General features: G+C 49.4%; 49 protein-coding genes (1 of these 49 cut by a window edge). 29 read left to right on the forward strand and 20 right to left on the reverse strand.

The window, feature by feature from the left end; translation table 11 throughout:
- Together ydiJ and EOE67_RS10110 are read left to right on the forward strand one after the other, a co-directional pair.
- Positions 1-56 carry the end of a D-2-hydroxyglutarate dehydrogenase YdiJ gene (ydiJ, locus tag EOE67_RS10105; RefSeq protein WP_127698966.1) on the forward strand. It extends 2998 nt beyond the left edge of the window, so 56 of the gene's 3054 nt are visible here — the last part of the coding sequence; its start codon lies off the left edge, out of view; it ends in the stop codon at positions 54-56.
- A gap of 112 nt (positions 57-168) precedes the next feature.
- Positions 169-549, forward strand: coding sequence for a VOC family protein (locus EOE67_RS10110; RefSeq protein ID WP_127698967.1), 381 nt, complete (start codon positions 169-171; stop codon positions 547-549).
- An 87-nt stretch (positions 550-636) separates the two neighbouring features.
- Here EOE67_RS10110 and EOE67_RS10115 read toward each other — a convergent pair whose 3' ends face one another.
- The gene (locus EOE67_RS10115) at positions 637-3015 is read right to left on the reverse strand and encodes a TonB-dependent receptor (RefSeq protein ID WP_127698968.1); all 2379 of its coding nucleotides are present in this window, start codon (positions 3013-3015) and stop codon (positions 637-639) included.
- Between the two features lie 232 nt (positions 3016-3247).
- On the opposite strand from EOE67_RS10115, the gene EOE67_RS10120 reads away from it, so the two are divergent.
- The 6 genes from EOE67_RS10120 (at position 3248) to EOE67_RS10145 (ending at position 8390) form a co-directional block, all read left to right on the forward strand.
- Complete coding sequence (locus EOE67_RS10120) at positions 3248-3901, forward strand: LysE family translocator (RefSeq protein WP_127698969.1); 654 nt, start codon at positions 3248-3250, stop codon at positions 3899-3901.
- A 150-nt stretch (positions 3902-4051) separates the two neighbouring features.
- Complete coding sequence (locus EOE67_RS10125) at positions 4052-4630, forward strand: YaeQ family protein (protein WP_127698970.1); 579 nt, start codon at positions 4052-4054, stop codon at positions 4628-4630.
- 69 nt (positions 4631-4699) lie between these two features.
- A complete protein-coding gene (trhO, locus tag EOE67_RS10130) occupies positions 4700-5617 on the forward strand; it encodes an oxygen-dependent tRNA uridine(34) hydroxylase TrhO (RefSeq protein ID WP_127698971.1) in 918 nt (305 codons plus the stop codon).
- A gap of 214 nt (positions 5618-5831) precedes the next feature.
- Complete coding sequence (locus tag EOE67_RS10135; RefSeq protein WP_068065271.1) at positions 5832-6200, forward strand: response regulator; 369 nt, start codon at positions 5832-5834, stop codon at positions 6198-6200.
- A gap of 47 nt (positions 6201-6247) precedes the next feature.
- Complete coding sequence (locus EOE67_RS10140) at positions 6248-7798, forward strand: methyl-accepting chemotaxis protein (protein ID WP_127698972.1); 1551 nt, start codon at positions 6248-6250, stop codon at positions 7796-7798.
- Between the two features lie 100 nt (positions 7799-7898).
- A complete protein-coding gene (locus EOE67_RS10145; RefSeq protein ID WP_164852282.1) occupies positions 7899-8390 on the forward strand; it encodes a chemotaxis protein CheD in 492 nt (163 codons plus the stop codon).
- Here the strand turns inward: EOE67_RS10145 and EOE67_RS10150 are convergent.
- The 9 genes from EOE67_RS10150 to EOE67_RS10190 all read right to left on the reverse strand — a co-directional run bounded on the left by EOE67_RS10150 (position 8387) and on the right by EOE67_RS10190 (position 18041).
- A complete protein-coding gene (locus EOE67_RS10150; RefSeq protein WP_127698974.1) occupies positions 8387-9601 on the reverse strand; it encodes an EAL domain-containing response regulator in 1215 nt (404 codons plus the stop codon). The genes EOE67_RS10145 and EOE67_RS10150 overlap by 4 nt on opposite strands.
- An 11-nt stretch (positions 9602-9612) precedes the next feature.
- Entirely contained in the window at positions 9613-10677 is a 1065-nt protein-coding gene (locus EOE67_RS10155; protein ID WP_127698975.1) for a protein-glutamate methylesterase/protein-glutamine glutaminase, read from the reverse strand.
- A gap of 10 nt (positions 10678-10687) precedes the next feature.
- Positions 10688-11563 (reverse strand): CheR family methyltransferase, encoded by an 876-nt coding sequence (locus EOE67_RS10160; RefSeq protein ID WP_164852283.1) that lies wholly within the window; start codon positions 11561-11563, stop codon positions 10688-10690.
- 1 nt (position 11564) lies between these two features.
- Positions 11565-13367, reverse strand: a complete 1803-nt coding sequence (locus EOE67_RS10165; protein WP_127698977.1) for a methyl-accepting chemotaxis protein — start codon at positions 13365-13367, stop codon at positions 11565-11567.
- Between the two features lie 61 nt (positions 13368-13428).
- Positions 13429-13926 carry a chemotaxis protein CheW gene (locus EOE67_RS10170; protein WP_240652778.1) on the reverse strand — a complete coding sequence of 166 codons (498 nt, stop codon included), beginning with the start codon at positions 13924-13926 and terminating at the stop codon, positions 13429-13431.
- Positions 13927-14106: 180 nt separating this feature from the next.
- Positions 14107-16206 (reverse strand): chemotaxis protein CheA, encoded by a 2100-nt coding sequence (locus EOE67_RS10175; protein ID WP_127698979.1) that lies wholly within the window; start codon positions 16204-16206, stop codon positions 14107-14109.
- Between the two features lies 1 nt (position 16207).
- Positions 16208-16522, reverse strand: coding sequence for an STAS domain-containing protein (locus tag EOE67_RS10180; RefSeq protein ID WP_127698980.1), 315 nt, complete (start codon positions 16520-16522; stop codon positions 16208-16210).
- A gap of 10 nt (positions 16523-16532) precedes the next feature.
- Positions 16533-16898 carry a response regulator gene (locus EOE67_RS10185; RefSeq protein ID WP_068065301.1) on the reverse strand — a complete coding sequence of 122 codons (366 nt, stop codon included), beginning with the start codon at positions 16896-16898 and terminating at the stop codon, positions 16533-16535.
- Positions 16899-16910: 12 nt separating this feature from the next.
- Complete coding sequence (locus EOE67_RS10190) at positions 16911-18041, reverse strand: methyl-accepting chemotaxis protein (RefSeq protein WP_127698981.1); 1131 nt, start codon at positions 18039-18041, stop codon at positions 16911-16913.
- Between the two features lie 333 nt (positions 18042-18374).
- Between EOE67_RS10190 and EOE67_RS10195 the strand changes: the two genes are divergently transcribed.
- Positions 18375-19007 (forward strand): cytochrome b, encoded by a 633-nt coding sequence (locus EOE67_RS10195; RefSeq protein ID WP_240652779.1) that lies wholly within the window; start codon positions 18375-18377, stop codon positions 19005-19007.
- Entirely contained in the window at positions 19004-19576 is a 573-nt protein-coding gene (locus EOE67_RS10200) for a YceI family protein (protein WP_127698982.1), read from the forward strand. Before EOE67_RS10195 ends, EOE67_RS10200 begins: the two co-directional genes overlap by 4 nt.
- Positions 19577-19697: 121 nt before the next feature.
- Here EOE67_RS10200 and yfaE read toward each other — a convergent pair whose 3' ends face one another.
- The 5 genes from yfaE to ubiG all read right to left on the reverse strand — a co-directional run bounded on the left by yfaE (position 19698) and on the right by ubiG (position 25449).
- The gene (gene yfaE, locus EOE67_RS10205) at positions 19698-19952 is read right to left on the reverse strand and encodes a class I ribonucleotide reductase maintenance protein YfaE (RefSeq protein ID WP_068065313.1); all 255 of its coding nucleotides are present in this window, start codon (positions 19950-19952) and stop codon (positions 19698-19700) included.
- A gap of 3 nt (positions 19953-19955) precedes the next feature.
- Positions 19956-21086: a class Ia ribonucleoside-diphosphate reductase subunit beta gene (nrdB, locus tag EOE67_RS10210; RefSeq protein WP_127698983.1), complete on the reverse strand. Its 1131-nt coding sequence runs from the start codon at positions 21084-21086 to the stop codon at positions 19956-19958.
- 82 nt (positions 21087-21168) lie between these two features.
- Positions 21169-23454 carry a class 1a ribonucleoside-diphosphate reductase subunit alpha gene (nrdA, locus tag EOE67_RS10215; protein WP_127698984.1) on the reverse strand — a complete coding sequence of 762 codons (2286 nt, stop codon included), beginning with the start codon at positions 23452-23454 and terminating at the stop codon, positions 21169-21171.
- A gap of 538 nt (positions 23455-23992) precedes the next feature.
- Complete coding sequence (locus EOE67_RS10225; RefSeq protein ID WP_127698986.1) at positions 23993-24697, reverse strand: HAD family hydrolase; 705 nt, start codon at positions 24695-24697, stop codon at positions 23993-23995.
- Positions 24694-25449 (reverse strand): bifunctional 2-polyprenyl-6-hydroxyphenol methylase/3-demethylubiquinol 3-O-methyltransferase UbiG, encoded by a 756-nt coding sequence (ubiG, locus tag EOE67_RS10230; RefSeq protein ID WP_127698987.1) that lies wholly within the window; start codon positions 25447-25449, stop codon positions 24694-24696. The genes EOE67_RS10225 and ubiG overlap by 4 nt, the downstream gene beginning before the upstream one ends.
- A gap of 209 nt (positions 25450-25658) precedes the next feature.
- Between ubiG and gyrA the strand changes: the two genes are divergently transcribed.
- The 9 genes from gyrA (at position 25659) to pyrF (ending at position 36153) form a co-directional block, all read left to right on the forward strand.
- On the forward strand, positions 25659-28286 hold the full coding sequence (gene gyrA, locus EOE67_RS10235) for a DNA topoisomerase (ATP-hydrolyzing) subunit A (protein ID WP_127698988.1): 2628 nt from the start codon (positions 25659-25661) through the stop codon (positions 28284-28286).
- Positions 28287-28561: 275 nt separating this feature from the next.
- The gene (gene serC, locus EOE67_RS10240; protein WP_276317440.1) at positions 28562-29644 is read left to right on the forward strand and encodes a 3-phosphoserine/phosphohydroxythreonine transaminase; all 1083 of its coding nucleotides are present in this window, start codon (positions 28562-28564) and stop codon (positions 29642-29644) included.
- A complete protein-coding gene (aroA, locus tag EOE67_RS10245; RefSeq protein ID WP_127698990.1) occupies positions 29644-30933 on the forward strand; it encodes a 3-phosphoshikimate 1-carboxyvinyltransferase in 1290 nt (429 codons plus the stop codon). The genes serC and aroA overlap by 1 nt, the downstream gene beginning before the upstream one ends.
- 111 nt (positions 30934-31044) lie before the next feature.
- The gene (gene cmk, locus EOE67_RS10250) at positions 31045-31728 is read left to right on the forward strand and encodes a (d)CMP kinase (protein WP_206099550.1); all 684 of its coding nucleotides are present in this window, start codon (positions 31045-31047) and stop codon (positions 31726-31728) included.
- A 101-nt stretch (positions 31729-31829) separates the two neighbouring features.
- Positions 31830-33506, forward strand: a complete 1677-nt coding sequence (rpsA, locus tag EOE67_RS10255) for a 30S ribosomal protein S1 (protein ID WP_068065336.1) — start codon at positions 31830-31832, stop codon at positions 33504-33506.
- A 203-nt stretch (positions 33507-33709) separates the two neighbouring features.
- Positions 33710-33994 (forward strand): integration host factor subunit beta, encoded by a 285-nt coding sequence (gene ihfB, locus EOE67_RS10260; RefSeq protein WP_127698992.1) that lies wholly within the window; start codon positions 33710-33712, stop codon positions 33992-33994.
- A gap of 49 nt (positions 33995-34043) precedes the next feature.
- Complete coding sequence (locus EOE67_RS10265; protein ID WP_127698993.1) at positions 34044-34286, forward strand: lipopolysaccharide assembly protein LapA domain-containing protein; 243 nt, start codon at positions 34044-34046, stop codon at positions 34284-34286.
- Between the two features lie 5 nt (positions 34287-34291).
- Entirely contained in the window at positions 34292-35422 is a 1131-nt protein-coding gene (locus EOE67_RS10270; RefSeq protein WP_127698994.1) for a tetratricopeptide repeat protein, read from the forward strand.
- 17 nt (positions 35423-35439) lie between these two features.
- Positions 35440-36153, forward strand: coding sequence for an orotidine-5'-phosphate decarboxylase (gene pyrF, locus EOE67_RS10275; protein WP_127698995.1), 714 nt, complete (start codon positions 35440-35442; stop codon positions 36151-36153).
- Positions 36154-36216: 63 nt separating this feature from the next.
- Here pyrF and EOE67_RS10280 read toward each other — a convergent pair whose 3' ends face one another.
- Positions 36217-37206, reverse strand: a complete 990-nt coding sequence (locus tag EOE67_RS10280) for an N-acetylmuramoyl-L-alanine amidase (protein ID WP_127698996.1) — start codon at positions 37204-37206, stop codon at positions 36217-36219.
- A 193-nt stretch (positions 37207-37399) separates the two neighbouring features.
- On the opposite strand from EOE67_RS10280, the gene pxpB reads away from it, so the two are divergent.
- Both pxpB and EOE67_RS10290 read left to right on the forward strand, forming a co-directional pair.
- Positions 37400-38137, forward strand: coding sequence for a 5-oxoprolinase subunit PxpB (pxpB, locus tag EOE67_RS10285; protein WP_127698997.1), 738 nt, complete (start codon positions 37400-37402; stop codon positions 38135-38137).
- Positions 38134-39132: a 5-oxoprolinase subunit C family protein gene (locus EOE67_RS10290; RefSeq protein ID WP_164852284.1), complete on the forward strand. Its 999-nt coding sequence runs from the start codon at positions 38134-38136 to the stop codon at positions 39130-39132. Before pxpB ends, EOE67_RS10290 begins: the two co-directional genes overlap by 4 nt.
- A 34-nt stretch (positions 39133-39166) precedes the next feature.
- On the opposite strand, the gene dacB is transcribed toward EOE67_RS10290, so the two are convergent.
- Together dacB and EOE67_RS10300 are read right to left on the reverse strand one after the other, a co-directional pair.
- Positions 39167-40681 carry a D-alanyl-D-alanine carboxypeptidase/D-alanyl-D-alanine endopeptidase gene (gene dacB / locus EOE67_RS10295; protein WP_164852285.1) on the reverse strand — a complete coding sequence of 505 codons (1515 nt, stop codon included), beginning with the start codon at positions 40679-40681 and terminating at the stop codon, positions 39167-39169.
- Positions 40678-41454 carry a L,D-transpeptidase family protein gene (locus tag EOE67_RS10300; RefSeq protein ID WP_206099552.1) on the reverse strand — a complete coding sequence of 259 codons (777 nt, stop codon included), beginning with the start codon at positions 41452-41454 and terminating at the stop codon, positions 40678-40680. Before EOE67_RS10300 ends, dacB begins: the two co-directional genes overlap by 4 nt.
- A 100-nt stretch (positions 41455-41554) precedes the next feature.
- On the opposite strand from EOE67_RS10300, the gene EOE67_RS10305 reads away from it, so the two are divergent.
- The 3 genes from EOE67_RS10305 to EOE67_RS10315 all read left to right on the forward strand — a co-directional run bounded on the left by EOE67_RS10305 (position 41555) and on the right by EOE67_RS10315 (position 45308).
- Positions 41555-43021, forward strand: a complete 1467-nt coding sequence (locus EOE67_RS10305) for an SH3 domain-containing protein (RefSeq protein ID WP_127699001.1) — start codon at positions 41555-41557, stop codon at positions 43019-43021.
- Positions 43011-44111: a dipeptide epimerase gene (locus EOE67_RS10310; RefSeq protein WP_127699002.1), complete on the forward strand. Its 1101-nt coding sequence runs from the start codon at positions 43011-43013 to the stop codon at positions 44109-44111. Before EOE67_RS10305 ends, EOE67_RS10310 begins: the two co-directional genes overlap by 11 nt.
- Before the next feature lie 252 nt (positions 44112-44363).
- Entirely contained in the window at positions 44364-45308 is a 945-nt protein-coding gene (locus EOE67_RS10315) for a trypsin-like serine protease (protein WP_164852286.1), read from the forward strand.
- Between the two features lie 78 nt (positions 45309-45386).
- On the opposite strand, the gene feoB is transcribed toward EOE67_RS10315, so the two are convergent.
- Positions 45387-47228, reverse strand: coding sequence for a ferrous iron transporter B (gene feoB, locus EOE67_RS10320; RefSeq protein ID WP_127699004.1), 1842 nt, complete (start codon positions 47226-47228; stop codon positions 45387-45389).
- Positions 47229-47345: 117 nt separating this feature from the next.
- Positions 47346-47582, reverse strand: a complete 237-nt coding sequence (locus tag EOE67_RS10325; RefSeq protein WP_127699005.1) for a FeoA family protein — start codon at positions 47580-47582, stop codon at positions 47346-47348.
- 164 nt (positions 47583-47746) lie between these two features.
- Here EOE67_RS10325 and EOE67_RS10330 point away from each other — a divergent pair, with 164 nt between their 5' ends.
- The 5 genes from EOE67_RS10330 (at position 47747) to EOE67_RS10350 (ending at position 52086) form a co-directional block, all read left to right on the forward strand.
- Positions 47747-48187 carry a hypothetical protein gene (locus EOE67_RS10330; RefSeq protein WP_127699006.1) on the forward strand — a complete coding sequence of 147 codons (441 nt, stop codon included), beginning with the start codon at positions 47747-47749 and terminating at the stop codon, positions 48185-48187.
- A gap of 137 nt (positions 48188-48324) precedes the next feature.
- On the forward strand, positions 48325-48753 hold the full coding sequence (locus EOE67_RS10335; protein ID WP_127699007.1) for a hypothetical protein: 429 nt from the start codon (positions 48325-48327) through the stop codon (positions 48751-48753).
- Positions 48750-50165 (forward strand): TolC family protein, encoded by a 1416-nt coding sequence (locus tag EOE67_RS10340; RefSeq protein WP_127699008.1) that lies wholly within the window; start codon positions 48750-48752, stop codon positions 50163-50165. The genes EOE67_RS10335 and EOE67_RS10340 overlap by 4 nt, the downstream gene beginning before the upstream one ends.
- A 39-nt stretch (positions 50166-50204) precedes the next feature.
- Positions 50205-51620, forward strand: coding sequence for a multicopper oxidase family protein (locus EOE67_RS10345; protein WP_127699009.1), 1416 nt, complete (start codon positions 50205-50207; stop codon positions 51618-51620).
- Between the two features lie 70 nt (positions 51621-51690).
- Entirely contained in the window at positions 51691-52086 is a 396-nt protein-coding gene (locus EOE67_RS10350) for a copper-binding protein (protein WP_127699010.1), read from the forward strand.
- Positions 52087-52340 lie beyond the last annotated feature (254 nt).

Below are 52340 nucleotides of genomic sequence, written 5' to 3' on the forward strand. Positions count from 1 at the left end.
ATGAAGGCAGTAAACCTTTGCATCCATTGCAGCAGTTGTTGCGGTTGTTGTCCTAGCTAAAACGGCAATAGCCGAACAAATGTAAATTTTAGTTACAAAGTAGCCAAAGTTATCTGCTTAACCTTGGCTACACTCAATGTTTTGGCCATCAAAACAGGGAGAACCTTAATGTCTGCATCTAATCCAAATCCGGTCGGCTGGTTTGAAATTCCAGCCACTGATCTCGCCGCTAGTCAAAAATTTTATCAAGCCATCTTACAGATTGAATTTACTATTCTCGAAATGCCGCCTTACACCATGGCGATGTTTGCCGCGGATCACTGTCAGCCTGGCTGCGGTGGTGCTTTGGTGGTCGGCCCGGAAACCGTGCCATCGGCCAGCGGTACTACGGTTTATTTTCAATCTGAAGATTGCGCAGCGGTAATTGGCAGAGTCGCAGCAGCGGGCGGCACTGTGCTGATGGAAAAAACCAGTATTGGTGAGCATGGTTTTATCGGTATGTTTTTAGACCCAGCCGGGAATAAGCTGGGTGTTCATAGCATGCAATAAGGCTATAAATGTCTCTTAAAATAGCGCCATAAAAAAACGCCAGGCTTTTATCAAGACTGGCGTTTTTGTCGGTGCAGAAAAAAATGCTTAGAAGCGGGCAGTGACACCCAACGTCAAAGCGCGACCAGGCAGCGGCGCATCTTCTTTGATAAACGAACTATGTGCATAGCCAAGTTTGTCAGTAAGATTAGTCCCTTTGATAAAGGCCGTCATATCGATTGACGCTAGGTCAAAGTAATAGCTCAGGCTGGCATCAATACTGGTGTAAGACGCTGTTGCCGACTCAAATTCCGATACTTTATCCTGGCGGGCGTAATGGGTGGCGCCAAGGTTGGCACTCCATTGCTCAGCCTGATACTGATACTCAACACCGGCTTTGATTGGCGGAATACGCGGTAAATCACCGCCATCTTTTAAACTGGCCCGCACCGAATCGGCAAACAATGACACTTGCTGCGCGGTATTTAACTGATAAGCCAGCGCAAATTCCAGGCCGTACATCCGCACATCACGTTGTTGATACTGATAAATATCATAATCACCATGTGCGTGGTCGTGTGCATCTTCATCTGCATGCTCGCCGTGATCATGCGCTGCCAAGTCTTCCATCGTCAGACCGGTATTGGCCTGATAAAGGTAGTTGTCGATTTGGTTATAGAAGAAGTTATAACTAAAGGTCAGATCACCATCGATTTTGCGAAAACCGATATCGATATTGTTGGCCGTTTCAGTTGGCATCTTGTTGGTATTTAACAAAATTTCGCCATCGTCATCCAGTTGATAAGCCAGACCCAGTTCATAGCTGCTGGTCGCAATATGAGCGCCGTTGGCGTAGATTTCGGCCGCTGAAGGTGCACGTTCTGAACGACTGACGCTAACGGCCCATTGATAACCTGGCACAAAATTCCAAACTAAACCGGCCGAAACGCTGGCGGCGGTGAATTTTGCATAATCGCTGCCGTGATCTTCTTCATGACCTTCATCATGGTGTTCTTCGTGATCATGCGCCAATTCAATGGCATCAGCGCGATGTTTGGTCCGCTCAACACGAGCACCCAACTGCGCTGTCACTTCACCAAAAGTTTTTTCTTCCAGTAAAAACAAGGCGTAGCTATCAGAAACTGATGGCGGCGTAAAAGCTTCTTCACCAAAGGCCGCATAATCGTTACGTTGTTGGTGGACACCCAGCAAACCGTGCCAGCCCGCCAATTCAATATGCTCAGCGCTTAACCGGTTTTCAAACGACTTGTTTTTAAAAGTGGTGCCGGCGATAGCTCCTTCCATTTCGATATGTTGATAATCGGTGTAAGCGCCGGTAAAACTCAGTGTTTCGATGCCGGAAATGGGTGAATAAATTTCACCAGCCAAACTCACCCGATCTTGTTTTACCGCCGCGTAAACACCTTCGTCGGCGGCTTCTGCATGGTCTTCGTGGCCTTCTTCTTCATGTTCATCACCATGCGCATGATGGCCGGGAATACCATACTGACTGTCGATATGACCAACTGAAACACCAAATAAACCCTGACTACCAACCCAACTTAAACCGCCATTCAGCGCCTGATTACCGAGCCAGGAATTAGCCAGTTTGTCGGCGGTTTCGCCTTCGTCATTGATGAAGGTTGGCACATCATGATCATTGCTTTGACGGTCAAAACCATCAAAGTGCCAAGCCAGCTGATCAGCAGAACCATCGTGGGTGAATGCCAGCGATTTTTCATCAGAAACGCTGTTAAAACGGCTGTCGAGAATCGTCTGTGGGGCGCGCAACTGGCGAGGAATGCGGTTGTCGACCACGTTGACCACACCGCCAATAGCGCCGCTGCCGTACAGTAAAGTTGCAGGGCCACGTAATACTTCAATTTGTTCGGTGGTGATAGCGTCCGCAGTAATGGCGTGATCCGGGCCCACCCGTGACACGTCGCCGGTATCCAGACCGTTGCTGAGTAGTTTTACTCTTGGACCGTCCAGACCCCGAATGACCGGGCTCGCGGCGACCGGGCCGTAATAATTACTATGCACGCCCGGTAGAGATTTTAAAGTTTCGCCAATGGTCGGTTCGGTTTTTACGGCTAAATCTTCGCCGCTTAATACGGAAACCGGATGCGCCATATCTAAATCGTAATGATGTAAACCGGAAGCTGATACTGCAATGCGTTCAATGCCGCCAGCGGTTAAGGCAATTTTCAGCTGTGCCTGGTCAGCTTTTACAAATTGGTCGCCATAGCCTTTGGCGGCGATATGGAGTTCAGCATCCAACGGGCTTTGAATGGTAAATTCACCGGCGGCATTGGTATAGACATATTGCTGTCGACCGTGCACATGCACTTTCGCATTGGCAACTGGCTGGCCTTGACTATCGACCACCATACCCGTCACAGCTTGAGATTGCGCCTGCACCTGCAGCGAAAGACTGACCAGCAACGCCAATGCGGCTGGTTTAAATACCGAAGAGAGAACAGTCATCAGGACTACCTTTAAAAGAATATCGTTTGTGATGTTATAACATTTTACGGTGGCAACGCCGCTTTTGACAAGCACAGATTTTCCTGAGTACGACCAAACTCATTGATTTTGCGATAACAGGGCACTGATATTCAGAGCAAGATTCTGCTTAAAGTGCAAAGAAAAACATGTCATCGCGACCAACGGCTGGCATACAATAGGCCGCGCTAAGCCACACAATTGCGGAGTATAAATGTCGTTTTGGCCTGAATTTCTATTAGTTGCATCAGTGCATTTTGTTGCGGTCGCAAGCCCAGGACCCGATTTTGCGATTATCTTACGTTACGCGGTGCGCCACGGCGTGAAGGTCGCGCTGGCGGCCAGCATCGGCATCGGCTTGGGTATTCTGGTGCATGTGGCGTATTCATTACTTGGCATTGGTTTATTGCTACAAACCACGCCCTGGTTGTTTCAGCTATTTTCGGCGGTAGCAGCAGCTTATCTGGCTTATATCGGCGTGCAAGCGCTACGAAGTGCGCCGCCATCGCAGCAACAGGATATCGCAGCAGAGGGCATGGAACAGGTCAGTTTATGGCAATCGTTTCGGGCTGGATTACTGACCAATGGCTTAAATCCAAAAGCTACCTTGTTTTTTTTGGCGCTATTTGCAGTGATTATTTCGCCACAAACGCCAAATAGTTACAAAATTCTTTACGGTATTTATATGGCGTTTGCCACCGCAGCCTGGTTCAGTTTGCTATCCTTTTTACTAACACGCCAAAAAGTAAGACTTTTTTTGCTGCAACGTGGTTATTGGTTTGACCGGATCATGGGCTTGGTGTTGTTGGCACTGGCTATGCATTTACTGTTTAGCGCCTTTATTGGGAACCATACCCAAAATCATTGACGATTCGGGTAGGCGGCAACTGAACGAATCCCCAGGAGCATAGCTGTTCTATGTGACTGGGGCGAGAACACGCGGCCAACACCCCCGCAACTTCAAGGATGACGGGTATGAACTTCAGCGCCGTTTTGCCGACTAACGCAAAGAGGTGGAATGATGCAAGTACTGAGCAAAGTGATCAGGCTGGATTTGCAATACAGCAGCCAGCAATCACATCTTTATCAACGACAAACCTGTTATCTGGCGCCTTTTGCTCACGAGGAGGCATCCCATTTTGCCAAGCGTATTTTAGCCTACCTCAGTCTGTTCGAATTACAGCCACAACTGGCAAAACAAGATCCTTTTGGCAAGCAGCCTGACTTATTTTTACGCGATCACAACCAGCATTTTCAGCTGTGGTGTCAGGTTGATTTACCAAACGAAAAACAATTGCTCAGAGCCTCGCATCAAGCTGATCAAGTGGTATTGCTGCCAGATAGTGAGGAAGTCCGTCGGGCGCAATTGATGATTAAGGGCTTGCCAAACGTACATCTGTTTTGTTTATCCGACGATCAGCTTAACGAATTTTGCAGCATGCTCAAAGGCCATATGCAGCTATCGGTGTGGCGGGAAGATGAGCAACTTGTGGTCACTGATGGCGAGCATCAGTTAGATATTCAGGTAGCTGCGGTGACAGGTAGTCTGTTCGATGATTTAACCGAAAGCACGTCTACATTTACGGTCAGGCACTGATCCAGTATAATCCGCGCCTTCTTCCATGCGCCGGATTTGCGATCCGGGCTCTGCAAACAAAGGTGAATGATGTACGTTGTAGCTGCGCTTTATAAATTTGTATCCCTACCAGATTATGTAACCCTGCGTGACAAACTTTATCAGCATATGGTACTGAACAAAGTCAAAGGCACCTTGTTATTGGCCGAAGAAGGTATCAACGGGACTGTTTGTGGCACCCGCGAAGGTGTCGATGCGTTAACCGCCTGGTTAACCGCCGATGGCCGTTTTAGCGGTTTATCCTACAAAGAATCATTTGCTGACGAACCAGCCTTTTACCGCACGAAAGTGAAACTCAAAAAAGAAATTGTCACCATGGGCGTTGAAGGCATTAATCCGGCGCATATTGTTGGCACTTACGTTAAGGGCGACGAATGGAATACACTCATCAGCGATCCGGACACCATCGTCATCGATACCCGTAACGACTATGAAGTTGCCATCGGTACTTTCAAAAACGCGGTCAATCCAAACACCACCAGTTTTCGTGAATTCCCGCAATGGGCCGCCGAAAACCTCGACAACAGCAAACACAAAAAAGTGGCGATGTTCTGCACCGGTGGTATTCGCTGTGAAAAATCAACGGCTTATTTAAAAGAGCAGGGCTTTGATGAAGTCTTTCACCTCGACGGCGGCATTTTAAAATATCTGGAAGAAGTGCCGGAAGCCGACAGTTTATGGCAGGGCGAGTGTTTTGTGTTTGATCAGCGTGTTGCTGTAAAGCATGGTCTGGAGCAGGGCAGTTACGACCAATGTTACGCCTGCCGGATGCCGTTATCGCCTGCTGAAATGCAGTCGCCGTTGTATGTCAAAGGCTTAAGTTGCCCACATTGCCATGACAAAATCACCGACGAGCAAAAAGCCTCGTTCAGCGAACGGCAAAAGCAGGTCGAGCTGGCAAAGGCCCGCGGTGAGCGACATATCCGCGATGGCAATGTCGATTTCTAAAACCAATTGAACCATTGTTCAGGGATCCGTCCCATCGGATCCCTGATTATATTTACGCTATTGACTCCAAACACCCTCGGTAAAAATATAATTCAGTAAATCTGCATACTTACCTTTTATTTCTCCAAATCGCCTGCTAAACCTTTCAACGTCATAAGCAGATTTAACTTACTGAAATCATTCAGATGAAATGTGCGAGAGCGGGGTCTGAACCTTGACGGGCAAAACCGTGTTAATTGTCGATGATTCGGCGGCGCTGCGTGCAGTGGTGGTTCAAACATTGTCCGTTGCGGGTTACCAGATGCTTGAAGCTGAACACGGTGCTGCAGCACTGACTCTGCTGGATGGGCGCAAAATTCATTTGATCATCAGTGATATTTATATGCCGGTATTAGGCGGACTAGAGTTTGTTGCGGCCGCCCGGCAGTTACCCGCCTACAAGTTCGTCCCGATCATGATGCTCACAAAAGAAGCCGGGGATGAAAAAATGTTGGCGGCCCAGCAACTGGGTGCCAAGGCCTGGCTGGTGAAACCTTTTATTGCACCACAACTTTTAAAAACAGTCGCAAGGCTGTTGTATTAATCATGGTTTAAAGACCGACCAAATTTACTTTCTCACGGAGCAACGTTATGGAAGCTTTTAACAACATGAAAATCGGAACGAAGCTCGGCCTGGGTTTTGCGATAGTGTTGATATTAATGGGGATCATGGGCGTATCAGCACTGACACAAATGAGTAAAGTGAATGATCAGTCAACCGAAATTACCACCAACTGGTTGCCAGCCACCCGCTTTATTATGGATTTAAACACCAATACCTCTGATTTTAGGATTGCAGAACTGGCGCATATCATCGCGACCAACGAAGCGGAAATGCAACAACTCGAGTCGACGCTGCAAAAACTGATGGGATCGATAGAAGCCAATAAAAAAGCCTATCAGGCGCTTATCGCCACTCCGGAAGAGCAAGGTTTATTTGACCAGTTTGTGAAGCAGTACGATTCCTATGTACAAATTCATGACAAGGTCCTGCAATTGTCACGACAATTAAAAACTGAAGAGGCGATGGCGCTGATTAATGGCGAATCGCAAAAGCTGTTTGATGCAAGTTCAGCAACAGCTATCCAACTGGTTGAGCTCAACGTTGCTGGTGCGGATGCTGCCAGTAAGCTCGGTGATGCTATATACGCTTCGGCGCAGCAGCTGGTGAGCATTATTATGACGATTAGCTTGGTTCTCGGTGTGCTGATTGCGTTTTTTATCGTCAGAAATCTGCTGCGGCAACTTGGTGGTGAACCTTCTTACGCGGCGAATGTGGTGGCGGCAGTGTCAGCCGGTGATTTGACGGTGCAGGTGCAACTGAAAAAAGGTGATGACCACAGTATGCTGGCAGGCATCGCGCAGATGGTGGTGAAACTGTCAGCTATCGTTGGCGAGGTACGAAGTGCCGCTGACAATTTATCTTCGGCATCGGAAGAAGTGAGTTCAACGGCGCAGACGATGTCGCAAGCTACCAGCGAACAAGCTGCCAGTGTCGAAGAAACCAGTGCGTCTGTGGAAGAAATGAGCGCTTCAGTGGGCCAAAATGCAGAAAATGCTAAAGTTACCGAAAGCATTGCTTCTAAAGCGGCGCAATTAGCCGGTGAAGGCGGGCAGGCAGTTGGACAGACCGTCACCGCGATGAAAAGTATCGCCAATAAAATCAGTATCATTGATGATATTGCCTATCAAACCAATCTATTGGCGCTCAATGCAGCGATTGAAGCGGCCAGAGCGGGCACCCATGGCCGTGGTTTTGCGGTGGTTGCAGCTGAAGTACGCAAATTAGCGGAGCGCAGCCAGGTGGCGGCGCAGGAAATCAGCGAAGTAGCGCGGAACAGCGTAGGGCTCGCAGAGAAAGCTGGTTCGTTATTAACAGAAATTGTACCTGGCATTTTACGCACCTCGGAATTGGTGCAGGAAATCAGTGCGGCCAGTGACGAGCAAAGTAGTGGCGCCACGCAAATTAACATCGCGATGACGCAGCTGAATCAAATAACCCAACAAAATGCCGCCAGCAGCGAAGAGCTGGCGGCGACCGCTGAAGAAATGAGCGGCCAGGCTGAGCAACTGCAGGAGTTGATCGGGTTCTTTAAAGTGGGGTCAACAGCCGCTGGTACTGCGAAAGCATATCACTACTAAATAGTTGAAGTACCACTGCAGTGTGGATGATCCGTTCTAAACAATCATGCGGGGAAGTTGGCCATTGTTTTTTGGGCTGACTTTCCTGTGCAGGAACCCCATGGTCAGGCCTGTTGCTCCGCCTCATGTCATCGATATGTTTTTGCAACCCGGCGAATGGTTGATTGCAGATCGGGATTGCCGGATCCGCACCTTGTTGGGATCCTGTGTTTCTTTTACCTGTTGGCATGCCGGAGAAAAAATCGGTGGTATGACGCATTTTTTGTTGCCGGCAGCCTCAGCGGCGGCAACGGAGCTAGCGCCAGGCCGTTATGCAGACAGCGGATTGTCCGCCATGCTCAATGATCTGGAGAAACTTGGTTTAAAAAAGAATCAGCTGCAAGTGAAAATTTTTGGCGGTGCCTGTATGTTCAGCGGAAAAATTGCGCAAACGCGGCAGATTGGCCAGCAGAATATCGCTGCAGCAAGACAACTTATTGTGCATCATGGCCTAAATTGCGTTGCAGAGCATGTCGGTGGTTTTCAGCACCGTAACCTGATTTTTGAAGTCTGGAGCGGTCAGGTCTGGTTAAAACAAGTGAAAAACGGTTAACTCGCCCGTTGCACCAATCCAATCGGTTGACATCCTTCCAGCACCCAGCAGATCAAATCAGCGCTGTTCATCGGCTTGGCCACATAATAACCCTGTACCATCAATCCGTTAAACCGTGCCAGGTATTGCCAGTCGGCGGCATTTTCGACGCCTTCAGCCACCACATGAATACCCAGTTTGTTGCACATCAACACGGTGCTTTCGAAAATGACCTGCAGATGGGGGCGGTTGGCAATGCCATCCACCAGGCTGCGGTCAATTTTTAATTCAGTAAACGGAATTTGTGACAGTTGTTTCACTGATGAATAACCGGTGCCGTAATCATCAATCGACAAGCCAAAGCCAGATAACCTTAGTCGACTCAGGAAAGCCAATGCCTGCCCCATATTGTGAATAACCGCAGTTTCAGTCACTTCGAAAATTAAATCAGTTGGCAGAATGGGCGACTGCGCCAGTAGCTTATTCACCTGCAACATAAAGGAATTATTTTCAAAGGATGTGGCTGACAAATTCACTGAAATGGTGCTGGAAAAACCTTGTTTTTTCCATTGCTCAAGTTGCGCAATCGCCTGTAATAACACTTCGTAACTTAGCGCATCAATCAGCTGATAACGCTCGCAAACCGCAATAAAATCACCGGGATAAACCAAACCCCGGGTTGGATGCTGCAATCGCACTAAGGCTTCAACACCTGCCAGAGTACCGGTGCTGCGATCGACTTTTGGCTGATAGTGCAGAATAAACCGGTGCTGTAGCAGCGCTTCGTGCAGCTCGCTAAATTCCAGCGGTGGTGATTCGATCCTGGTTTTGGCAACCGATTTTTGCACGGCCTGCTGACTGAGCTGCGCCACCAAATCGCGAAATAACGAAGCCTCCACCGGTTTTTGCATACTGCCGACCACATTTAAACCGTCTGATTTTGCCATCAGTTCTACGGAACTAATCAGATTGAGTTCGCGGCCGCTGACGATAATGACTTTCACCGCTGAATGCATTTGAGCGATCCGGTGCAGTAGTTCGATGCCATCCAAATCCGGCATTTCGAGATCACAAATCAGTAAATCAATAGGGTGCTGCGCCAGAATTGGCAACGCGATTTCGCCATTTTCAGCCACATAAAATTGACGCATCCCCGCATCGCGACAAAGCTGCAGCAGGTACTCCCGTTGTACGGCGCTGTCATCCACAATCAATACGTTTAGACTATCCATGTAGTTCCCTTTTACTGACTGTACTTCATCATGATACCGGGGATCCGGTCGAGTCCGACGATGTAGTCGACGGCATTGCGCTTAATCGCCTCTTTGGGCATGCCAAACACTACACAGCTGTCTTCGTCCTGGGCAAAAGTTCTGGCGCCAGCTTCGCGCATTTCCAATAACCCGCGGGCGCCATCATCGCCCATACCGGTCATAATAATGCCAATGGCATTGACGCCAGCGACTTTGGCGACACTGCGAAATAACACGTCGACTGACGGGCAATGCCGGTTCACGGCTGGGCCGGGTTTGACCAGTGCCTGATAATAGGCACCGTTGCGGCCAATTGACAGATGTTGGCCGCCAGGAGCTATCAACGCCAGCCCTGGGCGGACCCGGTCGCCGTGGCGCGCCTCCCGAACTTCGATACTACAAATAGAGTTTAGACGGGCGGCGAAGGCGGCGGTAAATTTCTCCGGCATATGTTGCACTATCACGATGCCCTCACAGACCGTGGTTAATTGCGACAGTAGATATTCCAGTGCAATAGTGCCGCCGGTTGAGGTGCCAATCGCAATCACCCGTTCAGTGGTCTTGGCCATCGCAGCCGGCTCTGCTTCTTGTGGGATCATGACGGGGGCTGGCGGCAATAAGGCGCGTGGGATCAGGTTTTTGGTATTGGTTTTGGCCGCTTCACGAATAGCGTCGGCGAACTGTTGTTTATTGCTGGTCAGAAATTCTTTTACGCCAAGCTGCGGTTTAGTGAAGATGCCGGCAGCGCCCGCCTGCATCGCCTGCATGGTGGTTGCTGCGCCTTTTTCGGTCAGCGATGAGCAAATCAGCACCGGGGTCGGGCGGGTCGACATGATCTGTTTTAAAAAGGTAATGCCATCCATCCGCGGCATTTCTACATCAAGCGTGATCACATCCGGCCATTCTTTATTCATTTTGGCCATGGCAAAAATCGGATCCGGCGCCGTCGCCATCACTTCAATATCAGAAAATCCATCCAGCAGTTGTGCCAGCACTTGCCGGACCAACGCCGAATCATCGACGATCAACACCTTTATCCGTCGTGGTACTGACATTCAGCCTCCTTCAGATCGTGACATAACCGCTACTTTCCGGACTATAGCGATAACAGCTTGGTTGCAGTTGTACTAAAGCCGGATGATAACCATGGATACTTTCAGAATGCCCGACCAGTAAACAGCCACCGGGTTTTAGCTGTCGTAACACATTATTGACGATAAGCTTTTTATCTTCAGCTTCGAAATAAATCAGCACGTTGCGCAGAAAAATCAGATCAAACACCGGCAATTGTTTATCGGGTTTAAATAAATTGGTAATGCTGAAACTGACATGCTGGCGAATATGCTGGCCGATGCGAAACCAACCGGCATCCTTGCCGACGCCTTTTTCACAATAGGCTTTGAGCATTGTTTCCGGAATTTTTACCGCTTCGTCCATCGAATAAATTGCCCGTTGTGCTTTTTCCAGCACCGTGGTGTTGATATCGGTGGCGCTGACTTGCCAGCGACTATTCAAACCAAGCTGCTGTGCCAGCGTCATGGCGATAGAGTAGGCTTCCTGTCCGGATGAAGCAGCAGCGCTCCAGATTTGCCAGTTTTGCTGCTGTGGTTGTGCCGCCAGCAATTTTTGCAAAAACTGAAAATGTTTATCTTCGCGAAAAAAATAGGTCTCGTTGGTGGTCAGTAAATTCAGTGCGGTCTGCCGTTCCTGCTGATGCGCCGGGACTTTTAAATAATCAAGATAAGCGGCAAAGCCGGGTAACTGTAACGCATGCAAGCGTTTTTGCAGCCGGCCACTGACCATGCTGCATTTAACATCGGCCAGATGGATCCCGGCCTGTTGGTACAACCAATCGCGGAACTGGCCGAATTCGGCTTTGGATAAACTGTGCAACTGACTGTTGCTGACGGTTTCTGAACTCCGCGTTTCTAAACTTCTCATTTCAGAACTTCTCATATTCAAAATCATCGTCATGACTGCCCGCTTTGGTTTTAGGCAGGGTTTTGGCTGGCGGCAGTGCTTTTGAGTTACCGACCGACGGCGGTAGCGATGGTTTTGCCGCTTTGCGAGTGGTGTTTGTGGTGCTGCTGGATTTTGCAGGCGTGCTGCTGCCCGTCGGCTTGAATGCGCCCGATGTACCAGCCCGCGCGGTCACTGAAGTCTGCGGTGCCGCTTTAGGCTTCATCGCTGCAAAAGCGGGTCGTAGTTGGGTTTTGGCAACTGTGTGGTCATTGACCAGCAACGGCAATTGGAAAAACGACATTAATTCAATCAGCTGCTGCGCCTGACCGGTCAGCTCTTCCGAGGTTGCTGACAATTCTTCCGACGCTGCGGCATTTTGCTGAGTGGTCTGGGTGATTTGGGCAATAGCGCCATTAATTTGCTGCGCGCCTTGATTTTGCTCGTCGCTGGCAGCGGCGATCTGCTGCACTAATTCGGCAGTTTTTTCAATCGAAGGCAACATTTGGTGCAGCAGGTGGCCGGCTTGTTCGGCGAGTGCCACCGAGCCGGTCGCCACTTCGCCAATTTCTTTCGCCGCCGTCTGACTGCGTGCCGCCAGTTTACGGACTTCAGCAGCCACCACCGCGAAGCCTAAGCCATGCTCACCGGCGCGTCCTGCTTCAATGGCGGCATTGAGCGCCAGTAAGTTGGTCTGATAGGCAATATCATCAATAATCGACACTTTTTGCGCAATTTGGTGCATCGCCGCCACGGTATCGCGCACTGCGGCCCCGCCGGTAGTCGCATGGGCGGCACTTTCCCTGGCAATCCGTTCGGTGGTGGTGGAGTTCTCATTATTTTGTTGCACTGAGGCCGACATCTGCTCCATCGCGGCACTGGTTTGTTCCACGCTGCTGGCCTGCTCGGTGGATGATTGACTCAGCCCCTGCGCGGTGCCACTCATTTGCAAAGAAGCTGCGGATAAAGTGCCGGCCGAGGTACGCACTTCCTGAATGATCCGCGCCAGGTTTTCAACCATCCGTTTGATTTGGCTCAGCATACTGTGCTCATCATCCGGTTGGATCGGCACTCTGACCGTTAAATCACCGGCAGCAACCTGTTGAATAATATCGGATGCCAGTTGCAATTCACCACCGAGCTGCCGGGTAAGGCTGCGGCTAATCAGCACACTCAGCAGTAACGCCAGCAACAGACTCACGCCCGTCACCAGCAACGTCAGTAGCAGGTTTTGCTGGTAGCGCTCGCCAGAAGCCAAATACATCTGCTCTGCTTCCCGTGCCTGTAATTCCCGCAGATCATTGAGCGCATTGGCCAGTGGTTGGAATACCGGGTACATATTTTTTTGCATATAACCGAGCATCGGCTCCGGCTGATAAGCGCTGTACAAGCTTTTCAGTTGCTCAAGTTGGGTCATCGCAGCGGCGAGGGGCGGTTTAACTTGTTGGATCAGCTGACTTTCTTCGGCGGTGAGCAAGGTTTTCAGGTACTGCTGCCATAGTTGGTCGTTCTGTTGCAGGAGCTGATCCACCTGTTGTAGTGCGTTGTCCGTCGTCAGTTCCTGGCGATAAACCTTCTGCGGTGATTCCACCAGCAACACGGCGAAGCTATCGGTTATGCGCGATAAATCACGCAGCGGCACAATCCGGTCATCATACAAGCTGGTGATAGTCCGATGTTCCAGCCAAATTCCGCGTAAGCCCAAGCCTGCAGTTAACAGCAACAACAGAATAAGTGAACCCGCCATCAGCGCCTGTCGGGTCGAAACTTTCATCTTTTCCAGCATTGAACTCTCCGCGTGGTGAACAATTCGCTTGGCGAACAACAGTGCTTCGTCAGCTACTTTTTTAATCAGCTACTTTTTCGATAATTGCGGCCATTTCATCCAGCGAAAGTACCCGTTCGCCGCGAAGCAGAATGACAAATTGCTCACCCACGTTCGCCACACCTAAAATAAACTGTGCCCGGATCCTGGCGCCAAAAGTCGGGGCCGGCTCAATATTATCCATATTAATTTCAATCACTTCGCTGACACTGTCGACCACGGCACCAATAGTGACAATCTGCTCTTCAAACAAAATTTCCAAAATGACAATACAGGTTCTTTTACTGATTTCAGTCGCTGATTTGTTAAAACGGATCGACAAATCAATTACCGGTACCACGTCACCACGCAGATTCAGCACGCCTTTGACAAAATCGGGCATCAGCGGAATAGGGGTGACATTGTCATATTCAATGATTTCTTTGACTGAGCTGATACTGATGCCAAAACATTCGTCTCTGAGTAAAAAAGTCAGAAAATGCTGATGGCTCAACGGGTCTTTGTTAAATTGCTCGTCCACGATAGGCTCCTTCTATACCCTTCATCATTGCAGATTCGGGGTTGTTGACTTCACTCATTCGCCCCAGTCACATAGGACAACTATGCTCCGGGCCGGGCTGGCGCTCCAGTCTCACTCACTCGTCGCCTACCCGAATCTTCAATGATTTTGGGTATATGCTGGCAAATTGTGATTTAGCGATTAATGGACAAAACTCTGGTTTTCAAGGGTGGTGGCAAACTGTACCAGCTGCGGAATATCCAGGATCAACCCGACATTGCCCGAGCCCAGAATGGTATAGCCACCAATACCGCGTAACGATCGGAACAACGTATTCAGGGGTTTAATCACCGCCTGCAGTTCGCCGTGCAGATGGTCAACCACCAGTCCAGCGCGATGTTTGCCGTATTGCACCACCACAATATTTTCCCGGTTTTGTGGTGGCCCCGCCAATTCGAACAGTTGACGCAGCCGGATAAACGGCAGCACTTCGCCCCGTAAATCAAGGTAGTTGCGTTCGTTGTCCTGTTGCGACATTTGAAACTCAATACATTCCTGTACCATATTCAGCGGCAGCACCAGATGGGTACCGGCAACGCTGACCAAAAAGCCGTCGATGATGGCCAGCGTCAGCGGTAAGCGGATGCGAAACACCGTGCCCTGATCCGGCACCGAGCTGATTTGGATTTGGCCGCGCAGCTCTTCAATATTCCGTTTCACCACATCCATGCCGACACCGCGGCCGGATAGATTGGTCACCGCTGCTGCGGTAGAAAATCCGGGGGCAAAAATCAGTTTATAAATATCTTCTTCGGCCAGTTCCTGATCGGCGCTGATGATGTTTTTCTCGATCGCCTTGGCGCGAATACGTTCGATATTCAGCCCGGCACCGTCATCAGCAATTTCAATCACCACCGAGCCAGCTTCGTGACAAGCGCTCAATTTCAGCTGGCCTTGTGCCGGTTTGCCTTTGTAAAGCCGCAGCTCTTTACTCTCGATGCCATGGTCTAAGGCGTTGCGAACGATATGCATCAACGGATCGGATAATTTCTCGACCATGCTTTTATCAAGCTCGGTATCGGCGCCTTCTACCGTCAACTCGATATCTTTGCCCAGCTCCTTTGAAACATCACGGACAATACGGCGCAATCTGCTGAACGATTCGCCCACCTGTACCATGCGTAAACCCAGCGCGCCATCGCGAATTTGCTCCAGCAAACCGGTCAACACACTAAACGATTCTTTGAGTTTTTCGTTGGCAATTTCCTGTACCAGCACGTCAATGCCAGCACCGGCAGTGACCAGCTCGCCGACCAGATTAATCAGTTCGTCGAGTTTGCGCGCTTCAACTTTGAGAAACTGAAAGTCAGCCGGTCTTTTATGCTCAGTGGCTTTTTGCTTATCCAGAGCGACGGCCACCATCTCCGAACTGACAGCACCTTGATCAACCAGCACCTGACCTAAAGCCTGGTTATTGTCATGCTCTTTTTGTGAGCTAAGAGCACTTTGCAGCTCGCGCTCCGTCACAGCCCCGGCATTCACCAGTAAAGTGCCAAGTTTTTCATCAACCGTTGGCAATGCTGCAAGGCTGGCCTTGACCTGTTGCGGCGGTGATATCTGAACCTTGCTGCTGTCCTGCACAAACTCAAACACATCGGCAATTTGTTGTTTGCTGGCGGTACTGGCAAGTTCAAATTTTAGCTGCAAATAGCAGGATTCTGGATCAAAAGCCGCAGGCGCTGGCCAGTGTGGCAGCAACCGAACCTGCTGTAATTCACCAAGACTTTGCAAATAATGCAATTGCGACAAGGGGTCCATGCCATCGCGAAACACATCTTCGCCATAATGCACGTCCAGTTGCCAGTGTTCGGTATCGGTTAACACCGCCGTTGGTGCGGCGGCAACCACTGGGGCGGGGTCGAGATAAAGATGTAACTGCTTGATTAAGGCGGTGCCGGTGACTAAATCAATACCGCTACTTTCATCTTCCAACTGACGGATTAAACTGGCGGTGTGATCCTGGCATTGCAGCATCAGGTTGATCAAGTCACCATCCAGCGCGAGCTGACCGGAGCGCACTTTGTCCAGCACACTTTCGACGTTATGGGTAAAAGCGACAATATGGTCAAAGCCAAACAGACCGGCAGAGCCTTTAATGGTATGTGCTGCGCGGAAAATAGCATCAATATGCTGGGCTGATGTGGCATCACCGGCTTCAATTTCCAGCAGAAAACGCTCCATATCGGCCAGAAGGCTATTCGCTTCGTCGATAAACAAACTGCGGGCCTGCGTCATGTCCATGTCAGTCATCCTGCGAAGTAAAATGGGTCGGCCACTGCACGGCGTACAGGTCGCTTACCCGGCTAAACTGCGGATTATCGCCAGCCGAAATAACCGCCTGCGCTGGTGCGCGGACTTGCGCCAGCGTCCATAACAACAGTTGTAAACCGGCTGAATCCAGGTCCTGCAAAGCAGTGACATCCAGGATCAACCGGTCTGGTGCTTTAGCCAAACCAGCCTGCAGGATGCTATGCGCTTCCCGCACATTAAAAATGGTCAGTTCGGTGTCAAACTCGGCGATGACGAAGTCGGCTTTTTGCGTCATAGTCAACGGCATTTCAACCTCCTCAGGGCAGGATCAATTTATTGACCGCGGCCAGCATTTGCTCTGGTTTAAATGGCTTGACCACCCAGGCTTTAGCACCGGCGGCTTTGCCTTCTTCTTTCATTTGATCTGAGCCTTCAGTGGTCAGCATAATCACTGGTGTAAACCGATAAGCGGGCATGGCTTTAACTGCCTTGAGCATGGTAATGCCATCCATATTCGGCATATTGACATCGGAAATAATCAGATTTACTTTTTGGCCGGTCAGTTTTGTTAGCGCATCCTTGCCATCACAGGCTTCAATCACCGTAAAACCATTGGCCTTTAATGTCATGCCCACGACCTGGCGAATACTAATGGAGTCGTCGACAATCAGAATTGTTTTCATTGGCTACTTCCTTCAGAAAAAAGTCACGTCATCATCGGAACTGCTGGTTTCACGGCCAGAATGCACTCTGACCTGCTCCAGTGTGGTGTAAGTACTCTCCAGTTGTTTCAGCCACTGTGGCACTGAGATCGGTTGTGGAATTTGGTCAGCGGCGAGTTGTTGCTGAACATCGGCAGTGGTGTGAACCAGTTTTTGCATATCGGCGATGATATGGCTGGTGATCTGACTGGCGCGATCCTGAAACTGCAGATTGACGATCACCTCCGACAGTTGTTGCTGCACGTAACCAAAATGCTCGGTCAATTGGCTGTTGGTATGGGTGATCACCTGCACTGCGCTTTCATAATCGGCCATCACGCCGTGGATCGTTTGTTCAGTCTGGGCGATGATTTGTTGTTCATGTTCAACCTGGCCTTCACTATCCTGCACCACTTTGGTCAGCGCCTGCGTGACATCGGCCACCCGTTCTTTGATCCGACGTCCAGCTTCGCTGCTGCGATTGGACAGCGCCCGGACTTCCGTGGCAACCACCGCAAAGCCACGACCACTTTCACCGGCTCTGGCGGCTTCGATAGCCGCATTTAACGCCAGCAAATTGGTCTGGGCGGCAATATCCCCAACTTCAGAGGTCATGCCCTGCAAAGCTTCGGTGACTTTGGTCAGTTGCTGGATTTCGGTCAGCATCCGCATCCGGTTTTGCTGGGCGTGAACCAGCCGTTCAGTCATCGCCAGTAATTTACCTTCCGATTGTTTGATCATGCTAATCAGTTCTTGATCACCTGGTTTGTTTTGGCGGGTATCAGCGGATAATAACTGCAACAACTGCTGAAAACGTTGCGACAAATTCACCACCGCCGTTTCGGTTTGTTGTTTTACCATGTCCGATTGTTTCAACCACAACGGGGTGATTTGACTGATCAGCTGTAAAAAGTTGCCGGCAAAAGGTCGAAGATCGGGGGCAGGGCGTTCATGGACAATCTCAGCCGCCGCAGCTGCGGGTTTTGGCCATAATAGTAACAACATGCCAAGCCCGGCGATGCTCATCGTCAAAGCGCTCAACCAGCCGTTGCTGCTGATCCAGGCCATCACAACTATCAGCACGAATAACAGCAGGGCCAATGGCAGACGGAGATTTTGTGGCATAGCTATTCCTCAAAAAAAAAGCGCCTGAATTGTCGCCGGACGCCACAACCTGATGAGTGATGGCCAGCAACTGTATTTGTTCCCACATAAGCAATAACCGCTCCCCGGCTGAAGTCAAGGTAAAGTACAGAAAATAATCAGGATTTTCCGATTACAGCGCGCTGTTGTTATCAGGCTGGGCGTGCTGATTTTGTTAAATTTTTACAATTTGACTGTGGCTTTTGCCGTTGAAACTGGCAAAATCGTTCTATATTTTCGAATGTATAATCGGCTTTTTTGCCATATTCTTTTAATCATTTCGACGGTATGCTGTGTCTCAATAAAGGAGAAATCATGCAATCAACTGAAAATTCGTATTCTGCAGTGTCTAAATTATTGCATTGGCTAATGGCTTTAATGATTTTTGGGTTGTTTGGCGTTGGCTTCTGGATGGTCGATTTAACCTATTACAGTGCCTGGTACAAAACGGCGCCGCATTATCATAAAAGTGTTGGTATTTTGTTGGCAGTATTACTGCTGGTGCGACTGGCGGTACTGTTTAAAAAACGCAAACCAGCACCATTGGCATCGCACAGCAAAACTGTGCAACGGGCTTCGAAACTTACCCATCGGCTGTTGTATTTATTATTGTTTTTAATAGTGGTGACCGGATATCTGATTTCGACTGCAGATAATCGTGGCATCGAAGTGTTTAACTGGTTGGTGGTGCCGGGTTTTGGCGAATTCTTCGACCAGCAAGCGGACAGAGCCGGGCTACTGCATCAGTGGCTGGCTTATGGATTGATAGCTTTAGTGGTGCTGCATGCAATGGGCGCACTGAAGCATCATTTTATTGATAAGGATGCCACGCTCAAGCGGATGTGGTGGTCCAAAACTAACAATGCGCCTGTTTCAAACGATATGACAGGTTCTAACAATGTAACTCGCTCTACTGACTCCACTAATTCAACTGAGGAAAATTCATGAAAAAGCTCGTATTAGCAAGTTTATTCACCACGCTGTTGGCAGCTCCGGCTCTGCATGCTGCTGATTATGTGATCGACACCCAGGGCGCACACGCCTTTGTCCAGTTTAAAGTCAGCCACTTAGGGTATAGCTGGTTGCATGGCCGTTTTAATACTTTTAGCGGCACTTTCAGCTATGACGACAAAAACCTGGCTGCTTCAAAAATTCAGCTGGATATTGACACCAAAAGTGTTGATTCTAACCACGCGGAGCGTGACAAGCACTTACGCAGCCCGGATTTTTTAAACGTTGATAAAAACGGCAAAGCCAGTTTTGTTAGCTCGAAAGTCGTGCCAAAAGACGGTGCCAATTTTGATCTGGTTGGTAATTTCACCTTAAACGGCGTTACCAAAGAAATTACCATCGCCGCTGCTAAAACCGGTGAAGGCAAAGATCCATGGGGCGGTTACCGCGCAGGTTTTGAAGGTAAAACCAGTATTAAGCTGTCTGATTACGGCATCAAAAACATTCTTGGCCCAGCATCAGAAACCGTGCATTTAGACTTAGTGGTTGAAGGTGTACGTAATTAATTATTGTTGAATATGGCGCACTACCGCTAACGCGGTGAGTGACGCCCTACGTTTTTTTAACGTATAAAAATGACTGAATAAAAAATGCCGCTTTTCTGCGGCATTTTTTATGGTCGATAATTCAAACGAGTTCAATTTCGATATCGCCTACCGGCACACTACAGCAAGGTAAAAACTCGCCTTTACGCACAAAGGCTAACGGCTCTTGTAGATATCGGATGTCGCCGGAAATTAACTTGCAGCGGCAAGCGCCACAAAAACCAGCGCGGCAGTGGTAACTGACTTCCAGTTTTTGTTGCTCCAGTGCGTCGAGCAGTGTGGGGCAGCTGCCATCAAACTGCAGGCTGCTGCCATCCGGCAACCCGACCTTCACCATCAGTTACAGGTCGAAATCGCCAAAGTCGCCACCGTCGACTTCGTTATCAATTTGGCCAACCAGATAAGAGCTGATTTCCGATTCCTGCGGTGCGACCTGGACGTTGTCCGACACCAGCCAGGCATTGATCCATGGGATCGGATTTTGCGTGGTGCTGAAAATAGGTTTCATCCCCAGCGTTTGCATCCGGATATTGGTAATGTATTCAACGTATTGGCACAAAATATCTTTATTCAGACCGATCATTGAACCGTCTTTAAATAAAAATTCGGCCCAGTCTTTTTCCTGCTCAGCGGCTTTACGGAATATAGCGTAAGCTTCTTGCTCACATTCTTTGGCAATTTCGCCCATCACCGGATCGTCTTCGCCGTTGGCCAGAATATTCAGCATATGCTGGGTGCCGGTTAAATGCAGTGCTTCATCGCGGGCAATTAGCTTGATGATTTTGGCATTACCTTCCATCAGTTCGCGTTCGGCAAAGGCAAAACTACAGGCGAAACTGACGTAAAACCGGATGGCTTCCAGCACGTTGACCGACATCAGACAGAGGTACAATTTACGCTTTAAGTCGCGCAGCGTGATGGTGTGGCTGACGCCATTCACCAGATGGGTACCTTCACCGCACAGGCTATACAGATTGACGGAATTGATTAAATCGTCGTAATAACGGGTAACGTCATCAGCGCGCTCAACAATTTTTTCGTTCAGCAGAATATCGTCGAACACCTTATGTGGTTCATTGCTGATATTACGCACGATATGGGTGTAGCTGCGGCTGTGAATGGTTTCGCTGAACGCCCAGGTTTCAATCCAGGTTTCCAGTTCCGGCAAAGAGACTATCGGCAACAGCGCAACGTTCGGTGAACGGCCTTGGACTGAATCGAGCAACGTTTGGTATTTTAAGTTGCTGATAAAGATATGCTTTTCGTGCTCTGGTAAACCCTGAAAATCAATCCGATCTTTACTGACATCCACTTCCTCTGGTCGCCAGAAAAAGCTCAGTTGTTTTTCGATGAGTTTTTCAAAAATGACATATTTTTGCTGATCATAACGGGAAACATTGACCGAATTCCCGAAAAACATCGGCTCTTTCATTTGATCGTTATTGGTACGATTAAAAGTGGTATACGCCATTGAATGCAATCTCTTTCTAATTATTCAGTTCGAACGGATAACAAAGGTACGGTGCTCTGATAAAAACAGAGCACCGTCATCATCAGATTTTACAAGCGCCGCCTTCACAGCCTTCGTCAGCCACTTCTGGTTTCATATCTTCCTGGATATCAGAAGCACCATCGCGGGTGTTATGGTAATACAGGGTTTTGACGCCGAGTTTGTAAGCGGTCAGAATGTCTTTTAACAACATTTTCATCGGCACCCGACCACCTTCGAATTTGGCTGGATCGTAGTTGGTATTGGCCGAAATGGTCTGATCAACAAACTTCTGCATAATCGCAACCAGCGCAATATAACCGTCGTTATTTGGCATATCCCACAGCAGCTCGTACTGGTTTTTCAAGCGGTCATATTCCGGCACCACTTGCTTGAGAATACCGTCTTTACTGGCTTTGACGCTGACATGGCCGCGTGGTGGCTCAATACCATTGGTGGCGTTGGAGATTTGCGATGACGTCTCTGACGGCATTAACGCCGACAAGGTAGAGTTACGCATACCATGGGTCATCACATCTTTACGCAGGGTTTCCCAGTCGTAATGCAGCGGCTCGTTACAGACTTTATCTAAATCTTTTTTGTAGCTGTCGATTGGCATGATGCCTTTTGAATAGGTGGTCTCGTTAAACAACGGACAAGCACCAAATTCCTGCGCCAGCTTGTTCGATGCTTTCATCAGATAATACTGAATGGCTTCAAAAGTACGGTGGGTCAGGGCATTGGCTGAACCATCAGAATAACGTACGCCATTTTTCGCCAGATAATAAGCGTAGTTAATCACGCCCACACCTAAAGTCCGACGGCCCATCGAGGCTGAAAACGCTGCTGCGATTGGGTAGTCCTGGTAACCAAGCAGACTGTCCAGTGCCCGTACGGCGAGTTCCGCTAATTCTTCCAGCTCATCCAGATTGTCAATCGCGCCTAAGTTAAAGGCCGATAAGGTACAAAGGGCAATTTCGCCGTTTGGATCGTTGACGTCGTTTAACGGTTTGGTCGGCAGGGCGATTTCCAGGCAGAGGTTGCTCTGACGGACTGGCGCGACTGCTGGATCAAACGGGCTGTGGGTGTTGCAGTGATCGACGTTTTGCAGGTAGATACGACCAGTGCTGGCGCGTTCCTGCATAAACAAGGTGAACAGTTCCAGCGCTTTAATCCGTTTTTTACGGATCGCAGGGTCGGCTTCATACTGTACGTAGAGCTGTTCAAATAAATCCTGATCCTGGAAAAATGCATCATACAAACCAGGCACATCAGAAGGGCTGAATAAAGTGATGAAATCATCTTTAATCAAGCGGGTATACATCAAACGGTTAAATTGCACACCGTAATCTAAATGGCGGACGCGGTTTTCTTCCACACCACGGTTGTTCTTCAGTACCAGTAACGATTCAACTTCCAAATGCCACAGTGGGTAGAATAAGGTTGCAGCCCCACCACGGACGCCGCCTTGTGAGCAGCTTTTCACTGCGGTCTGGAAATGCTTATAAAACGGAATACAACCGGTATGGAAAGCTTCGCCATTGCGGATTGGGCTACCCAGTGCACGAATACGGCCGGCGTTAATACCAATACCAGCGCGTTGTGACACGTATTTCACGATGGCGCTGGAGGTCGCGTTGATCGAATCTAAGCTGTCACCACATTCAATGAGTACACAAGAGCTGAACTGACGGGTTGGGGTACGTACGCCTGACATAATAGGCGTAGGCAGTGAAATCTTAAATAACGATACCGCATCGTAGAACCGGCGTAAATAGGTTAAGCGGGTGGTTTTTGGATAATTCGCAAACAAACAAGCGGCGACCAGAATATACAGGAACTGGGCGCTTTCGTAGATCTCGCCGCTCACCCGGTTCTGCACCAGGTACTTGCCTTCAAGCTGTTTCACCGCGGCATAACTGAAGTCCATATCGCGGTTGTGGTCGATAAAACTGTCGATTTCATTCAGTTCATCAACACTGTAGTCGGCCAGAATATGCGCGTCATAGCGGTGGTCTTCAACCATTTTTACCACGTGGGCATACAGTTTTGGCGGCTCGAACTGGCCATAGGCTTTTTTGCGTAAATGGAATACGGCAAGACGGGCTGCCATATATTGATAATCAGGGGTTTCTTTGGAAATTAAGTCAGCAGCAGCTTTGATAATGGTTTCATGAATATCTTCGGTTTTTATACCGTCATAAAACTGGATATGTGAGCGCAGTTCAACCTGAGAAACTGAGACGTTTTGTAAACCTTCAGCGGCCCAGGTAATGACGCGGTGGATTTTATCCAGATCAAGAGGTTCACGTTCGCCGTCACGTTTGGTCACAAAGAGTGGTTGATTCATTGCTGAAGGATTCCGTTTCAATTGTTGTTATTTATGGTTTTTGCTGCGTGGCAACACCAAATTTTTTGTTGTGTAACTGGCTATAGAACCGGTTGTTTAAATGCTCGTTGTATTGCTCGTTTTACCACCCTTCATCACCAGCCTTGACGGTGCTTCAAACCAGGCTGCGGCGCCCGTTATTATTGACATCGTTCACATTGTGAACAATATGTGCGGGCTGCACTAGATATGGGGTTTTTCGTTAAACGAATCACAAGATAGAGTGGATCAGTGGCAATTGCAACCCCCGAAAAAGTGCAAAAAAAAGCCATTATTGCGCTATGTTAGTAATCGCTCACTTGAGAGCCGCGTAACTGAAAACAACCCGTCAGAAGCAAGCGTTTTTATCCAAAAAATGGAAATAAATCTAAGCGGTTATTTTTTAAGAAGGACGGTTAAAAAGCGACCAGCTGCTATGGCGACTGGTCTTTTTGATAGCTTGTTTTCACTGCATTTTTGTCACAACTACAGCTTAAATAAATAACCTTTCAGCTCAGCTTTAAAAGGCAGGGATCAAATCTGCCAGTGATTGAATTGCGATTTCGGCTTGCCATAATTCTGGTTGATCCGACGCGCCGATATAACCAAATTCAGCCAATACCGTCGTCATCCCGGCTCTATTCCCGGCAGCAATATCACGCTCAGCGTCCCCCACATACCAACACTGTGCAGCCGGAACTTTCAGCTGATGACAGGCTACTAACAACGGCGTTGGATCGGGTTTACGCTGCGCCAGGCTATCGCCACCTAATAAAATGGCGCATTGGCGCAGTGCCGGTAATTGTTTCAGCATACTGGCGGCTAACCGATAAGGCTTATTGGTAACAATGCCCCAGGGAATTTTGCGCTGATTTAAGTGGGCAATCAGTTCAGTACCGCCTGGAAAGATCTGGCTGTGGACACAGACGTGTAAAGCGTAATAATCCAGTAACTGTTGGCGCAAAGGGCCAAAATCGTAGTTAGCGAGTAAGGGGCCAAAACCGAGTTCCAGCAAACCTTTGGCGCCGTGTGATGCCATTGGCCGATATTGCTCTGCACTACAAAGTGGCAAACCATGACTTTGCAGCACATGATTGAGCGCTGCGCCTAAATCGTCTGCGGTATCGACCAAGGTGCCGTCGAGATCAAAGAGTACTGCTTTTGGCTGACCACAGTTTTGCAGCAGATGACTGATGGTGTTTTCGGCTGAATTAAGTTTGTTCAAACGACAGGCTTCCTTGCAACCACCAGATAATTCACATCCAGGCCGGGCCCGGTGCGAAAACTCTGTTGGATAGGGTTGTAATGGAGGCCAGTGGCGTCTACTAGCTCCAGGCCAGCATCGTCAATCCAGCGCATTAATAAAGAAGGGCGGATAAACTTATTAAAATCGTGGGTGCCTTTTGGGACTAACCGTAAAACCTGCTCGGCGCCGATAATCGCCATCAAATACGACTTCCAGTTTTTATTCAGCGTCGAAAAGACTAAGGTTGCACCAGGTTTGGCTAAATCAGCACAAGCCTTAACGACTGAAGATGGTTCTGGCACATGCTCGAGCATTTCCATGCAGGTTACCAAATCAAACTGGTTTGGATGATTGGCTGCAAAAAGCTCGGCAGTGGATTGCTGATAATCAAGTTTCACGCCGCTTTCCAGTGCATGCAGCCGCGCGACTATTAACGCTTCATCGGCCATATCAATGCCGGTAACAATGGCACCAGCCCGTGCCATTGATTCGGCCAGAATACCGCCACCACAACCGACATCCACCGCGGTTTTGCCAAACAGACCTTGCAACTGATCGCTGATGTAACTCAAGCGGGTTGGGTTTAATTGATGCAGCGGTTTAAATTCACCGGCCGGATCCCACCAACGCGAGGCGATTTCATTAAATTTGGCGATTTCGGTTTGATCAACATTTCGTGGATCGACTTTCTGCTGATCAGCATTAGTTTGATCTAATTGGTGCTCTGGCATGCTTTAAATCATCTGTAGTTGCATTTTTCGCGTCATTATAAGGGGTTAGTGCCAACACGCAATCTGCGAACTGCAGCATCAGCACAACTGAATCTTGCCTTAGGCATGGCAAGGCGGCACTATTGTGTTAGAATCCCCGGTTCTCGCCGCGCGGATATTAGAACTAAACGCGAGTCATCTGTCTGATTTTAAGGGAAAAAAGCTTTATTATGACAAATCTGGCCAAAGAAATCGTTCCCATTAATATTGAAGAAGAATTAAAAAATTCTTATCTCGATTACGCCATGAGCGTAATTGTCGGCCGGGCCTTACCCGATGTTCGGGACGGTTTAAAGCCAGTACACCGCCGTGTCCTGTTCGCCATGAAAGAACTTGGCAACGAATGGAACCGCGCTTATAAGAAGTCGGCCCGTGTAGTCGGTGACGTGATCGGTAAATATCACCCACATGGTGACACTGCGGTTTACGACACCATCGTCCGGATGGCACAACCATTTTCACTGCGTTATATGCTCGTCGATGGCCAGGGTAACTTCGGTTCAGTGGACGGCGACTCCGCAGCAGCCATGCGTTACACCGAAGTGCGGATGGCGAAAATCACCACTGAGTTGCTGGCTGATTTAGACAAAGAAACTGTCGATTTTGTACCGAACTATGACGGTACTGAAATGATCCCGGCCGTGCTGCCGACCAAAATTCCTAACTTGTTGATCAACGGCTCCAGCGGTATCGCTGTAGGTATGGCGACCAACATTCCACCACACAACATTAGTGAAGTGATTAATGCGTGTTTGGCGATTATCGCCAATCCGGACATTACTATTCCTGAACTGATGGAATACATTCCGGGCCCAGATTTCCCGACTGCAGCTATTATCAATGGTCGCCGTGGGATTGAAGAAGCGTACCGCACCGGTCGTGGCAAAGTGTATATCCGCGCCAAAACCCATATCGAAACTGATGACAAAACTGGTCGCGAGACCATTGTTGTTGATGAAATTCCATATCAGGTGAACAAAGCCCGTCTGATTGAGAAAATTGCCGATCTGGTCAAAGAAAAACGTATCGAAGGTATTTCTGCGCTGCGGGATGAGTCTGACAAAGACGGGATGCGGATTGTTATCGAACTAAAACGCGGTGAATCTTCAGACGTCATGCTGAATCACTTGTACACCCAGACGCAGATGCAGACGGTGTTCGGGATCAACATGGTGGCGCTGGACCAAGGTCAACCAAAACTGCTGGGTTTAAAAGAAATCCTCGAATGTTTTGTGTTGCACCGCCGTGAAGTGGTGACCCGTCGTACCGTGTACGACCTGAAAAAAGCCCGTGATCGCGCGCACATTTTAGAAGGTCTGGCGATTGCGCTGACCAATATCGATGAAATTATCGAGCTGATTAAAACCTCACAAAGCCCGGCCGATGCCAAAGCAGGTTTAGTCGCCCGCGGCTGGTTGCTGGGTAACGTCAAAGAAATGCTGGAACGTGCCGGCGAAAGTGCAGCCCGTCCGGAATGGCTGGAAGAGCATTTTGGTATTCGTGATGGCTATTATTACCTGACCGAACAGCAGGCACAGGCGATCCTGGATTTACGTCTGCACAAGCTGACCGGTCTGGAACACGAAAAAATTCTCGGTGAATACAAAGAGCTGCTGGATTTAATCGCCGAATTGCTGCACATCCTGGAAAGCCCGGAACGTCTGATGGAAGTGATCTGTGAAGAGCTGGAAGCGGCAAAAGCCACTTACGGTGACGCCCGTCGCACTGAAATTCAAGACAACGCGCTTGATATCAACATGGAAGACTTAATCGCGGAAGAAGACGTAGTCGTCACTTTGTCGCATTTAGGTTATGCCAAGTACCAGGCGCTGTCAGATTATGAAGCGCAGCGTCGTGGTGGTCGTGGTAAAGCCGCCACTACGGTGAAAGACGAAGACTTTGTTGACCAGTTATTGGTTGCCAGCACCCACGATACGATTTTGTGTTTCTCAGATCGCGGTCGTCTGTACTGGATGAAAGTCTATCAATTGCCGCTGGCCTCCCGTCAGGCGCGGGGTAAGCCAATCGTCAACTTGTTACCGCTGGAAGATGGTGAACGTATTACCGCCATTCTGCCGGTCCGCGAGTACGAAGAAGGCAAATACGTGTTTATGGCAACAGCCTTTGGTACTGTGAAGAAAACCGCCTTGACTGAATACTCTCGTCCACGTAGCAACGGTATTATTGCGGTGAACCTGAACGAAGGCGATCAGCTGATTGGTGTTGATATCACTGACGGTAATAGCCAGATCATGTTGTTCTCGGATGACGGCAAGGTAGTCCGTTTCCACGAAGAACAGGTGCGTGGTATGGGCCGGACTGCAACGGGCGTCCGTGGTATCAAACTGCGTGAAAATGGCTCAGTTGTGTCTCTGATCGTACCTAAGTCTGATGGCGCTATCTTAACTGTGACCGAAAACGGTTACGGCAAACGTACTTCACTGGCGGAATACCCAGAGAAGAGCCGCGCCACGCAAGGTGTGGTCTCGATCAAGGTTTCTGAGCGTAACGGCCTCGTGGTCGGTGCGGTACAGGTGAACGCGCTGGATGAAATCATGTTGATTTCAAACAAAGGCACGCTGGTCCGGACCCGGGTGAAAGAAGTATCGCAGGTTGGTCGTAACACCGCTGGCGTGATCCTCATCCGTACCCAGGAAGGCGAAAAAGTCGTTGGCGTACAGCGGATTGATGAAATTCAGGATCAGGAAGAGCTGGCTGCAGCAGAAGCTGAAGTGGCGCAACTGGATCAACAAAACGTCGTAGATGTTGAAGTTGAACCGGATGATTCAGAAGAATAATCGTGTTGAAGAATTGGGCGCTGCGGCGCCCATTTTTTTGCCTGTAATTTATGGCCGGAACGGCTATCAGTGACGTAATTCAACGTTTTAGCCAGTATCGCAGCCATTTTTCACTTTCTGCGATGGTCGATTTACGGTAGAGTGTTTATTCAAACTTACTAAAGCCATCCAGATGGCAATAGTCTGTCGCAATAAAAACTAAAACTCATCCGCGACAGTGCCAGGTCCACGCCAGGCCTTTTCGATTTTTTCGATTTCAACAAAAAAATGAGGACATCATGACAACTTATAATTTTTGCGCTGGCCCGGCAATGTTGCCGACCGAAGTAATGTTGCAGGCGCAGGAAGAACTGATTAACTGGCATGGTCGTGGTTGCTCCATTATGGAGATGAGCCATCGTGGCAAAGAATTTATGGCGGTTGCGGCCAAAGCTGAACAAGACTTACGCGATTTAATGCAGGTGCCAAGTAATTATAAAGTGCTGTTTATGCATGGCGGCGGACGCGGGCAGTTTTCCGCAGTACCACTTAATTTAATGCAGCCTGGCAAAAAAGCGGATTACATTGTTTCAGGCGCCTGGTCGAAGGCTGCAGCTGAAGAAGCGGTAAAGTTTGGCGGTATCAATACCCAGCAAATCCAGTTAAAAACAGACGGTGTCCGTAGTTTGACGGCCGAAAAGGACTGGCAGCTTGACCCGCAAGCGAGCTTTGTGCATTTTTGTCCGAATGAAACCGTTGATGGCCTGGAATTTACCGGTGTGCCTGATACGCAAGTGCCGCTGGTCGCCGATTTATCTTCAACCATTTTATCAAGGCCACTGGATGTCAGCCGTTACGGTGTGATTTACGCCGGTGCGCAGAAAAATATCGGGCCTTCAGGCTTAACGCTGGTGATTGTACGCGAAGATTTGTTACCCAAAGCGGACGCGAATATTCCTGCCATTCTGGATTACCGCTTAGCCGCTGAAAATGACTCAATGTTCAATACACCACCAACTTATGCATGGTATCTGGCGGGTCTGGTGTTTGAATGGTTAAAACGCCAGGGCGGTGTCGCAGCCATGGGGCAGATCAACCAGCGTAAAGCCGACACTTTATACAACTACCTTGATCAATCGGATTTTTATCGTAACGACGTGGCAGCAGCGAATCGCTCATGGATGAATGTGCCATTTTTCCTGGCTGATGACAGATTAAATGATCTGTTTATTGCTGAATCTGAAGCCGCTGGTTTGTTGGCACTCAAAGGCCACCGGATGGTCGGTGGCATGCGTGCTAGCCTCTACAATGCGATGCCATTAGAAGGTGTTCAAACGCTGGTGACCTTTATGCAAGAATTTGAGCGGGTGCACGGCTGATGAAAACCCTGACCTTATCGCATGTAAAAAAAGTCGAAGGCACTGTGCATTTGCCGGGTTCTAAAAGTATTTCCAACCGGGTGTTGTTATTAGCGGCGCTGGCCAAAGGTGAAACCCGCATCACCAATTTGCTGCACAGTGAAGATGTCGAGCATATGCTAAACGCCTTGAATAAACTCGGCGTTAGTTACCAGCTGTCGAATGCAAAAACTGAATGTGTGGTGCAGGGGCTCGGTGGACTTTTTGCTGTTACTGAACCGCTGGAGCTGTATTTAGGCAATGCCGGAACCGCCATGCGGCCACTCACTGCTGCGCTGGCTGCTTCAAACGTCGATGTTACGCTGACGGGCGAACCGCGGATGTACGAGCGTCCGATCGGCCATTTGGTCGATGCGTTAGCGCAGTGGCACTGTGATATCGACTACTTAGGTAACAAAGATTATCCACCTCTGCGTATTTGCGGCAAAGCGCTGACGGCTGGCGCGGTGAAAATTGATGGTAGTGTGTCCAGTCAGTTCTTAACCGCCGTATTGATGGTTGCGCCGTTGCTTAACGGCGATTCGGTGATTGAAATTGAAGGTGATTTGGTTTCTAAACCCTACATTGATATTACGTTGGCATTGATGGCGCGTTTTGGTGTCACAGTACAAAATGAAAACTATCAGCGGTTTGTGGTGAAAGGTTCACAGCAGTACCAAGCGCCTGGCGATTTTCTGGTGGAAGGTGATGCCTCATCAGCCAGCTATTTCCTGGCTGCTGCGGCGATTGCCGGTGGCACCATTAAAGTCACCGGCATTGGCAAAAACGCAGTGCAGGGTGATATTCATTTTGCCGATGCGTTAGAAGCGATGGGCGCGCAAGTGGACTGGGGTTTTGACTATATTTCGGTTACGCGAGACCAGCTGCATGGCATTTCGCGGGATTACAACGCCATTCCCGATGCTGCGATGACCATTGCGACGGCTGCATTGTTTGCCAAAGGGCCAACGCTCATCAGCAACGTCTACAACTGGCGGGTGAAAGAAACTGACCGCTTAGCCGCGATGGCAACTGAATTGCGTAAAGTCGGTGCTGTGGTGGAAGAAGGTCATGATTACATCCGGATTGAACCACCGGTGCAACTTCAACACGCCAGTATTGCGACTTACAATGACCATCGGATGGCGATGTGCTTTTCGATGCTGGCATTTGCGAAGTGCGGTGTGACGATTGAAGATCCGGATTGTACCCGCAAAACATTTCCTCAATATTTTGATGTATTTGCATCACTGGCGGTAAAAAACGCGTAACCCTTTGGGTTGCGCTTTTCGTTGTTGATTTTCAAGCAGAAACCGCGCTTTTTGTCACAATTGTCTGTATAATGCCGCCACTTTAATGGTTGTAGCATTCTTGGAGGCATAATGACGCAAGCGCCGGTGATTACCATCGATGGCCCTGGTGGTTCAGGCAAAGGCACCATTTGCCGTTTAGTTGCACAAAAACTTGGTTGGCACCTGCTCGATAGCGGCGCAATCTACCGGGTTCTGGCATTAGCTGCTATCCACCACAACATTGCACCGGAAGATGAAGAAGCGTTACAACCACTGGCTGCTCATCTGGACGTTCAATTTACCTGCGACGAGTTATGTAACGTAAAAATTACGCTCGAAGGTGAGAACGTCACCCATACTATCCGCACTGAGCAAGTTGGTTCAGTCGCGTCTAAAATTGCTTCACTGCCACGCGTACGGGAAGCCCTGTTACGTCGGCAACGCGCCTTTCGCGAAACTCCTGGTTTAGTAGCCGACGGCCGCGATATGGGCACCGTGGTTTTCCCTGGCGCCGAAGTCAAAATTTTCTTAACGGCTGACGCTCAAGAGCGCGCCAACCGTCGTTATTTAGAGTTGAAACAAAAGGGACATGATGTTAACATCGGCGACCTTTTGAGCGAAATTCAGACAAGAGACGAGCGCGATATGAACCGCGCTGTAGCACCTTTAGTTCCGGCTGCTGACGCTTACTTGTTAGATTCGACCAATAAATCCATTGATCAAGTGTTGCAAGAGGTACTGAGCTTCGTTAAGAAGCAACTGAACCAGGCCTGAGCTGCACTTTGGACAGCCCCAGACAAGGAATGTTTGAGGTAAATTAAGCAACCCCACTTTATTTGGATTGAGAGTGGTGCAACTAACTGAAACAGTGAAAAATGACTGAAAATTTTGCACAATTATTTGAGGAAAGCCTCAAGACTATCGAAACTCGTCCAGGTTCAATCGTTAAAGGTAGAATCGTAGCTATTCATAAAGATGTCGTTCTGGTTGATGCCGGTCTGAAATCTGAAGCTGCTATTCCGGTTGAACAATTCAAAAACCTGGCTGGCGAGATTGAAGTGAGCGTTGGTGACATCATCGACGTAGCTCTGGATGCAGTTGAAGATGGTTTCGGTGAGACTTTACTGTCTCGTGAGAAAGCCAAACGTCACGAATCCTGGGTACGCCTGGAAAAAGCTTGTGAAGACAAAGTTACCGTTATCGGTGTTATCACAGGTAAAGTTAAAGGCGGTTTCACTGTCGAAGTTGACGGTATCCGTGCATTCCTGCCTGGTTCATTAGTCGACGTACGTCCGGTACGTGACACTCTGCACTTAGAACACAAAGAACTTGAGTTCAAAGTTATCAAATTAGACCAGAAGCGCAACAACGTTGTTGTTTCACGTCGTGCTGTGATCGAATCTGAAAGCAGTGCTGAACGCGATACTCTGTTGCAAAACCTGGAAGAAGGCATGGAAGTCAAAGGTATCGTTAAGAACCTGACTGACTACGGTGCATTCGTAGATTTAGGTGGCGTAGACGGCTTACTGCACATCACTGACATGGCTTGGAAACGCGTTAAGCACCCAAGCGAAATCGTCAATGTTGGCGACGAGATCCCAGTAAAAGTTCTGAAGTTCGACCGTGAGAAACAACGTGTTTCTTTAGGCTTGAAACAGATGGGCGAAGATCCGTGGGCAGCTATCGCTTCACGTTACCCAGAAGGTGCTCGCATCACTGGTCGCGTAACTAACCTGACAGATTACGGCTGCTTCGTTGAAATCGAAGAAGGCGTTGAAGGTCTGGTACACGTTTCAGAAATGGACTGGACCAACAAAAACATCCACCCATCTAAAGTTGTTAACTTAGGTGACTCTGTGGAAGTTATGGTTCTGGAAATCGACGAAGAACGTCGTCGTATTTCTTTAGGTCTGAAACAGTGTAAAGCTAACCCATGGGAAGAGTTCGCGAAGGGCTTCAACAAGGGTGACCGCGTTTCAGGTAAAATCAAGTCAATCACTGACTTCGGTATCTTCATCGGTCTGGACGGTGGTATCGACGGTCTGGTTCACTTATCAGACATCAGCTGGAACTCTACCGGTGAAGACGCGGTTCGCGAATTCAAGAAAGGTGACGAAGTTTCTGCCGTTGTACTGCAAGTTGACCCAGAGCGCGAGCGTATCTCTTTAGGCATCAAGCAATTAGACGAAGACCCGTTCAATGGCTACCTTGCTGATAACAAAAAAGGTGCTATCGTTAAAGGCAACGTAACTGCTGTTGACGCTAAAGGCGCTACAGTAATGCTGGAAGGCGGCGTTGAAGGTTATGTACGTGTATCAGACATCGCTCGTGAGCGTATCGAAGATGCATCTACAGTACTGAAAGTTGGCGAAGAAGTTGAAGCTCGTCTGATGGGTGTTGATCGCAAAAACCGCGTAATCAGCCTGTCAATCAAAGCTAAGTTCGAAGCTGAAGAAAAAGAAGCTATGGACACTATCAAGAAGCAGGATGATACTGATTTTGGTGGTAACGCTATGGCTGAAGCATTCAAGGCAGCTCAAAAAGCTGACTAAGCTTACCCAAGAGCTTTGAGATTATAGCGCGGCGCCGAGTGCGCAAATCCCCAGGAGCATAGCTGTTCTATGTGACTGGGGTGAGAGCACAAAGGCAACAAAGCTATAGCCTCAAAGATAAAGGGTAAAATGCTGAAGTAAATCGGTTGGGGCGCTAGGTGCCCCAACCGAATTCTCCAGACCAAAATCTAAGCGGAGGGTCTATGACCAAATCTGAATTGATCGAAAAACTTGCTAGTGATTTTCCTCACGTCCAGGTCAAGGATGTAGAGTCGTCAGTAAAAGAGATCCTTGAGCAGATGGCCGGTTCTTTAGCTGTCAATGAGCGCATTGAAATCCGTGGTTTTGGTAGTTTTTCTCTGCATTACCGTGCACCACGGGTCGGTCGTAATCCGAAAACCGGTGACAAAGTTGAACTCGACGGTAAATACGTCCCTCATTTTAAACCAGGTAAAGAATTACGCGACCGTGTAAAAACGAATACCTGATCATGGAAGTCTTCAGCACTGCTGTTAATCAGTGCCGGCGGAGTTGGGTTTGAGAAAACTTGTTTATATATTTTGTTTTATCGCGTTGCTGGTGATTGGCCTGTTTTTTGGCTCTATCAACCAACAAGCTGCCGAACTCAACTATTTTATCGCCAAAGCCGAACTAAGGGTGGTGGATATCGCCCTGCTGTTTTTGTTACTCGGTTTTGCAGTTGGCCTTAGTTTGTCCCTGTCTATTTTATTCAAACTCAAAACCAAACGTTGGTTTGCCAGAACCATTGGTAAGTCCTGACCCTTATGCTTGAGCTGCTTTTTCTGTTATTGCCGATTGCTGCCGCCTACGGTTGGTTTTATGGTCGTAACAGCCTGCGGCGGGAAGAGCTCAAAGGCAAAGCCCATGTTGCCAAAAACCTTTCCTCTGGTTTGAATTTTTTACTGACCGATCAAGAAGATAAAGCGATTGAGCAGTTGTTGCAGTTACTCGATATTGAAGCTGCGACCATTGATACCTATCTGGCTCTCGCCAATTTGTTCCGCCGTCGTGGAGATTGGGATAAAGCCATCCGTATCCACGAAAAATTACATCATCTAAAACTGCCCAAAACGCAGGCCCAGCAAATTCAGCTGGAACTGGCCAACGACTATTTTTCGGCCGGACTTTATGATCGCGCCGAGAAGCTGCTGACCGAGCTGGTGCAGGCCGAGCAATTACGTGAAAAAACCCTGAAACTGTTATTCACCTTGTTTATTGCCACCCATGAGTGGCATAAAGCCGTGTCGTTCAGCCACGATGTCGATAAAACAGATTCGAAGTCGCTACGGATTGCCATCGCCAATATGCGCTGCCTTGATCAGCAAAAACCGCTGGACGCTTTTTCGCTGCGGTTACTCAGTCAGCAATACCCGCAAGCCATCCGGCCTAAATTTGAGCTGGCGCAAATGTTGTTAAAACAGCAGTTGCCGGAAGAAGCGGCCGTTGCATTTAAGGCCGTGCTGCAGCAAAAACCGCAATGGGCGGCAGAAATTCTGCCAGGCCTGGCACAGTGTCAGTTGCCTTCGGCGGAGTGGTATCAGTTACTGAGCCAGCTGGCGCACAAAAATAAAAACATCACCGCAACCATTTTCTTAGCGGATTGGCTGGTCCAGACCGGATCGCCAGCAGCGGGTGAGCAACTTTTACTAGAGAAGCTACAACAAAAACCAAACATCCGGTTATTTCAGCGTTTATTGCAGTTACGCCAAATCACTGAGCCTGAGCATCGCGCGGCTTTGCATTCGGTCGAACAGCTGGTCAATGCTTATCTGGAAACCAAAATTTTATTCAGTTGCCGTAATTGTGGATTTAAAACCCGCCAAACCTATTGGTTATGCCCGTCCTGTCAGCAGTGGGAAACGGTGGAGCCACTTTCCGGCATCGATGGTCGTTAATCTCAAAGGTTTAGTTTATGAAAAATAGCCCAATTGTTGTCGCGCTCGACTTTGAACAAAAATCAGCCGCTTTGGATTTAGTCAGTCAATTAGACCCTGCGTTATGCCGGTTAAAAGTCGGTAAAGAGATGTTTACCCATTTTGGTCCATCTTTTGTAAGCGAACTGCAACAGCGGCAGTTTGAAGTGTTTTTAGACTTAAAATTCCATGACATTCCAAACACTGTCGCCAAAGCCGTGCAAGCTGCAGCCGATTTAGGGGTGTGGATGGTCAACGTGCATGCCAGTGGTGGCAGCAAGATGATGATTGCGGCGCGCGAAGCGCTGGTTAAATTTGGTGCCGACAAGCCGTTATTGATTGCCGTCACTGTGCTGACGTCGATGGAACAAGCTGATTTAACTGAGCTTGGTATCAACTTAACTCCGGCCGAGCAGGTATTAAAACTGGCAACGCTGACCGCAAATTCGGGTCTCGATGGCGTGGTGTGTTCGGCGCAGGAAGCGGCGATATTAAAACAACAATTCGGTCAGAGTTTTTGTTTAGTCACACCAGGCATCCGACCGTCATTTGCCAAAGCTGACGACCAAAAACGGGTGATGACGCCAAACGAAGCACTGGCGGTTGGTGTGGATTATCTGGTGATCGGTCGTCCTATTACCAAGGCCGCTGATCCGCTGGCTGCATTGCAGGCTATTTATCAGGAAATTCAGCTGAATAAGGTCTCGGGTTGATTTTCTTTCCCCTGAACTTAAACAGGTACAGTAAATGGAGCCAAATGCCCGATTGCGCAAATTTTAAAGCGGCGTAATCGACACTGAAGGTAGCGATGAAGCTGACGGCGGCAGCAGTTGCAAACTGGACTCTTGCTGCAACGCCTTGGGGAAATACTTCTCCAGCAGCGCCCACAGCACAGCGATCGTTTTTAGATCGGGCTCACCGGTTAATTGCTCTGGTACAAAATGTCGCTGAAAGGCGAGCAGAAAAGCGCGGCTTTGAACATCGTGTTCGCCAGTGACCTGAATGCCATACCCATACAGTTTTAATGCGCGTTGCACTGTTTTGATCTCCGGCAACGCAGGTAACTGTTGCCAGTAGCGCTGCATCACCGCAGCGTCATACCAAGCTCCGACGCCATTGGCGGCTAACCATTGCCAGGGGAAACGAATGCCTGGATCTTGTTTTCGAAGTGGCACGATGTCGCTGTGACCAAGCACACGGGTCGGGGTGATATCGGTATTTCTGGCCAGAATGTCCTTTAACAAGCCGAGTAACAGCTGCAATTGTGCCGGATCAAAATCGGCAGCCACACAAAGCTCGGCTTGCTGTTGCAGCCGATTTGGCCGTTGTCCACACCAACTTTCATTCACTAATTCAATACCGATGGAATGATCGTTTAAGCCGCTGCGATCTTCCCATTGGCTACCACCGGCGTGCCAGGCGCGCTGTTGCTCTGGTACTAGCTGGTACACCTTTAATGCTTGGTCGGCAGGATAGGTTTTATCACCGGATTGTGGGATCAGATAATGTGAACTAACCGGCCGTTTGTTGGGCTTCGTTAAAATATCCAGCGAATGTTGCCAATTGCCAGCGGTGTAGTGAATGACCACAAAGCGCACCCGGTCATTGCGGTTTGCTGATTGATATTGCTGATCGACCTGCAGATAAGGTGTCTGACTACAGCCGCCAACGAGAAATAGCAGCGCGGCAAGACTACCATGCCAAAACATGGTGCCGACGGTGTTTTGAGCACCTGGGACTAAAACTCTCGGTTGGTACCTGAACATCTGCAATCCTTTGAAGTAATACCGTTGTTTTACCAAAGCTGTTTTACCAAAGCTGTTTTACCATAGTTGTCGCCAGAGCGAAATCTTGAACCGCCTATCGGGTTAAAAGGTTGCTTATCCAAAGCGCCCGCGCTAGTTTAGCCGCAGCAATGTTGTTGATTAGAAATGTTGTTCATTATCAAGGATGTTCGTTATGAACCACTCAGACTACCCGCAAATCCGCCAGGCAGGGGAAAACGCACTGCTGATTTATCTGGCGCCGGTGGCCGATCCGCAGGTGTTAGCTCAGGTGCAGTGGTTAAGCCAGCAACTGCGTCAGCAGCTGGGTTCATTGCTACAGGAAATCATTCCTTCCTACAATTCAGTGCTGCTGGTGTACGATTTTCTGCGCTTAGATCAATCACAGCTAGAGCTTTGCCTCGCCGATTTATTAGCACAGCTACCAGAGCTGGCTCTACGCAGTAAGCAAGGCGTTAGCAGTTCGAAAAGCGCAGCCGACAGCAGTGGCAAACTGATTGAATTACCTTGTTATTACAGTGCCGAAACGGGTCCCGATCTGGCGGCTGTTGCAGCGCAGCATCACTTAAGCGTAAATCAATTGATCAAAATCCACAGCGAACAGCAGTATCAGGTGTATGCCATTGGTTTTGCGCCAGGTTTTGCATATCTTGGTTGGGTTGATGAACGGATCGCTACCGTCAGGTTAACAACGCTCAGATTAAAGGTGCCAGCGGGCAGTGTGGCCATTGCCGATCGCCAGACGGCGGTGTATCCGGCCGCATCACCCGGCGGCTGGAATTTGCTTGGCAATTGCCCAATCCCGTTGTTTGACCTGCAAAAAGATCCGCCGATGGCGCTAAGCACCGGTGACGCGGTGCGATTTGTGCCCATTGAACGTGCTGAATATCTGCGCCTTGGAGGTCAATTGTGACAGCGCCTAGATCGGGATCAGTATCCGAATCAGCGGCTCTGGTGCTGCAAAAAGTGAATGTGTTTACTCAGCTGCAGGATTTAGGACGTTTTGGCGCCGCCAGTATGGGCTTGACACAGGGCGGTGTGGTTGACGCTACGTCAGCCCGGCTTGCCAATGCGCTGGTCGACAACGAGCCCACAGCGCTGCTTTTAGAAATAGGGCTGGGTGCAGTGCAGTTTCGTGCTATCGGCAGCGTCACGGTTGCGGTGACAGGCGCCGCAATGCCGGTTTTTCTAAATGGCCAACGCTATGAGCGTTATCAAAGTATGCAGCTGCAGCATGGCGACCAGCTTGAAATCGGTTATAGCAAAGCAGGTGTCCGTTGTTATTTGGCAGTTGGCGGTGGTTTTTTGGTCACTCCGGTGCTGGGCAGCTGTGCCACGGTGCTGCGGGAAGGGGTTGGCGGTATTAATGGACAACCATTGCAATCGGGCACCGCTTTGACGGTGGCTGCCAGACCGGCCAGCACAACCAGCACAGTCATTCGACTTCCATCGGTGCGCAGTGTCGATTACCAGTTTCAGCTCAAAGCCAAAGCGATGCAAAATATTCCGTTTGTGGCTGGAGCCCAGCAGGCGGAGCTTGGCGCAGCCATCTTGGCCCGGTTTCAGCAAAATGTGTATCAGGTGCAACCGATGTCGGATCGAATGGGGATGCGGTTACGTGGTGCTGCTTTGCCAGTGGCGAGTCAGGCCTTGTTATCGGAAGGTATTTGCTTGGGGGCCATTCAGTTACCGGCTGATGGCCAGCCAATTGTGATGCTGAACGACCATCAGACCATTGGCGGTTACCCGAAAATTGGCGCAGTGACCCGGTTGGGGGTCAACGCTTTGGGCCAATGCCGTCCGGGAAATTTGCTACGCTTTGTTGAAGTTTCGCAGCAGCAGGCGGTGGAGCAAGCCCGCGCGCACGAACTTTGGTTAAGCACTTTGGAGCAGCAGATTCGTGGCTAAACCATGGCGTTGTCGAGTATAAATTCGGCTGGAGTTATTGCCCGGCCAGCTGTTGTACCCACTTATCCAATAATGGCCGTCCTTTTGCTGAAGCATGCGCTGCGTTGACAAAACCGACAAAAATCCACGGCCGGTTCTGACTATCCCAAACATAACCCGCCAGCGCCGTGACATCGCGTAATGTGCCGGTTTTTAGCCGCGCGCGTTGCCAGGCTGGACCATTTTTTAACCGCTGTAGCAAAGTGCCATCGACCCCTGCCAGCGGCAAACTGGCGACAAATTCTGCGCTGTAACGACTTAACCAACTTGCGTCAAGTAAGCCAGCAAGCTGGCGTGCACTGATTTGTGCCGAACGCGACAAGCCGGAACCATTGTCGATGACAAGCCCTGCGGTTGATATGTTGTGCTGCTTAAACCAATGGTGAACACGCTGGTCGGCCAGTTGTTGCGTGGTATGTGATGTGCTCGGCGTTGGATTTGTGTCCACAGGCTCAGCCAGATTGGCATACAGCAACCGCGCCAGGGCGTTGTCAGAAAATTTATTGATCCGCGAGACAATTTCCGGCAACGGCCGACCAAGATGTTGCACCAGCAGTTGGCTGTCTGCATCAGCTTGTTTAAAAATAACGCTATTACCCATAGTGCCGCCCAGTTGGCGCCAGTATGTTTGCACGGCCAGCTGTAAATTTAGATCCCGATCGAGCAGTTCTAATTGACCTTGCCACTGACAATTAGCTGGAAATTCGCCGACGATTTTTAGTTGCCGTTGCTCCTGTAATGATTGTTCCTGTGATAATTGTTCTGTTGATCGCTGCTGTACAACAATCTGCTGCCGATGGATGGAAAACGTATCACAAGCGACATCGACCAGCTTGAGAGCGCTCAGATCCAATTGCAATGCCGGCCAGCCCGGACTAAACCAGCCTTTGACGCCTTTTGCCGCCGATTGCAACGACAACCAATGCATATTTTGTTGCAGCATCAGTGGATCCGGCACATGGTTGTATCGGGCGCGGGGCGCTTCATCAAATGGCTCAGCGGTTGGCGACGGCCGGTTCGGACTGAAACTTTCGCGGTCAAACTGCAATCCTGCCGGGATATGCCGCACACCCTGATCATAAAGTTGCTGCAGCATAAAGTTCAGCTCACCGTAACTTAAATCGGTATTGCTACGACCTTGCACTATTAAAGGCCCGGATAAGGTCTGCCGGTCGAGATCAGTTTTCTGCACCAATAACTGGGTTTCACCACGCCAGTTATTGCCTAACAGATCCAGTGCGACGCTGGTGGTCAGCAACTTCATGGTGGAAGCCGGCTGCATCGGCCGGTCGGCGGCGAATGACAGCTCATCTGCATTACCATCTGTATTAACTGACAGCGGCAGCATCAGCACCGAAACGTCATCCGGGGATAAACCGGCGGCCAGGATATCCTGCTGCAACTGAAATTTTGGGGTACTGCTACAAGCGCTAACCAGCACCGCCAGGAATAACCAGCTGCAATGGCGGAATTTTCGGCTGCTGATGGCGATTACATCTAAAAAGTTCATGGTGTAGGTGGGAGCTCCGGCAACTGCCATGCTTGTGTTAATAATTGATATTGCTGTTTCGGCAATAACAAATAAAGCGGTTTTTTCGCTGGATCTAACCAGCTAAGCAGGGCACTGAGTTGTGGTTTTGCCATGGCAGTACAACCAGCTGTGGCGGTGACTGGCGATTGCCATAAATGCATAAAGATACAGCTGCCGCTACCTGCGATATTGCTCGGATTATGGTCGATAAATAAACCCTGTTGGTATACCTGATCGCCCTTGTTGTGCAGATCACGACGCATCGGCTCGGTGCTGTTCGCGGTCCATCGTGGCTGAAACTTCCGCCGGTCAACCGTTTGGTTGTATAGGGGCGATGTAGGGACATCGATACAAAAATCATCCGCTTGCATCGCTTGATAAGGCATTGCGGTGTGCAAAGTCGTGGTATATCCAAAAGCGCCACTCAGCGTAAACAAACCTGCTGGTGCCCGGCCATCACCTTCAACTTTTTGCAGGCCGGGCTGCTGTGGGTGTAGACCTAAACCCCAGGCCAGGCCTTTTTTGCCGAGAGTCACAGCACCGCGCATCGGTTGTGCGTGCCAGCGATTGTGCATTTTTTCAAAGCTATAGAGCTGCCCGTGGCTGGCGTCCCAACCGTCGCTGACCACCACAATCAGCTGGGTGGATCCACCGATTATAGCCAGTTGCGACGGCTCAGCAGGTTTCGGCGCTGGAGTTTGCACCACGCTGCAAGCTGTTAAAAATAAAACAGATATTGCCAGTAAACGCATAACCATCCTCAAAAATCCGCAGTGTCAGGGGTGTTGGTTGTGTTTCTGTGGACCCTCAGTATACTGAGGGTTATCTCTGATTAGCCAGCGACATTCAGGCTTGAAAACGACCCAATTATATCTGTTCCGTCCGAAATTCAACGCCGCTTGCTGGCTGGGTCTGGCGTGGCTGTTGTTGGCCTTTGGCACCGCTTGTAGCACAGTGCCGCTACCTAAAACGCCAACCCAAACTTCAGCATCTACATCAAGCTTTCAAAGTGACATCCCAAAGCTAACGGCAGACCATCTGCACCTAGATTATTGGCTGCAAAAAACCGCGAATGCTGAGCAAACCCTGTTAAGTCTCGCTGAAATTAAGCGCTTTAACCAGCATTTAATCAATATCTTACCCGAAGTGATTGACGTATTTGCCGAGCCTGAATCTTATCTGGCAGCTGCTGTCAGAAAAATGATTGTCGATTTAAGTCATGCTTCTACCAACCCAAGATTTAATCAGGCCGGGGAGCTGCTGACAACTGAACACTGGCAACAGTTTGAACAACGACTGGCGTTAGAAAATCTATCAGCTCAAGTAGGCGCTCGTTTTGCGTTAGTCACCAGCCGCGGTAATCTTCGAACCTTTCCGACTCAAGACGCAGTTTTTAGTAGTGCTACTGATCAGCAGCTAGACAGATTCCAGGAAACTGCAGTGTTCCCCGGTGAAGCGCTCCAGGTGCTGCATTATAGTCAGGATCGGCAATGGGCCTTTGTCAGGCATTATCATTACCACGGCTGGTTGGCGACGGCGCATTTTGCGCTGGCTGAAAAATCGGTGGTACAGCAGTTTGTTGAGGCGAAAGATTTTGTCCTGATCACCGGCGCCCGCGCTGCAACCAACGTCACGCCAGAAATGCCACTAGCTTCAGTGGTGCAACTTGAGATGGGCGTCAAGCTACCAAGAGTGCGGCAACACCAGATGGTGATCCATGGCCAAAACGCCAGTTTTAGCTATGTGGTACAGCTGCCAAACCGTCAGCCAGATGGATCGCTAGAGTTGGTGAGTGCATTAATCGCCAGAAATCAGGATGTTGCTGAGCGCTATCTGCCGCTCACCAAAGCCAATATCTTAGCCCAGGCCTTTAAATTTCTGGGCGAGCGTTATGGCTGGGGGCATGATCTCAACGCGCGTGACTGCTCCGGTTTTATTGGTGAGGTGTTCCGCAGCTTTGGCTTGGTGCTGCCGCGCAATACCGGTAGTCAGGGGTTGGAGAGCTTCGGTGCGGTGCGGTCGCTCGCCGAAGCCTCATTGGCGGAAAAACAACAAAGTCTGCAGCTGGCGCAAGCGGGCGATCTGATTTTTATGCCAGGGCATGTGATGTTGGTTTTGGGGCAGGAAAGTGGCGAGACTTTTGTGATCCACGATGTCGCGGGTCTGCATTATTTCAAAGCGGATGGCAGTTTTTATGATTCGCGGCTTAACGGCGTCAGCATTACCCCGTTATCGCCGCTGCAACGCAATCCGCAACAATCGTATATCGATGGCATTTATCTGCTGAAAAGCCTCAGCCGGGAGTTTTATGCTGATTGAACAAATTGACTGTTATGTGCTGACAGTTCCGTTAGTGACGCCGTTTAAAACTGCTTTACGCACCGTAGAGCAAGTGCAGGATCTGGTCGTCGCTATTCGCAGTGCAGGCTTTACTGGTTATGGCGAAGCGGCGCCCACGCTGGTGATCACCGGCGAAAGTCTGGCGTCGATGTATTTTGTGGTGGAGCAGGTGCTTAAACCACGGCTATTAGGCAAATCGCTGCTGGATTTTAATCAGCTGCTGAACATCGTCCAGACGAGTGTGATCGGCAATACCAGCGCCAAAGCGGCGGTTGAAATTGCTTTATATGATTTAAAAGCGCAATTCGCAGGGCTGCCGCTTTATCAACTGCTTGGCGGCGGGCCGGTCGAACTTAGCACCAATTTGACAATCAGCGTCAATGCCACTGCGACGATGAATGAAGATGCGCAAAAAGCGGTGGCGCTCGGTTATCAGCAACTAAAGCTCAAAGTGGGGACTGATCTGCAGCAAGATATCGAGCGGGTGATAGCGGTGAGTCGGGCAGTGCCAGCCGGTATAGCGCTGCGATTGGACGTCAATCAGGGCTGGACCGCCAAACAAAGTATTTATGCGTTGTCGAAAATCGAACAGGCCGGTGTGGAACTGGAGTTAGTGGAACAGCCGGTGAAAGCGCAGGATCTGGCGGGGCTAAAAGCAGTCACTGCAGCAATACACACACCGGTGATGGCGGATGAAAGCGCCTTTAGTCCGCAGCAAGTTATTCAGCTACTGGAGCAACAAGCCGCTGATATCATCAATATTAAACTGATGAAAACCGGCGGTATCAGTAAAGCCATCCTGACGGCGCAAATCGCTGGTTTGTATCAGGTGCCTTGTATGATGGGTTGTATGCTGGAATCCGCTATCAGCGTTGCAGCGGCGGCACATCTGGCGAGTGCGTTATCGCCTTTGGTCAGTAAATTTGATTTAGACGGGCCGACATTGTGCCGGTTTAATCCTTGTCAGGGCGGAACTGTGTTTGACCGGTCTCAAATCGTCCTCAATAGCAGTCCAGGGCTTGGGATCCAGCATATTGGTCATTTACAAAGTGTAACGACACTGCTGTAAATGGTCACGACGAAAACCTGCATCAGATTAAAACTTAAGAAGTTTCAGCGGTCTTTGTGCCGATTTCGAATAACCATGTTGCACAATATTTCGTCATATATTTTTACACCATGTAATTTAGTGTAATCTAAATCATTGATATTAGAATAATTTAATATTGGCTCAAATCTGGCATGTGAATTAATTGCAACATAATCCATTCCTATAAGTGAGCACACTATGATAAAAAAAGCTTTCGCAGTTGGTTCTGTTTTGACATTACTTTCCGGCTTCGCTAACGCCGGTGTGATCCGTCACGATGTGCCAGACTCTTCGTATAAAAACCTTTCTTATCAATCACAATTCGACAGCGTCGGTGCGGTGTTATTTGATACCAACGATGGTGGTTATATCTGTAGTGGTACCGTGGTTGCCAAACACTGGGTATTAACAGCCGCGCACTGTGTCGATGAAGCGACGTCCATGACTTTCCATTTACCCGAATTTAATGCCGACCGCTCAGGTATTCTTGGCCATAAAACTTACACCGCGACGTCCTGGGTTGCGCATAACAACTGGACTGGCAACTTAATTGAAGGTTGGGACGTTGGCCTGATGTATGTGGAAGAAGGCTTTGATGTTGGCCCGGCTGAGTTGTATCGCGGTTCTGGTGAAGCAGGTGCTGTTGGCACTCATGTTGGTTATGGCGCTACTGGTAATGGTACTACCGGTGCAACTATGGGTGCTGGTACTCGTCGTGCAGGCCAGAACGTGGTTGACGGTATGTTTTCAACTGACGGGACTGGTGAGCAACTGATGTGGTCTGATTTTGATCATCCGGATCCAGCTGCAACTGATAGCTACGGTGATGTGTACAACGATTGGGTCAACTTTATTTATGGCTTCAATGATTTTGGTTTCAGCTCAGATAATCTGGCGTTAGGTCTGGAATATTCGATTGCTGGTGGCGATTCAGGTGGCGCAGTCTTTATTGAGGAAGCCGGTGAATTCTTTTTAGCTGGTGTCCATTCACTGGGCTGGCAAATTGGTGATTATCAGGCCGGTTATGGCAATCTGTATGCTTCCACCCGTGTCAGCGATACTTTAAGCTGGATTGACAGCTACATTGCGGAAGAAGTGCCGGTCACCTCAACCATTGCCTTATTCGGTGCAGGTTTTATGCTGTTAGGTTTACGCCGTCGTCGTCAAGACGCTTAATCTGGCAGTCATGAAGAAAGCAAAAGGCCAGCGTCTGCATACGCTGGCCTTTTTTCTGGTCGTTATTTAATCAGCAAATTAACCAATCAGGCTGGCGGCCATAAATGCCAGTAAATAGGCCAGGGCGCCGTAACCTGCCACTAAACCTAACACCAGTTTGGTACTGCCAGTTTCGGCTTTAAGCGTGGCAACGGTCGCCACACATTGAAGTGCAACCACATAAAACAACAAAATCCCGATCCCAGCGCCAAAAGCCAGGCCATCTTGCTGAATATTGGCAGCCAGACCTGCGATATTTTCATCAGCGCCTTCAATGCCAAATAAGGTGCCTAATGCGCCAACAAACACTTCCCGGGCTAAAAATGACATCAGAATGGCAATGCCATAACGCCAGTCGATGCCAAGTGGCGTGAACAGCGGCTCGATAAAATGACCAATTTGCCCCAGGTAAGAATATTCCAGACCACCGGCGTCGGACGGGAAATATCCCAAAGTCCAAATCACCAGCGACACCACAAAAATCACCGGACCGGCACGATAAATAAACTGTTTGGCGCTTTGCACCACCCGGTGAATAAGCGGTTTCCAGTGCGGTAACCGATAGGTTGGCAGCTCCAGAATAAATGGCATATCAGATTTGGCATCATCGTTAGCAGTGCGCGACAGCACAAAGCTTACCAGTAGCGCCGTCAAAATCCCGAATAAATACAATGAGAAAAACGCCACCCCCTGTAAGTTAATCAAACCGCCGAGATATTGTTGTTGCGGAATAAGCACGCTGATCAACAACGCATACACCGGTAACCGCGCCGAGCACGACATCAGCGGAATAGTCAGCATGGTAATCAAGCGTTTGCGCGGCGATTCAATGGTTCTGGCCGCCATAATGGCCGGAATAGCGCAAGCATGTGCTGATAAATAAGGAATAAAGCTGCGGCCGGACAGGCCAAAATAACTTAATGGCCGATGGCAAATCAGCGCCGCCCGCGCCAGATAACCACTGTCTTCGAGTAAGCCGATGATGAGTGTCAGCACCATAATTTGCGGCACAAACACTAAAAACGAACCTAAGCCGCCAAAAATGGCGTCATTGAGGAAATCGCTCAGCATCCCCGGGCCAATCATGCCGGTGATGGCTTGCGCCAGGGCACCCAACGCATTTTCAACACCATCCATTAAAGGTGTGGCAAAAGTGAAAATACTTTGAAATAACAAGAACATCACTAATAAAAATGCAATGCTGCCGCTGACATTATTCAGCATAAAGGCATCAATGCGATTTTGGGTTTTCAGAACGATGCTGGCTTTGATACCATATTTGGCCGCCAGTTTACGGCTTTGCACCAGTGGGTTGACCGGCGTGTCCGCTGCAATATTGGCGGTGGTGGCTTCATTCATTGGCTCTGCAGGGACGGTTGGCGCATTCGCCAGCGCCAAAGCTTGCTGTTTAAATTCGCTGATCCCTTGTAAAGTTTTCGCCGACAAAGCCGCTACCGGACAACCCACATCTGCCGCCAAAGCATTCACGTCAATGTGGTGACCAAAACGCTCGACTTCATCAATCATATTCAGCGCAAACAGCATCTTTTTATTAAAACGCCGTGCCAGCGCCAGCATTTGCATGCCGAACACCAGACTACTTTCCAGCCTGGTGGCATCAAGATTACAAATAATCAGTGCGGTATTGTCATCGAGCAGCGCCTGATTAATTTTTTCGACCGCGATATCTTCGTCACGCGATAGGGTGCTCATCGAGTAAGTACCCGGAAAATCGACTAGCTCGAACGCATCAAAGCGGCCGGTTTTTAGCTCGACCGTGACACCGGGAAAGTTGGCAACTTTTTGTCGTAAACCAGTGAGCTGGTTAAATAATAAGCTTTTGCCTGAGTTTGGTTTTCCAACCAGAATAATACGTTTCATAAAGGAACCTGTGGGCTTGGCACAACAACGGACGTTTTCGATAACGTCGTGCAGGACAGTGATAAATGGACTTTAGCAACAATTAGCCGGATCACGACTATCAGCAAAACCATAGCGTTACGACAGTGGCTGAATAAAAATGTGGCTGGCAATTTGTTGTTCCAGCGAATAAACACAATCGGCAATCGCCACCACCACCGGACCATTAAATGGACTGCGGCGCAAACACAATACGGTTTGGCCTTGATCTAAACCCATTTCGCTTAACCGGTTCAGTACCAGCTGGTGCAGACCTTGTTTCAGACCCGTAATCGTGACCGATGCACCTTTAGGCGCGTCCCATAATGTCAGCATAACCAATCCAATTTCAATTAAGATGCTAATGCAAAGTATTTGCATTATCCCCGAAATGCCAGGGAGGTACAAATGATTTAGGCTGCCATTCGTCGTGCGATGATTTGCAGTTGACCCGCACCGCAGAAGCGGTTAATTTGCACCTTCTTGCATAAGGAGCATTGATGCGACTGCAACTGTTACTGATTTTATGTTTTGCACTGACAGCCTGGTCTAGCCAGGTGGGAGCTTCGGCTATGGCGCATTGCCAAACGCACGAGACGACCGAAGTTTTGCAAGCTCAGACAGTTCATACCGTGCAGATAGCCGCTCAAGTTCATAGCAATGCGGAACATACTATTCACCACAATCTGCAAGACAGTGTTGACCACGACCATGCCGTAGATCAGCAGTCCAATCTGCATGATTGTTGTGATCAGAGCGCTGATCAGCAACATTGCAGTGGTAGTTGCCCCAGCTGCGATGGCTGTTCAACCGCTCATGGCGCCGCAATGCCAACGGTGTGGCAGATGAAAGCCACTATTGCTCAGCAAAAAATTCAATACTTCGACGATTTCTATCTCCAATCACAAAGTCCCACCCAGGAACGACCTCCTAAACACTAAGCTCTCACTATCAGCTTTGACCTACAGCTATCTGCTGTCTGGTGCAATAAGCTTCCAACTTCAACGAAACAGGTTTTAACAACCATAATTTGTTGCAGCTTTATCTAGTTTTTGATTAAACAATTGGGGATAACCTGATGACTATTTTTAAAACGCCAGGGCGTGAGTCCAAGCGCGCGCTTTTGCCGCTGCTGTTATCGAGCTGTCTGCTGCATAGTGGCACCGTAGCCATTGCAGCGGAGCCTGCGCACCCAGAGCCGATACCGAATGTGCAGCTACCGGACGTGCTGACGATGGCAAATCCAGACGTTGGATCGGTCGAACGTCACACGTATCAACCGCTACCAACACAAACGATCGCCATGCCGAAAATCAGCAATTGGCAAGCTGCCAACAGCAGAGTCAAAGAGCTCGGTGGCTGGATGTTTTACGCCAGTGAAGCGGATGCTGCCGTACCAGAGCAGCCTTCAGCAAAGCCGGCAGAACACCATTCAAAGCATCACCATCACGCTGACAAAAAGCCAAAGCCGGCAACAGCGGCCACACCGGTAAAGGATCAGCCATGAACAACCAGAAATACTTGCCATTGCTGCTAAGCACGGTGCTGCTGACACTTGGTGGCTGCGCGGTGCAAAGCGGTGACGATGTCGCGGTGATTTCCAGCCAATTACAGAGTGTCATGACACAGTCGTTGCATCATCCACTGCATCTTTCGTTTAATAAGGCCGAGCAGGAAAACGCCGCTGCCAGAGTGCACGACTTGCTCCAACAACCACTGACCATGCAACAGGCGGTTGAAATTGCCATTTTGAACAACCCCGATATTCAGGCTGAACTTTGGTCGTTGGGGATAGCGCAGGCCGATTTACGCCAGTTATCGACCATGCCCAATCCCGGGCTGAAAATAACCCGCGAAACCGGCGGTGACGGCAGTACCGAGCTTGAGTTTGGTTTTAACTTGTTGGCACTGTTGACGCTGCCGACAGTGCGCGATTTGGCGCTGCAGGACTATTCGATGGCGCGGCTTGCTACAGCGCAGCGGATTGCGATGATCATTCACAACACTAAACTGGCGTACTGGCACACTGTGGCAGCGGCTGAAGTGCTGACTTTTGTCGAAAAAGTACAGCACGGCACCGAAGCCAGCGCTGAACTGGCGAAACGGATGGCGGCTACCGGTAATTTTAATAAATTGCAGTTTTTACGTGAGCAAAGTTTTTTAAGCGACAGCACGCTTAATTTGGTGTTGGCGCGTCAGGCACTGCATAGCAGCCGTGAAAAACTCAAACGCCAGCTTGGGTTGTGGCAAACCGCAGATCTGCTGCAATTACCACAGCGGTTACCTCAAGTGCCGCAACAGCGCCAACCAATCGAGATTATTACCAAAACCGCGCAACAAAGTCTGGATCAACGGCTCGATGTGCAACTGGCAAAAATGCAGTTAACCCGGCTTGCCGATCAGGCTGGACTCACGCGAGCCACCCGGTTAGTGAATGTATTTTCAGCGGAAGTTGCCGGTAATGTGCAACATTCCGATGAGCGCAGTTACAGCCTGATGTTCGAATTACCCTTGTTTGACGCTGGTCAACATCGGCTCAAACGTGGCGAGGCGCAATATCAACAAGCTGTCGCACAGGCCACCAGCATTGGTATTCAGGCGCGAGCAGAACTGCAACAAAGTTTCTACAACTATCAAACGCAACACGATATCGCGCTGCATTATCAGCAAACGGTACTGCCACTGGCGCAGCAGATCGCTGAAGAAAACCAGCTGTTGTATAACGGTATGTTTATCAGTGTGTTTGAATTGCTGGCCGATGCCCGCAGCCAAATCAGCGCTGTTACCGGCACAATCAATGCAAATCGAGACTTTCTGATTGCAACGGCCGAACTGGAAATGGCGCAAATTGGTACGCCAGGGACAGATTTTCCGGCGCCGTTATTACAGCCAAATAAAAGTAGCGCCGGTGGTCACTAAACGTCTGTGGCCAATCAACGAAGATTCGGGAGTTTTCGCATGTATTCAAGAAGAGATTTACTGAAAAATGTCGCCGCCATTGCCGCCGGCGTGAGCGCTGCCGCAGTCAGCAGATCGGCGCTGGCCGCTATTCCGGAAGCGGTGATCCAAACGTCTCCCAATACCATGGGACCATTGCAGCCTAACAACGGCCGCGATTACAACCCGGTCGTCACGCTAAACGGTTGGACTTTGCCTTGGCGGATGAATCAGGGCATCAAGGAATTTCATTTGGTGGCCGAGCCGGTGCTGCGCGAAATTGCGCCCGGTATGACCGCGCATTTATGGGGTTATAACGGCCAGTCGCCGGGGCCGACCATTGAAGTGGTGGAGGGCGATCGGGTACGGATTTTTGTCACCAATAAATTGCCGGAACATACATCGGTGCATTGGCACGGCCAGCGGCTGCCCAATGGTATGGACGGCGTTTCTGGGCTGACGCAAAAGGCGATTGCCCCTGGCAAAACTTATGTCTATGAATTTGTGGCGCGCCGCCCCGGCACCTTTATGTACCATCCGCATGCTGATGAAATGGTGCAGATGGCGATGGGGATGATGGGTTTTTGGGTGACGCATCCCAAAGAACCGCATCCGCATATCGCTGAAGTGGATAGAGATTTTGTGTTTCTACTCAATGCTTACGACATTGATCCCGGAAGTTACACGCCAAAAATCATGACCATGCTGGATTTTAATCTCTGGACCTGGAACAGTCGGGCTTTTCCGGGCATTGATCCATTGGTGGTGCGCACTAACGATAAAGTGCGCATTCGGGTCGGCAATTTAACCATGACCAATCATCCAATCCATCTACATGGCCATGAATTTACCGTGACCGGAACCGACGGCGGACCGACACCTCCGGGCAGCCGTTGGCCGGAAGTGACCGCCGATATTGCGGTTGGTCAGATGCGACAGCTGGAATTTGTTGCGGACGAAGCAGGGGACTGGGCCTTTCATTGCCACAAATCACATCACACCATGAATGCGATGGGCCACGATTTGCCCAATATGATTGGTGTTGATCACAGCGGTTTGACTAAAAAAATTCAGACGCTGGTACCGGAATATATGGTGATGGGCGAACGCGGCATGGCCGATATGACTGAAATGGCGATGCCGCTGCCCGACAATACCTTGCCAATGATGACCGGCGACGGCCCTTTTGGTTCGGTGGAAATGGGCGGCATGTTCAGTATTTTAAAGGTTCGGGACAATCAGCCTGCCAATAACTATCAGGATCCGGGTTGGTTTGAACATCCGGCGGGCACCGTTGCCAGTGAATGGCAGGGTGGTGAGCTGGCACACCCGGAACGAAATGGAAATAGCGGCGGTCAGTCAATGCCGCTGAAACACCAGCATCAACACAATATTGAAATGAAAGTGCGAAAACCAACGTCGCATGACGGGCACTAATGCCCACAAATGGCACACGCCAATGATGCCGATTCAACCGAACCTATAACTATTCATAACGGAGTATAAAATGATTAAAAACAACAACCTCATGTCAGTCGCAACGATGTCCAAAACCCTGGGTTTGATGCTGCTGGTAAGCTGCAGTAGCGCCAGCGCCATGCCACATGACGGCGTCAACCATGCGGCACATGCTGAGGTAGCACAAACAGCGAATGCAGCACAGCAAAAAACCACCGAACTCACCAAAGCAACGGTGCGTAAAATCGACCTGGCAGAAGGGAAAATCACCTTAAAACACGAGGCCATCCAAAATATCGGCATGCCAGCAATGACCATGGTGTTTAAAGTCGCTGATCCGGCAATGTTGCAAGGTATTGCCGTTGATGATGCAGTGCTGTTTGCTGCTGAAAAACAAGATCGGAAGTTACTGATCACAGCACTTGAGAAACAACAAAAACCTTAATTTTCTGGTTCTGAAAACGTACTTGTCTTGATCTGGAAATTAGATGAAACTGGCTAAAAATTTAAAAAAATTAGCCAGTTTTTATAAACTTGTGCATCAATTCTGATAATTTCAAGTATAGAGGCAGGAGTATGTAAAATTTTCTGTGTAAGTGGCTGTTTATCATAGCGATACACGGTCACCGTACATGATAATGAACTGATTCATCGCCGGTTTCCAGTCCCTAAGTGGCATTGTCCACTTCTTCGCAATTT

It is taken from the genome of Rheinheimera riviphila (assembly GCF_004005945.1).
GTDB classification, from domain to species: Bacteria; Pseudomonadota; Gammaproteobacteria; order Enterobacterales; family Alteromonadaceae; genus Pararheinheimera; species Pararheinheimera riviphila.

Bases quoted from the DNA above. Each gene is read 5' to 3' on its own strand.
- EOE67_RS10110 (WP_127698967.1), top strand. From the start codon at position 169: ATGTCTGCATCTAATCCAAATCCGGTCGGCTGGTTTGAAATTCCAGCC.
- EOE67_RS10115 (WP_127698968.1), bottom strand. From the start codon at position 3,015: ATGACTGTTCTCTCTTCGGTATTTAAACCAGCCGCATTGGCGTTGCTG.
- EOE67_RS10120 (WP_127698969.1), top strand. From the start codon at position 3,248: ATGTCGTTTTGGCCTGAATTTCTATTAGTTGCATCAGTGCATTTTGTT.
- EOE67_RS10125 (WP_127698970.1), top strand. From the start codon at position 4,052: ATGATGCAAGTACTGAGCAAAGTGATCAGGCTGGATTTGCAATACAGC.
- trhO (WP_127698971.1), top strand. From the start codon at position 4,700: ATGTACGTTGTAGCTGCGCTTTATAAATTTGTATCCCTACCAGATTAT.
- EOE67_RS10140 (WP_127698972.1), top strand. From the start codon at position 6,248: ATGGAAGCTTTTAACAACATGAAAATCGGAACGAAGCTCGGCCTGGGT.
- EOE67_RS10145 (WP_164852282.1), top strand. From the start codon at position 7,899: ATGGTCAGGCCTGTTGCTCCGCCTCATGTCATCGATATGTTTTTGCAA.
- EOE67_RS10150 (WP_127698974.1), bottom strand. From the start codon at position 9,601: ATGGATAGTCTAAACGTATTGATTGTGGATGACAGCGCCGTACAACGG.
- EOE67_RS10155 (WP_127698975.1), bottom strand. From the start codon at position 10,677: ATGTCAGTACCACGACGGATAAAGGTGTTGATCGTCGATGATTCGGCG.
- EOE67_RS10160 (WP_164852283.1), bottom strand. From the start codon at position 11,563: ATGAGAAGTTTAGAAACGCGGAGTTCAGAAACCGTCAGCAACAGTCAG.
- EOE67_RS10165 (WP_127698977.1), bottom strand. From the start codon at position 13,367: ATGCTGGAAAAGATGAAAGTTTCGACCCGACAGGCGCTGATGGCGGGT.
- EOE67_RS10175 (WP_127698979.1), bottom strand. From the start codon at position 16,206: ATGGACATGACGCAGGCCCGCAGTTTGTTTATCGACGAAGCGAATAGC.
- EOE67_RS10180 (WP_127698980.1), bottom strand. From the start codon at position 16,522: ATGCCGTTGACTATGACGCAAAAAGCCGACTTCGTCATCGCCGAGTTT.
- EOE67_RS10185 (WP_068065301.1), bottom strand. From the start codon at position 16,898: ATGAAAACAATTCTGATTGTCGACGACTCCATTAGTATTCGCCAGGTC.
- EOE67_RS10190 (WP_127698981.1), bottom strand. From the start codon at position 18,041: ATGCCACAAAATCTCCGTCTGCCATTGGCCCTGCTGTTATTCGTGCTG.
- EOE67_RS10195 (WP_240652779.1), top strand. From the start codon at position 18,375: ATGCAATCAACTGAAAATTCGTATTCTGCAGTGTCTAAATTATTGCAT.
- EOE67_RS10200 (WP_127698982.1), top strand. From the start codon at position 19,004: ATGAAAAAGCTCGTATTAGCAAGTTTATTCACCACGCTGTTGGCAGCT.
- yfaE (WP_068065313.1), bottom strand. From the start codon at position 19,952: ATGGTGAAGGTCGGGTTGCCGGATGGCAGCAGCCTGCAGTTTGATGGC.
- nrdB (WP_127698983.1), bottom strand. From the start codon at position 21,086: ATGGCGTATACCACTTTTAATCGTACCAATAACGATCAAATGAAAGAG.
- nrdA (WP_127698984.1), bottom strand. From the start codon at position 23,454: ATGAATCAACCACTCTTTGTGACCAAACGTGACGGCGAACGTGAACCT.
- ubiG (WP_127698987.1), bottom strand. From the start codon at position 25,449: ATGCCAGAGCACCAATTAGATCAAACTAATGCTGATCAGCAGAAAGTC.
- gyrA (WP_127698988.1), top strand. From the start codon at position 25,659: ATGACAAATCTGGCCAAAGAAATCGTTCCCATTAATATTGAAGAAGAA.
- aroA (WP_127698990.1), top strand. From the start codon at position 29,644: ATGAAAACCCTGACCTTATCGCATGTAAAAAAAGTCGAAGGCACTGTG.
- cmk (WP_206099550.1), top strand. From the start codon at position 31,045: ATGACGCAAGCGCCGGTGATTACCATCGATGGCCCTGGTGGTTCAGGC.
- rpsA (WP_068065336.1), top strand. From the start codon at position 31,830: ATGACTGAAAATTTTGCACAATTATTTGAGGAAAGCCTCAAGACTATC.
- ihfB (WP_127698992.1), top strand. From the start codon at position 33,710: ATGACCAAATCTGAATTGATCGAAAAACTTGCTAGTGATTTTCCTCAC.
- EOE67_RS10270 (WP_127698994.1), top strand. From the start codon at position 34,292: ATGCTTGAGCTGCTTTTTCTGTTATTGCCGATTGCTGCCGCCTACGGT.
- pyrF (WP_127698995.1), top strand. From the start codon at position 35,440: ATGAAAAATAGCCCAATTGTTGTCGCGCTCGACTTTGAACAAAAATCA.
- EOE67_RS10280 (WP_127698996.1), bottom strand. From the start codon at position 37,206: ATGTTCAGGTACCAACCGAGAGTTTTAGTCCCAGGTGCTCAAAACACC.
- pxpB (WP_127698997.1), top strand. From the start codon at position 37,400: ATGAACCACTCAGACTACCCGCAAATCCGCCAGGCAGGGGAAAACGCA.
- dacB (WP_164852285.1), bottom strand. From the start codon at position 40,681: ATGAACTTTTTAGATGTAATCGCCATCAGCAGCCGAAAATTCCGCCAT.
- EOE67_RS10300 (WP_206099552.1), bottom strand. From the start codon at position 41,454: ATGCGTTTACTGGCAATATCTGTTTTATTTTTAACAGCTTGCAGCGTG.
- EOE67_RS10310 (WP_127699002.1), top strand. From the start codon at position 43,011: ATGCTGATTGAACAAATTGACTGTTATGTGCTGACAGTTCCGTTAGTG.
- feoB (WP_127699004.1), bottom strand. From the start codon at position 47,228: ATGAAACGTATTATTCTGGTTGGAAAACCAAACTCAGGCAAAAGCTTA.
- EOE67_RS10325 (WP_127699005.1), bottom strand. From the start codon at position 47,582: ATGCTGACATTATGGGACGCGCCTAAAGGTGCATCGGTCACGATTACG.
- EOE67_RS10330 (WP_127699006.1), top strand. From the start codon at position 47,747: ATGCGACTGCAACTGTTACTGATTTTATGTTTTGCACTGACAGCCTGG.
- EOE67_RS10335 (WP_127699007.1), top strand. From the start codon at position 48,325: ATGACTATTTTTAAAACGCCAGGGCGTGAGTCCAAGCGCGCGCTTTTG.
- EOE67_RS10340 (WP_127699008.1), top strand. From the start codon at position 48,750: ATGAACAACCAGAAATACTTGCCATTGCTGCTAAGCACGGTGCTGCTG.
- EOE67_RS10345 (WP_127699009.1), top strand. From the start codon at position 50,205: ATGTATTCAAGAAGAGATTTACTGAAAAATGTCGCCGCCATTGCCGCC.
- EOE67_RS10350 (WP_127699010.1), top strand. From the start codon at position 51,691: ATGATTAAAAACAACAACCTCATGTCAGTCGCAACGATGTCCAAAACC.